General features: G+C 72.3%; 54 protein-coding genes, 1 tRNA gene and 1 pseudogene (2 of these 56 only partly in view). 26 read left to right on the plus strand and 30 right to left on the minus strand.

What is annotated here, in order from left to right:
* From ACFYYB_RS32155 to ACFYYB_RS32190, 8 genes and pseudogenes are all read right to left on the minus strand, one after another.
* On the minus strand, nt 1-389 hold the 5' portion of the coding sequence (locus ACFYYB_RS32155; protein WP_389439787.1) for a lipopolysaccharide biosynthesis protein. 325 nt of this gene lie to the left of the window's left edge; the window shows 389 of its 714 coding nt (coding positions 1-389); its start codon is at nt 387-389; its stop codon lies off the left edge, out of view.
* 299 nt (nt 390-688) lie between these two features.
* A pseudogene (locus tag ACFYYB_RS32160) lies at nt 689-1,834 on the minus strand (glycosyltransferase); the annotation flags it as partial.
* Entirely contained in the window at nt 1,831-2,607 is a 777-nt protein-coding gene (locus tag ACFYYB_RS32165; RefSeq protein ID WP_389439789.1) for a polysaccharide deacetylase family protein, read from the minus strand. The pseudogene ACFYYB_RS32160 and the gene ACFYYB_RS32165, both read right to left, overlap by 4 nt.
* Nucleotides 2,597-4,276 (minus strand): murein biosynthesis integral membrane protein MurJ, encoded by a 1,680-nt coding sequence (murJ, locus tag ACFYYB_RS32170; RefSeq protein ID WP_389439971.1) that lies wholly within the window; start codon nt 4,274-4,276, stop codon nt 2,597-2,599. The genes ACFYYB_RS32165 and murJ overlap by 11 nt, the downstream gene beginning before the upstream one ends.
* A gap of 428 nt (nt 4,277-4,704) precedes the next feature.
* The gene (locus tag ACFYYB_RS32175) at nt 4,705-6,132 is read right to left on the minus strand and encodes an O-antigen ligase family protein (RefSeq protein ID WP_389439791.1); all 1,428 of its coding nucleotides are present in this window, start codon (nt 6,130-6,132) and stop codon (nt 4,705-4,707) included.
* Nucleotides 6,133-6,135: 3 nt separating this feature from the next.
* Nucleotides 6,136-7,734: an exopolysaccharide biosynthesis polyprenyl glycosylphosphotransferase gene (locus ACFYYB_RS32180; protein WP_389439793.1), complete on the minus strand. Its 1,599-nt coding sequence runs from the start codon at nt 7,732-7,734 to the stop codon at nt 6,136-6,138.
* Complete coding sequence (locus tag ACFYYB_RS32185; protein WP_389439795.1) at nt 7,731-8,981, minus strand: glycosyltransferase; 1,251 nt, start codon at nt 8,979-8,981, stop codon at nt 7,731-7,733. Before ACFYYB_RS32185 ends, ACFYYB_RS32180 begins: the two co-directional genes overlap by 4 nt.
* A gap of 19 nt (nt 8,982-9,000) precedes the next feature.
* A complete protein-coding gene (locus ACFYYB_RS32190; protein WP_389439797.1) occupies nt 9,001-10,122 on the minus strand; it encodes a DUF3344 domain-containing protein in 1,122 nt (373 codons plus the stop codon).
* A 174-nt stretch (nt 10,123-10,296) separates the two neighbouring features.
* Here ACFYYB_RS32190 and ACFYYB_RS32195 point away from each other — a divergent pair, with 174 nt between their 5' ends.
* From ACFYYB_RS32195 to ACFYYB_RS32215, 5 genes are all read left to right on the plus strand, one after another.
* Nucleotides 10,297-10,551 (plus strand): chaplin, encoded by a 255-nt coding sequence (locus ACFYYB_RS32195; protein WP_389439799.1) that lies wholly within the window; start codon nt 10,297-10,299, stop codon nt 10,549-10,551.
* Between the two features lie 117 nt (nt 10,552-10,668).
* Nucleotides 10,669-11,079, plus strand: coding sequence for a rodlin (locus ACFYYB_RS32200; protein ID WP_112451357.1), 411 nt, complete (start codon nt 10,669-10,671; stop codon nt 11,077-11,079).
* Between the two features lie 241 nt (nt 11,080-11,320).
* Nucleotides 11,321-11,554 carry a chaplin gene (locus ACFYYB_RS32205; RefSeq protein ID WP_388498117.1) on the plus strand — a complete coding sequence of 78 codons (234 nt, stop codon included), beginning with the start codon at nt 11,321-11,323 and terminating at the stop codon, nt 11,552-11,554.
* A gap of 121 nt (nt 11,555-11,675) precedes the next feature.
* Nucleotides 11,676-12,842, plus strand: a complete 1,167-nt coding sequence (locus tag ACFYYB_RS32210) for a chaplin (protein ID WP_389439802.1) — start codon at nt 11,676-11,678, stop codon at nt 12,840-12,842.
* 175 nt (nt 12,843-13,017) lie between these two features.
* Nucleotides 13,018-13,365: a hypothetical protein gene (locus tag ACFYYB_RS32215; RefSeq protein WP_389439804.1), complete on the plus strand. Its 348-nt coding sequence runs from the start codon at nt 13,018-13,020 to the stop codon at nt 13,363-13,365.
* 86 nt (nt 13,366-13,451) lie between these two features.
* Here the strand turns inward: ACFYYB_RS32215 and ACFYYB_RS32220 are convergent, their stop codons facing one another.
* Nucleotides 13,452-13,691, minus strand: a complete 240-nt coding sequence (locus ACFYYB_RS32220) for a chaplin (RefSeq protein WP_327306287.1) — start codon at nt 13,689-13,691, stop codon at nt 13,452-13,454.
* Nucleotides 13,692-13,847: 156 nt separating this feature from the next.
* Nucleotides 13,848-14,402 carry a hypothetical protein gene (locus ACFYYB_RS32225; RefSeq protein WP_389439806.1) on the minus strand — a complete coding sequence of 185 codons (555 nt, stop codon included), beginning with the start codon at nt 14,400-14,402 and terminating at the stop codon, nt 13,848-13,850.
* A 278-nt stretch (nt 14,403-14,680) separates the two neighbouring features.
* Here ACFYYB_RS32225 and ACFYYB_RS32230 point away from each other — a divergent pair, with 278 nt between their 5' ends.
* Nucleotides 14,681-15,091, plus strand: a complete 411-nt coding sequence (locus tag ACFYYB_RS32230; RefSeq protein ID WP_327306285.1) for a rodlin — start codon at nt 14,681-14,683, stop codon at nt 15,089-15,091.
* Between the two features lie 151 nt (nt 15,092-15,242).
* Here the strand turns inward: ACFYYB_RS32230 and ACFYYB_RS32235 are convergent, their stop codons facing one another.
* Nucleotides 15,243-15,884 carry a vitamin K epoxide reductase family protein gene (locus tag ACFYYB_RS32235; protein WP_389439809.1) on the minus strand — a complete coding sequence of 214 codons (642 nt, stop codon included), beginning with the start codon at nt 15,882-15,884 and terminating at the stop codon, nt 15,243-15,245.
* A 192-nt stretch (nt 15,885-16,076) separates the two neighbouring features.
* On the opposite strand from ACFYYB_RS32235, the gene ACFYYB_RS32240 reads away from it, so the two are divergent.
* Nucleotides 16,077-16,847 (plus strand): DUF6227 family protein, encoded by a 771-nt coding sequence (locus ACFYYB_RS32240; RefSeq protein ID WP_389439811.1) that lies wholly within the window; start codon nt 16,077-16,079, stop codon nt 16,845-16,847.
* A 30-nt stretch (nt 16,848-16,877) separates the two neighbouring features.
* On the opposite strand, the gene ACFYYB_RS32245 is transcribed toward ACFYYB_RS32240, so the two are convergent.
* The 4 genes from ACFYYB_RS32245 to ACFYYB_RS32260 form a co-directional block, all read right to left on the minus strand.
* Nucleotides 16,878-18,917, minus strand: a complete 2,040-nt coding sequence (locus ACFYYB_RS32245) for a fructose-specific PTS transporter subunit EIIC (RefSeq protein ID WP_389439813.1) — start codon at nt 18,915-18,917, stop codon at nt 16,878-16,880.
* On the minus strand, nt 18,914-19,867 hold the full coding sequence (gene pfkB, locus ACFYYB_RS32250; RefSeq protein WP_389439814.1) for a 1-phosphofructokinase: 954 nt from the start codon (nt 19,865-19,867) through the stop codon (nt 18,914-18,916). The genes ACFYYB_RS32245 and pfkB overlap by 4 nt, the downstream gene beginning before the upstream one ends.
* A complete protein-coding gene (locus ACFYYB_RS32255; RefSeq protein WP_389439815.1) occupies nt 19,864-20,625 on the minus strand; it encodes a DeoR/GlpR family DNA-binding transcription regulator in 762 nt (253 codons plus the stop codon). The genes pfkB and ACFYYB_RS32255 overlap by 4 nt, the downstream gene beginning before the upstream one ends.
* Nucleotides 20,626-20,782: 157 nt before the next feature.
* Nucleotides 20,783-22,186, minus strand: a complete 1,404-nt coding sequence (locus ACFYYB_RS32260; protein ID WP_389439973.1) for an MFS transporter — start codon at nt 22,184-22,186, stop codon at nt 20,783-20,785.
* Nucleotides 22,187-22,452: 266 nt separating this feature from the next.
* On the opposite strand from ACFYYB_RS32260, the gene ACFYYB_RS32265 reads away from it, so the two are divergent.
* Nucleotides 22,453-23,418 carry a helix-turn-helix transcriptional regulator gene (locus ACFYYB_RS32265; RefSeq protein WP_389439817.1) on the plus strand — a complete coding sequence of 322 codons (966 nt, stop codon included), beginning with the start codon at nt 22,453-22,455 and terminating at the stop codon, nt 23,416-23,418.
* A 75-nt stretch (nt 23,419-23,493) separates the two neighbouring features.
* On the opposite strand, the gene ACFYYB_RS32270 is transcribed toward ACFYYB_RS32265, so the two are convergent.
* Nucleotides 23,494-24,471 (minus strand): RNA polymerase sigma factor RpoD/SigA, encoded by a 978-nt coding sequence (locus ACFYYB_RS32270; RefSeq protein WP_389439819.1) that lies wholly within the window; start codon nt 24,469-24,471, stop codon nt 23,494-23,496.
* A 497-nt stretch (nt 24,472-24,968) separates the two neighbouring features.
* On the opposite strand from ACFYYB_RS32270, the gene ACFYYB_RS32275 reads away from it, so the two are divergent.
* A complete protein-coding gene (locus ACFYYB_RS32275; protein WP_389439821.1) occupies nt 24,969-25,613 on the plus strand; it encodes a Uma2 family endonuclease in 645 nt (214 codons plus the stop codon).
* Here the strand turns inward: ACFYYB_RS32275 and ACFYYB_RS32280 are convergent.
* The 4 genes from ACFYYB_RS32280 to ACFYYB_RS32295 form a co-directional block, all read right to left on the minus strand.
* Nucleotides 25,610-25,987 (minus strand): hypothetical protein, encoded by a 378-nt coding sequence (locus ACFYYB_RS32280; RefSeq protein WP_389439823.1) that lies wholly within the window; start codon nt 25,985-25,987, stop codon nt 25,610-25,612. The two genes, ACFYYB_RS32275 and ACFYYB_RS32280, sit on opposite strands and share 4 nt — an antisense overlap.
* Nucleotides 25,980-26,774 (minus strand): dioxygenase, encoded by a 795-nt coding sequence (locus ACFYYB_RS32285; protein WP_389439975.1) that lies wholly within the window; start codon nt 26,772-26,774, stop codon nt 25,980-25,982. Before ACFYYB_RS32285 ends, ACFYYB_RS32280 begins: the two co-directional genes overlap by 8 nt.
* 129 nt (nt 26,775-26,903) lie before the next feature.
* Entirely contained in the window at nt 26,904-28,433 is a 1,530-nt protein-coding gene (locus ACFYYB_RS32290) for an MFS transporter (RefSeq protein ID WP_389439825.1), read from the minus strand.
* 84 nt (nt 28,434-28,517) lie between these two features.
* Nucleotides 28,518-29,249 carry a TetR/AcrR family transcriptional regulator gene (locus ACFYYB_RS32295; RefSeq protein ID WP_389439977.1) on the minus strand — a complete coding sequence of 244 codons (732 nt, stop codon included), beginning with the start codon at nt 29,247-29,249 and terminating at the stop codon, nt 28,518-28,520.
* A 391-nt stretch (nt 29,250-29,640) separates the two neighbouring features.
* Between ACFYYB_RS32295 and ACFYYB_RS32300 the strand changes: the two genes are divergently transcribed.
* The 3 genes from ACFYYB_RS32300 to ACFYYB_RS32310 all read left to right on the plus strand — a co-directional run bounded on the left by ACFYYB_RS32300 (nt 29,641) and on the right by ACFYYB_RS32310 (nt 32,491).
* On the plus strand, nt 29,641-30,921 hold the full coding sequence (locus ACFYYB_RS32300) for a M6 family metalloprotease domain-containing protein (protein WP_389439827.1): 1,281 nt from the start codon (nt 29,641-29,643) through the stop codon (nt 30,919-30,921).
* Nucleotides 30,922-31,094: 173 nt separating this feature from the next.
* The gene (locus tag ACFYYB_RS32305) at nt 31,095-32,015 is read left to right on the plus strand and encodes a zinc-binding dehydrogenase (protein WP_389439829.1); all 921 of its coding nucleotides are present in this window, start codon (nt 31,095-31,097) and stop codon (nt 32,013-32,015) included.
* Nucleotides 32,012-32,491, plus strand: a complete 480-nt coding sequence (locus ACFYYB_RS32310; RefSeq protein ID WP_389439831.1) for a RidA family protein — start codon at nt 32,012-32,014, stop codon at nt 32,489-32,491. The genes ACFYYB_RS32305 and ACFYYB_RS32310 overlap by 4 nt, the downstream gene beginning before the upstream one ends.
* A 22-nt stretch (nt 32,492-32,513) precedes the next feature.
* Here ACFYYB_RS32310 and ACFYYB_RS32315 read toward each other — a convergent pair whose 3' ends face one another.
* Nucleotides 32,514-32,780 carry a WhiB family transcriptional regulator gene (locus ACFYYB_RS32315; RefSeq protein ID WP_389439833.1) on the minus strand — a complete coding sequence of 89 codons (267 nt, stop codon included), beginning with the start codon at nt 32,778-32,780 and terminating at the stop codon, nt 32,514-32,516.
* A gap of 285 nt (nt 32,781-33,065) precedes the next feature.
* On the opposite strand from ACFYYB_RS32315, the gene ACFYYB_RS32320 reads away from it, so the two are divergent.
* From ACFYYB_RS32320 to ACFYYB_RS32330, 3 genes are all read left to right on the plus strand, one after another.
* The gene (locus ACFYYB_RS32320; RefSeq protein ID WP_389439835.1) at nt 33,066-34,880 is read left to right on the plus strand and encodes a PucR family transcriptional regulator; all 1,815 of its coding nucleotides are present in this window, start codon (nt 33,066-33,068) and stop codon (nt 34,878-34,880) included.
* Between the two features lie 66 nt (nt 34,881-34,946).
* Complete coding sequence (locus ACFYYB_RS32325; RefSeq protein ID WP_389439837.1) at nt 34,947-35,675, plus strand: tyrosine-protein phosphatase; 729 nt, start codon at nt 34,947-34,949, stop codon at nt 35,673-35,675.
* 448 nt (nt 35,676-36,123) lie between these two features.
* Nucleotides 36,124-37,029 carry a helix-turn-helix domain-containing protein gene (locus ACFYYB_RS32330; protein ID WP_389439839.1) on the plus strand — a complete coding sequence of 302 codons (906 nt, stop codon included), beginning with the start codon at nt 36,124-36,126 and terminating at the stop codon, nt 37,027-37,029.
* 176 nt (nt 37,030-37,205) lie between these two features.
* Here ACFYYB_RS32330 and ACFYYB_RS32335 read toward each other — a convergent pair whose 3' ends face one another.
* The 3 genes from ACFYYB_RS32335 to ACFYYB_RS32345 all read right to left on the minus strand — a co-directional run bounded on the left by ACFYYB_RS32335 (nt 37,206) and on the right by ACFYYB_RS32345 (nt 38,478).
* Complete coding sequence (locus ACFYYB_RS32335; RefSeq protein WP_389439841.1) at nt 37,206-37,679, minus strand: GNAT family N-acetyltransferase; 474 nt, start codon at nt 37,677-37,679, stop codon at nt 37,206-37,208.
* 11 nt (nt 37,680-37,690) lie between these two features.
* A complete protein-coding gene (locus tag ACFYYB_RS32340; protein WP_389439843.1) occupies nt 37,691-38,014 on the minus strand; it encodes an ArsR/SmtB family transcription factor in 324 nt (107 codons plus the stop codon).
* A gap of 104 nt (nt 38,015-38,118) precedes the next feature.
* On the minus strand, nt 38,119-38,478 hold the full coding sequence (locus tag ACFYYB_RS32345; protein ID WP_389439845.1) for an ArsR/SmtB family transcription factor: 360 nt from the start codon (nt 38,476-38,478) through the stop codon (nt 38,119-38,121).
* 119 nt (nt 38,479-38,597) lie between these two features.
* Between ACFYYB_RS32345 and ACFYYB_RS32350 the strand changes: the two genes are divergently transcribed.
* The 3 genes from ACFYYB_RS32350 to ACFYYB_RS32360 all read left to right on the plus strand — a co-directional run bounded on the left by ACFYYB_RS32350 (nt 38,598) and on the right by ACFYYB_RS32360 (nt 41,410).
* Nucleotides 38,598-39,953, plus strand: coding sequence for an NAD(P)-binding domain-containing protein (locus tag ACFYYB_RS32350; protein ID WP_389439847.1), 1,356 nt, complete (start codon nt 38,598-38,600; stop codon nt 39,951-39,953).
* Nucleotides 39,950-41,215 carry an MFS transporter gene (locus ACFYYB_RS32355; RefSeq protein WP_389439979.1) on the plus strand — a complete coding sequence of 422 codons (1,266 nt, stop codon included), beginning with the start codon at nt 39,950-39,952 and terminating at the stop codon, nt 41,213-41,215. The genes ACFYYB_RS32350 and ACFYYB_RS32355 overlap by 4 nt, the downstream gene beginning before the upstream one ends.
* Nucleotides 41,216-41,337: 122 nt before the next feature.
* Nucleotides 41,338-41,410 (plus strand) — tRNA-Arg (locus tag ACFYYB_RS32360).
* A 205-nt stretch (nt 41,411-41,615) separates the two neighbouring features.
* On the opposite strand, the gene ACFYYB_RS32365 is transcribed toward ACFYYB_RS32360, so the two are convergent.
* The gene (locus ACFYYB_RS32365) at nt 41,616-41,975 is read right to left on the minus strand and encodes a hypothetical protein (RefSeq protein WP_389439849.1); all 360 of its coding nucleotides are present in this window, start codon (nt 41,973-41,975) and stop codon (nt 41,616-41,618) included.
* Nucleotides 41,976-42,437: 462 nt separating this feature from the next.
* Here ACFYYB_RS32365 and ACFYYB_RS32370 point away from each other — a divergent pair, with 462 nt between their 5' ends.
* The 4 genes from ACFYYB_RS32370 to ACFYYB_RS32385 all read left to right on the plus strand — a co-directional run bounded on the left by ACFYYB_RS32370 (nt 42,438) and on the right by ACFYYB_RS32385 (nt 45,345).
* The gene (locus tag ACFYYB_RS32370) at nt 42,438-42,641 is read left to right on the plus strand and encodes a cold-shock protein (protein WP_267751671.1); all 204 of its coding nucleotides are present in this window, start codon (nt 42,438-42,440) and stop codon (nt 42,639-42,641) included.
* 320 nt (nt 42,642-42,961) lie between these two features.
* Nucleotides 42,962-44,530 (plus strand): DEAD/DEAH box helicase, encoded by a 1,569-nt coding sequence (locus ACFYYB_RS32375; protein ID WP_389439852.1) that lies wholly within the window; start codon nt 42,962-42,964, stop codon nt 44,528-44,530.
* Between the two features lie 46 nt (nt 44,531-44,576).
* Nucleotides 44,577-44,981: a CBS domain-containing protein gene (locus ACFYYB_RS32380; RefSeq protein WP_389439854.1), complete on the plus strand. Its 405-nt coding sequence runs from the start codon at nt 44,577-44,579 to the stop codon at nt 44,979-44,981.
* 49 nt (nt 44,982-45,030) lie between these two features.
* A complete protein-coding gene (locus ACFYYB_RS32385; protein WP_389439856.1) occupies nt 45,031-45,345 on the plus strand; it encodes an SCO5918 family protein in 315 nt (104 codons plus the stop codon).
* A gap of 128 nt (nt 45,346-45,473) precedes the next feature.
* Here ACFYYB_RS32385 and ACFYYB_RS32390 read toward each other — a convergent pair whose 3' ends face one another.
* The 4 genes from ACFYYB_RS32390 to ACFYYB_RS32405 form a co-directional block, all read right to left on the minus strand.
* Nucleotides 45,474-46,091: a sortase domain-bontaining protein gene (locus ACFYYB_RS32390; RefSeq protein WP_389439858.1), complete on the minus strand. Its 618-nt coding sequence runs from the start codon at nt 46,089-46,091 to the stop codon at nt 45,474-45,476.
* A gap of 262 nt (nt 46,092-46,353) precedes the next feature.
* Entirely contained in the window at nt 46,354-46,563 is a 210-nt protein-coding gene (locus tag ACFYYB_RS32395; protein WP_389439860.1) for a hypothetical protein, read from the minus strand.
* Between the two features lie 115 nt (nt 46,564-46,678).
* The gene (locus ACFYYB_RS32400) at nt 46,679-48,652 is read right to left on the minus strand and encodes an MFS transporter (protein ID WP_389439863.1); all 1,974 of its coding nucleotides are present in this window, start codon (nt 48,650-48,652) and stop codon (nt 46,679-46,681) included.
* A 157-nt stretch (nt 48,653-48,809) separates the two neighbouring features.
* The gene (locus ACFYYB_RS32405; protein ID WP_389439865.1) at nt 48,810-50,534 is read right to left on the minus strand and encodes a D-alanyl-D-alanine carboxypeptidase family protein; all 1,725 of its coding nucleotides are present in this window, start codon (nt 50,532-50,534) and stop codon (nt 48,810-48,812) included.
* Nucleotides 50,535-51,150: 616 nt separating this feature from the next.
* On the opposite strand from ACFYYB_RS32405, the gene ACFYYB_RS32410 reads away from it, so the two are divergent.
* From ACFYYB_RS32410 to ACFYYB_RS32425, 4 genes are all read left to right on the plus strand, one after another.
* On the plus strand, nt 51,151-52,521 hold the full coding sequence (locus tag ACFYYB_RS32410) for a hypothetical protein (RefSeq protein ID WP_389439867.1): 1,371 nt from the start codon (nt 51,151-51,153) through the stop codon (nt 52,519-52,521).
* 141 nt (nt 52,522-52,662) lie between these two features.
* Nucleotides 52,663-53,397 carry a GPP34 family phosphoprotein gene (locus tag ACFYYB_RS32415; RefSeq protein ID WP_327306242.1) on the plus strand — a complete coding sequence of 245 codons (735 nt, stop codon included), beginning with the start codon at nt 52,663-52,665 and terminating at the stop codon, nt 53,395-53,397.
* 236 nt (nt 53,398-53,633) lie between these two features.
* The gene (locus ACFYYB_RS32420) at nt 53,634-54,515 is read left to right on the plus strand and encodes a helix-turn-helix domain-containing protein (RefSeq protein WP_389439870.1); all 882 of its coding nucleotides are present in this window, start codon (nt 53,634-53,636) and stop codon (nt 54,513-54,515) included.
* A 187-nt stretch (nt 54,516-54,702) separates the two neighbouring features.
* Nucleotides 54,703-54,912, plus strand: a complete 210-nt coding sequence (locus ACFYYB_RS32425) for a DUF397 domain-containing protein (protein ID WP_328299311.1) — start codon at nt 54,703-54,705, stop codon at nt 54,910-54,912.
* A gap of 190 nt (nt 54,913-55,102) precedes the next feature.
* On the opposite strand, the gene ACFYYB_RS32430 is transcribed toward ACFYYB_RS32425, so the two are convergent.
* On the minus strand, nt 55,103-55,148 hold the 3' end of the coding sequence (locus ACFYYB_RS32430) for a hypothetical protein (protein ID WP_389439872.1). The gene runs 800 nt beyond the window's last position; only the last 46 of its 846 coding nucleotides appear in the window; its start codon lies beyond the right edge, outside the window; its stop codon occupies nt 55,103-55,105.

Below are 55,148 nucleotides of genomic sequence, written 5' to 3' on the forward strand. Positions count from 1 at the left end.
GCGATGTCGGCGGCCTCGCCGGCGCTCTTCGCCGTCCCGGTGATGGCGATCATCGGGGACTCGGGGGAGGTCTCGGCGCGGACCTGGGTCCGCAGCTTCTGCACGCTGATGCCCGCGCGGGGCTGGGCGTACGCGAGGGTCGAACTGCTCGTGGCGATGCGGGCGTAGGCCTGGGCGAAGCCGAGGGCGGTGGCCGGCTCGGTGGTGTCGTCGGGAACCGCGACGACGTAGCTGGTGGCGGCGTACTCGGGCGCCTTGAGCACCCCGTACGCCCCGCCCCCGGCGAGCCCCAGCACCGCGGCGGCGGGCAGCGGCCACCACACGGGCGGCGACAGCAGCCGTACCCGGCGCCGGTGGGTGGACTTCTTCTGGTCGGCGGTGTCCGCCATGTGCGTACCTCTTTCCTGGTGACGGGTGGTGTGGTTCGGGTCCTTCTCCGCGGACCCCTGCGGGGGCCGGCTCAGCCGGCCTCTCCGCCCAGGGGCGTCGCACGGTCCGAACCGGCCGGGGCCGGATCCAGACCGGCCGAGCCGAGATCCAGCCCCTCCCGGGGGCCCCTCCCAGCGGTGGCCGGGGGAGTGTGAGGAGCAGGGGTCCGGGGGCTGGTCCCCGGCAACGGCGCCGCGCCCTGCGGCCCCGCCGGGGCGGCGCCCCGGGGTCCGCTGCCGGGAGCGGGCAGCGCCCCCTCTGCCCGGGACCCGGCCGGCGAGCCGGCCATCGCGAGGTCGTACACGCGGAGCAACTGCTCCGCGCTCCGCCCGATGTCGTAGCGCCGCACCACCCCGGGCGGCGGCAGCCGCCGGACGCCGGCCTCCATGTGCCCCCGCAGCGCCGCGACGAGTTCCTCCGTGCCGGTGCCGATCCGCCGCGCCCCCGGCGCCTGCGCCGCGGGCAGGTCGTCGATCGCCGGGCAGGTGACGTGCAGCACCGGCAGCCCCGCCGCCAGCGCCTCGATCACCGCCAGCCCGAAGGCCTCCTCCCGCGAGGGGGACACGAACACGTCCATCGCCGCGAGCAGCGCGGGAATCCCCGGGGTCCGCCCGTCGGTGCTGTCGCCCAGTGGATCCCGCTCCCCCAGCAGATGGATCCGGCTCTGCGCCCCCAGCTCGGCGGCGAGCCGGCGCAGCGCGGCCCGCTCGGGCCCGTCCCCGGCCAGCAGCAGGTGCGCGCCGGGCAGCGCCGCCACCGCCCGGACCAGGACGTCGAAGCGTTTCCCCGGCACCAGCCGGCCGACGCCGCCGACCACGAAGGCCCGTTCGGGCAGTCCGGTCCGGGTCCGGGTGGCCCGCCGTACGCCCTCGTCGAAGCGGAACCGCACGGCTTCGATCCCGTTCGGGACCACGTGCACCCGCCCGGCCGGCACTCCCCAGGCCTCCAGGCGGGCCGCCACCGTGTCCGACACGGCCACGGTGGCGGCTCCCAGCCGCTCGCTCGCCAGGTACAGGGCCCGTACGCCGCCCGTGAGCGGCCGGCCCTCGATCTCGCCCGCCCCCAGGGAGTGTTCGGTCGCCACGCTGACCCGCACGCCCGCGAGCCGCGCCGCGAGCCGCCCGTACACGCAGGCCCGGTACAGGTGCGTGTGGACCATGTCGTAGCGGCCCCGGCGGATGAACTTCACCAGCTTCGGCATCGCCCCCAGGTCGCGGTTGCCGCGCATCCCGAGGTGGACGACGCGGACCCCGTCCGCGCGCAGCCCCTCCGCGACCGGCCCGGGGTTGGTCAGCGTCAGGACGTCGCAGCGCATCGGCATGTGCCGCAACAGCAGCCGCAGTTGCTGCTCGGCGCCCCCGACGCCGAGTCCCGTGATGACGTGCAGCACCTTCCCGGGGCTCACAGGTGCACCGCCCGGCGCAGCTCCCGCACCTGGTGGCGCACCTGCTTGATGCGCAGCCGCGGGCCGCCGTCGGCCTGGCTGATGTGCGTACGGGGCATCGCGTGGGGTCCGGCGAGGCGGCCCGGGTCGATGGCGCAGGCGTAGCCGTACCCGGCGGCCCGGGTCGCGGCGACGACCCGGGCGTCGAGGTGCCCGTACGGGTAGCAGAATCCGGCGGGCAGCGTCCCGGTCAGCTCCCGGATCAGCTCGCGGCTGCCGCGCAGCTCCTGCTGCAGTACGTCGTCGGGGGCCGCGGTGAGGTCCTGGTGGAGCAGCCCGTGCGAGCCGATCTCCTGCCCGGCGGCGGCGACTTCGCGGATGCCCTCGGCGGTGAGGAGGGGCTTGCGGGGGCCCAGTGGGTCCCAGACGTTGTCCACGCCGAGCCGCCCGGGCAGCACGAAGAGGGTGGCGGTGCAGTCGTAGCGGCGCAGCAGCGGCAGTGCGCGGGTCAGGAAGTCGCTGTAGCCGTCGTCGAAGGTCAGCCCGACCAGGCCGGCGTCCCGCCCGGCGGCGCGGGCCCGCAGCAGCTCGCCGACGGACACCCCGCGCAGCCCGCGGGAGCGCAGCCACAGCAGCTGTGCCTCCAGCGCGTGCGGGGTGACGGTGATGCCGTACGGGTCCTCGGCGGGATCGGTGAACTCGGCGACGGAGTGGTACATCAGGACCCACGGCGATGCGCCGCGGCGGGCGGTGACCGCCGCGGCGGGGCGCGCCGTTTCGGTGTCAGCGGACATTGCGGAACCTCTGGGTGAGCTGGGAGGTGAGGTGAGCGGTGAGCTGGGCGAGCTGGCCCGGCAGGGCGGTGACCTCCAGGGCCCGTATGGCCATGCCGGTGGCGCCGAACATGGCCGGGACCAGCAGGCAGCCGAGGGCGGCGCTGACGAGCGGGTCGGGGATCATCGGTCCGGCGATCCAGCCGGTGGCGCAGGCGGCGAGGGCCGCGACGGAGAGCCGGCCGATGCTGATGGCCACCCGGCGGACCTGGATGGCGATGATCCGCGAGCCGAGTCCGGTGAGGAGCAGTGCGGCGGTGGTGGAGATGCCGGCGGCGTTGGCGGCGGCGATCCCGTAGATGCCCCACCAGCCCACGGCGAAGGCTCCGGCGACGATGTTGACGAGGAGTCCGGAGCCCATGGCGAGGGCCGGGAACCAGGTGGGCCGGGCGGTGGAGAAGAAGGGCCGCGAGAGCGCCCCGACGAGGCAGTGGCCGAGCAGGCCGAGCCCGTAGACCCGCATGACGGAGGCGGTGGCCTCGGTGTCGGCGTGGGTGAACGCCCCGCGTTCGAAGAGCACTTGGATGATCTGTGGGGCGTACCCGATGACGAGCGCGGTGCCCATGAGGACGGCGAGCGAAGCGAGCGCGAGGTCCCGCTCGACCCGCCTGCGGGCCTTGTCCCGCTCCCCGCCGGCCATGGCCTGGGCGACGACGGGGAAGGTGACGGTGCAGATCATGAGGGAGAGCACCATCGGCATCTGCGCGACTTTTTGGGCGTAGTTGAGGTGCGAGATGGCGCCGGGCGGCAGCGAGGCGGCGAGGAACCGCTCGACGAGGACCTGGGACTGCCGGAAGACGGCGAAGAAGATGACTGGTGCGATCACCCCGAAGGCGATCAGCGTCGGCCGGTCCCGGTCCCGCTGGCAGCGCGGTGCGCCCTTGGCGCGGGGCGGTCCGAAGCCCACGTTGCGGATGAAGGCGGGCAGTTGGACCAAGGCCATCAGCACTCCGCCGACGGCGACCCCGGCGGCCGCGGCGCGCACTCCCCACAGGGCGTGCAGGGCGACCATGGTCCCGATGATGCCGACGTTGTACGACACGTAGATGGCCGCGGGCGGCACGAAGGAGCGGTGCGCCCTGAGGGCGGCGCTGAAGTAGCCGGCGATCCCGAAGGACAGCACGGTCAGGGCGGTCATCCGGGTGCATTCGACGGCGAGCCCCGGGTCGGGCAGCCCCGGCGCGAGCACGCCCACGACGAGCGGCGCGGCGACGACGAGCACGGAGGCCACGGCGGCCAGGAGCACCAGCAGCCGCGGCAGCGTGGCCCCCACGAGGAGCCGTACGGGATCCTGCGCGCGGGCCTCCTGGCGGGTGAGCCCGGCCCGGCTGGCGGCCCGGCGGGCCAGGGCGTGGCTGAAGGCGGGCACCATCAGCAGGGCCATGGCGTCCTCGATGAGCAGCGTCGAGGCCATCTCGGGGACGGTCCAGGCGATGAGGAAGGCGTCGCTGTCGTGGCCGGCTCCGAAGAGGTGCGCGATGGTCTGGTCGCGGACCAGCCCGAACACCGCCCCGGCGGCGGTCAGCCCGGCGGTCACGGCGGCCGCCTTGGCGAGCGCCCCGCCGATCCCGGACCGGGCCCCGTCGGCCGTCGCGTCGGGGTCGCCACCCCGGCGCCCACCCCCCGCCATCCGGCGCGGGCCGCCGTCCCGCGCGGCCGGGGCACCCGGATCCCGGCCGTTCCCGGCCCGTACGGACCCGGCCGCCGCGGTGCCCAGTACGGACCGGCGCACGGCCTCCGCCTCGCCCGGCGACGCGCCCGGCGCCGCGGTCCCGACGGCCCCGGCCCCGGACCCGGCAGGCCCGTCGAGTCCCGGGACCGGGCGGCCGGTGGCCACCACACGGCCCGCTCCGGCGTCGCCTGCGGGGACGGGAACGCCCACGTGCGCGGCGCCGCGTCCGGCGGACAGCGGTCCGCCCGAGGCGGCCACGCGGCTCGCGCTGTCGGCTGGACCGGTGGTCTGCGCGGCCGGGGCCACCGGCGGGTGCGGCGGACGGCCCGCAGCCGCGGCGACCTCGGTCGCCGCGGCTGCGGGCCGCCGCCAGGGCGTCGTATCCGTCACCGGCCGGCCGCACCCTCAGGGACCGCGGCCCGGCCGGGCGCGCCCGGCCCACGGCCGGAGGCCGCGGCGGCCCGGCCGCCGGAGGCGAGCTCGCCCGTCCCGCCCCCGGAGGGAAGCGCCCACCAGGCCGCCAGCCCGATGATCACTCCGGTCAGCACGGTCGACGGGCCCCCGATGTCCGCGTAGAGGAAGTCGGTGAGCTGCCACACGAGCAGGCCGATCGCGACCAGTCCGCAGTCCCGCACCGCGCCGGAGCCCGACAGGCACCGCCGCAGGCCCGCCACCAGGACGGCCAGCCAGCCGCCCGCCAGGGCGATCAGCCCGATCAGCCCCTGCTCGCTCAGCACCAGCAGGTACATGTTGTGCGGGGAGAGCAGCGGCTGGCGGACGTACCCCTGGCCCGCGCCCGCGGTGTCGCTGCCGGAGGACAGCGCCAGCCCGGAGTGCGAGTCCCGGTTGGCCGGGAAGCCCTTCAGCCCGACCCCCACCGCGGGCCGCTCGCGCCACATCGACCCGGCCGCGTCCCACATCGTGTAGCGGTCGGTCACCGACTGGTCGGGGGCGTCGGAGACCTGCGTGATCGAGGTCAGCCGCTCCGCGACCATCGCGGAGCCGACGCCGAACCCGCCCACGAGGACCACCCCGACGGCGGCCAGCGCGAGCAGCACCTTCAGGGCCCGCCGGATCCCGGCCAGGGCCATCACCAGCCCGGCCGCGGCGAAGGTCGCGATCCACGCGCCCCGGCTGAAGGACAGCACCAGCGGGAGCACCAGGACCAGCGCGGCCGTGCCCGAGGCCCGCCGGACCCGCGCCGGCAGCCCCGGAGCCAGCGCTCCGGCCGTCGCGACGATCAGGCCGTAGGCCACGACCGTGGCCATGCCCATGACGTCCCCGGGTCCGAAGGTGCCCACGGCGCGGATGTCCTCGCCCTGGTAGGAGGCCCCGGTGTGGGTGGCGAACTGCACCACGCCCACCGCTCCCTGGACCAGTGCCAGCACCACGAAGCACCCGGCGGCCAGCCGGAACTCGAAGGCGTCCCGCACCAGCAGCACGATCGCCGCCGGGACCAGCACGAACACCTGGAGGTAGCGCACGAACCCGGGCAGGGCCGCGTACGGGTCCCCCGCGGTCACCGTCGAGACGGCGAGCCCGACGGCCGGGAGGCCGAGGACGAGCACCCCCAGCGGGCTCAGCGGCCGGACCCGGCCCCGCAGGGCCTGGACCCCGCAGACGAACACGAGCAGCAGTGAGGCGGCGTCGGCCGGACCGACCTTCCCCGAGGCGCTCGCGTCACCCGCCGGGACGGGGATCAGGAGGGCCAGTACGGTCGCGGCGAGCGGCAGCAGCGGCCAGTGCCGGCGCAGCAGATCGGCGGTGTCCGGGCGTGACCATGAGGTCGGTGACGTCGGTGCGGCAAGGCTCATGCTCTAGCTGCCCCCCAGCCGGAAGCGGAAGAAGGAGGCCGCGGTGCGGGCCAGGATCCACAGGTCCTGCCACAGCGACCAGGTGTCGATGTAGTGGTTGTCGAAGCGGGCCCGGTCCTCGATGGAGGTGTCCCCGCGCAGCCCGTTGATCTGGGCGAGCCCGGTGATGCCGACCGGCATCCGGTGGCGGGCTTCGTACCCCGGGTGCACGCTGCTGAACTTGGCTACGAAGAAAGGCCGTTCGGGACGCGGACCGACCAGGCTCATGTCGCCCCGGACCACGTTCCACAGCTGCGGCAGCTCGTCCAGCGAGGACTTGCGCAGGAAGGAGCCGATCGGGCTCATCCGGCAGTCGCCGGCCACCGTCCAGCGGGTCGCGGACTCGTGCGCGTCGGCGCGCAGGGTGCGGAACTTCAGCAGGGTGAAGGGGCGTCCGTACAGGCCGACCCGCTCCTGCCGGAAGATCACCCCGGGCCCGTCGGCGACCCGTACGGCCAGCGCGCAGGCCCCCATCACGGGGGCGGCGGCGAGCAGCGCGATCGCGGCGAGCGAGGAGTCGATGACCCGCTTCGCGTACCGCTCGACCGGCCGGCCCGGACGCGGCAGCAGCGGCTGGACGGCGTACCCCCACAGCTGGTCGGCGGGCTGCGCGACGCGCATCCCGGTGACCTTGGCGGTGCCCGCCGGGTCGGCGAGCCAGAGCCGGCACCCGTGGTCGTGGAAGAGCCGCACCAGGGAGGCGGTGCGTTCGTCGGCCTCGGGCGGGCGGGTGAAGACGGCGTGCCGGACGGAGTTCTGGATGACGGCCCGCCGGATGTCCTCATGGGTGGCGAGTACGGGAACTCCCGCGTCCCCCTCCCCGTCGGTCCCGGTGTCCGCGAGCCCGACGGGGCGCAGTCCGTACTCGGGGCGCCCGTGCAGGGCGGCGGCGACCGCGCTCGCCCCGGCGCCGGGTCCGACGACCAGGGCGGAGGCGGGGCGGCGGGCGCGGGTGCGGCGACGGAGCTGGTTGACGAGGCCGCGTCCCGCGCAGGCCAGGACGACCTGGACGCAGACGGCGCCGAGCAGCGCGCTCCAGCCCAGGGCCTCGCCCGGGGCGGTGGCGGCCAGCACGGCGGCGGCCCCGCACCACAGGGCGGCGGACCGCCCGGCGAGCGCGGGCAGTTCGAGGAGCGCGGAGGGGGCGAGCCGCGGCCGGTACAGCCCGGCCTGCGCGTGCAGCGCGACCAGGGCCAGTGCGAGGGGAGCGGCGGCCCCGAGGGGCAGCTCCGTCCCCGGCAGGGCCGCCACCGTCGCGGTGGCGGCGAGCGCGTCGGCGGCCAGCAGCGGGGCGATCCCGTCCCGGCGGCGCACCCGGCTCGGCCGTACGGTGGCCCGGGCGCGGTCGGCCTTGGGTCCGCGCGGGGGGTGGATCGCGGTCACGGAACGGCGCACGGCGCCGGTGCCGGTCCCGGAGACCGTGCCGGTGGCCGTACTGGTGGCCGTACTGGTCGCCCCGGCGCCGCTGGTGGTACCAGAGATGCCGGTGATGCCGGTGATGCCGCCGGCGGGCCCCGTACCGCCCTGCCCGGTGTGCCGGGCGGGTGCGCTGTCCATCGTCATCGGCTGATGCGCTCCTGGTTCAAGGGCCGGGGCCTGCCCAGCAGTTCGTGATACAGACCGGTGACCGCGTCCGTGGTGCGCCGCACGTCGAATTCCATCCGCGCGTGCCGCTCCGCCTGCTCCCCGAGTGCGGCAAGCAGCCGCGGCTCGGCGAGCAGCCCGCCCAGGGCCTTGGCCAGCGCCGTCGGGTCCTCCGGTTCCACCAGGCACAGCCGCCCCTGGCCGGGCGGAAGGCTCTCGCGGGCACCGCTGACGTCGGAGACCAGGACCGGTCGGCCACAGGCCATGGCTTCGAGCGGGGCGAGCGCCATGCCTTCCCACCGCGACGGAAGTACAACGAGATCGGCGGCCCGAAGCCACGGCCGGATGTCGAAGGCGGCCCCCGCGAAGTGGACCGAGGGCGGGGCGCCACGCCGCAGCCGTTCCATGTCGGGGCCGTCCCCGACGAGCACGAGACGGGCCCCCGGAACGGCTCCGAGCAGCTCAGGCCAGGCCCGCAGCAGGACGTCCTGCCCCTTCTGCTGGCAGAGCCGGCCGACGCAGACGGCGAGCGGTCCGTCCCCCAGGAAGGCCGCGGGCAGCGGCAGTTCGGCGCGCGCCCGGGCCTTGTCCTGGACGGGGTCCGGGCCGCCGGGGCGGAAGTGGCCGAGGTCGACGCCGTTGCGGATCACCGACCAGCGGGCGGCGATCCCCTCGGACTCGCCGGTGCGGCGTTCGGCCTCGCTGACGCAGAGCACCCGGTCGGCCCAACGGGCCCCGAAGCGCTCCCAGCGCAGCGCGAGCGCGGCGGTGGCCCCGCCCACGGCGTCGAAGGACCAGGCGTGCGGCTGGAAGACGGTCGGGACGGCCCCGCGCACGGCGAGCCGCCCGGCGAGTCCGGCCTTGGCGCTGTGGGCGTGCAGGATGTCGGGCCGGACCCGCCCGATCAGGCGGCGCGCGCCGAGCACTTCGGCGGCCAGGCCCGGCCCGGGAGCCCGCCCGGCGCGCCAGGTGAGCACCTCGGCCCCGGCCTCGCGGGCGGCGTCGGCGAGCTGTCCGCCGCGCGGGCAGCCGACGAAGGTCCGCAGGCCGGCCGCGGACTGGGCGCGTACGAGGTCCACGACGACGCGGGCGACCCCGCCCTCGACCGGCTGGACGAGGTGGAGGACGACCGGAGGCCGGGACGGCGAGGGAGAGGGAGAGGGATCGGGAGAATCGTGAGAATCGGGAGAAGGGGATGCGGAAGGAGAGGAAGGCTGCGTGGGCACGTGGAGTGGTCTCCTGCGTTCAGCGGCGCGCGTCTGTCTGAACGAAGAGCACACCGAGGAAATGACCCTGGTTTTCGCCCGTGAACCCGAAGGTCAGGCTGCGGGCACCACCGGACAGGGCGGGGCTCAAATCGAACACGTCCGCGTCATATCCGAGGTTATTCATATGTTCGGGCTGTCGCACGAACGAGTGATCGCCGAATTCCGTGATCGTGGAATTCATAACATCATTAAAAGGATTTTCTCCGTCACTGAGGCTGATCCGGCGACCGCTGTCGGCGGTCACCGTGAGTGAGTCCCCGAGCGTTCCGCGGTCCCCGTCGTACGCGACCACCCCGGCCCGCCCCCGCGCTCCGGGCGCCGCGTCCAGGCCGGTGAGCTCCACCGTCTCGCCCGCCGCCTCGCCGGCCCCCGCGGCCAGCCCTTCGAAGCCGTCCCAGATCGAGACCCTGCGCACCGGCTCCTGCGGGTGCTCGTAGGCCACCACCAGCGTCCAACCACCCCAGGCACCCGCGTCCGAGTGCCCCATGGCGATGTTCAGCTGGGCCACCGTCCACATCCCGGCGCCGCCCTTGCGGACCAGCGGGGTCACGTCGGCGGAGGCCTGGTAGGCATCACCGGCCGCATCGCTGCGGTGCCCGATGGCCGTGTCGGCCAGCACTTCCTTGTACGCGCCGCCCGGCTCGGCGACGAGCACCCGGCCGTTGTCCTCCGGCGGCTTCTGTTCGCCGACCCGCAGGTTCCCGCCCCAGTACAGCCGGGCGTACGAGACCTTCGCGCCCGCCGGGACCTTGAGCTCGGCCCGGGTGGAGTTGTAGGTGTCCGGGTCCTTGTCGACCTCGTCGTAGAACATCTCGTAGTCGCCGTTGGTCCCCGCCGCCCCCTTGTTGACCGCGGCACACGGCTCGGCCTGCGCGGACTCCTCCTTGCGGCAGCCGATGGAGGAGTTCGAGGCCCGGACGAGGCCCCCGTGCTGCACGGCCTGGTAACGCTGGGTGAACGGCACCCGGGGCGCCTCCTTGACCAGCGGCCCCCGTCCGCCCGGCGGGGCGGCGGCGGCCCCGGCTGCGGGGACGTTCACCGAAAGTGCGAGGCAGGACAGCAGACCGAGCGTGCCGAGGATTCTGCGGGAGGAACCCATGACCCTGTCTCCATTTTCGATCAAGGGGACAAAACAGGAGTGAACTTTGTCAGAAGTCGGGAGGGAAATCACGCCGGACTCGCCCGTACGGCCTTTTGGGCGATAACACGCACCCTGGAGACGGGCGGGTCGTTATGGCTTGCACCATTGTTCGAACAGAAAGGAAAAAGCGAGATGAAGAAGAGGCTGGTGCGCGGCACCACCCTGGCGGTCGCGAGCACCGCGCTGCTGATGGGCGGCGCGGGCCTCGCCTCCGCGCACGGCGACGGCGGCGCGACGGCGAACGGCTTCACCGGTGAGTCCCCCGGCGTCCTGAGCGGCAACCTGCTCCAGGTCCCGGTCCACGTCCCGGTGAACGTCTGCGGCAACACCGTGAACGTGATCGCCCTGCTGAACCCCTCGTTCGGCAACACCTGCGTCAACGCCTGACGTCAACCGTGCCGCCCGAAACTTCGGCATCCGAGTGAATACACGCAACCCGAACCGCGGTTGCGCCGTTGATCCCGGTGCTTGAGTAACGGGCAATCCTGCAAAAAAGGGACCATCATGATCAAGAAGTTTGCGGCCGGCGCAGCGGTTGCCGCCTCGTTCGTCGGTCTGGGTGCCGCCATGGCCCCGCAGGCCATGGCCATCGGCAACGACCACGGCATCAACACCGTGAACGGCAACGGGGCCTCGCAGATCTACGGCAACCAGGCCACCTACGGCAACATGAGCCCGCAGATGGCGCTCATCCAGGGCTCGTTCAACAAGCCCTGCATCGCCCTGCCGGCCAAGGCCAACGTCCAGTCCGTCCTGGCTCTGGTCAACGTCGGCGTCCAGGACATCCCGGTCCTGTCCAGCCCGCAGAACCAGCAGTGCACCGAGAACTCCACCCAGGCCAAGGGCGACGAGGCTCTCTCGCACATCCTCAGCAACATCCCGGTCCTGTCCGGCAACGCCTCCGCCGGCAGCTGACAGCGCCGCGCCGGTTGACACAGCACCGCGCCAGTGGGGCCGTCGCACCTTCGGGTCGCGGCGGCCCCGCCGCATGTCGGGACTCGAATAAGGGCGCGGAAAAATCCGGCCACAATTCAGGACGCACAGGCATCTGAGTGAATTGTCCGGAGGCGCGAAAAAATCCGCGGTTTCTTTTCCCGGACCCACTCGTTGTTATTTCTGCAGCGGATAGACCTCTGCGGGAAGGAAACGAAAACAAATGACGTACAAGAAGGCAGTGGTGCTGGCCGCCGGCATTCTGATGGCCGCCGGTGCCGCCTCCCCCGCCATGGCCGACTCGGCGGCCGACGGCAAGGCCGTCGGTTCCCCGGGCGTCCTGTCCGGCAACGTGCTCCAGGTCCCGGTCCACGTCCCGGTCAACGTCTGCGGCAACACCGTCAACGTGATCGCCCTGCTGAACCCCTCGTTCGGCAACACCTGCGTCAACGCCTGACGAAGCGCCTGTGCCCGCAAGGGCAGACCTCCTCGGGGTGGCCTCGGAGTGCACGGCGGTGCACTCCGAGGCCACCTTCGATTCAGCACCGGCCGCAGGGCCGGTAGACAGGGAAGGACCCATGCGACAGGTACTGAGCCGACAGGTACTGGGCAAGGGGGTGCTCACCGCGGCCGCCGCGTCCAGTCTGCTGTCGATCGCGACCGGCGCGGCCTACGCACAACCCGGGGCGATGGCCGAGGCCTCCCATTCACCGGGCGTGCTGGCCGGCAACAGCGTCTCGGTACCGATCACCTTCACGCCGAACGTGTGCGGCAACACCGTGGACGCCGGAGCGGGCCTCAACCCCGCCATGGGCAACAACTGCGCCACCACGACCGGATCCGACGCCGGCCACGACTACGAGCGCTACCTCAGCCCGCAGCAGGCGGAGCAGGTCCGCCGCTACGTCGATCGGCAGGATCGGCACGAGCAGCAGGAGCAGGGCGGCTACGGGGACCGCGGACCCGAGCAGCACGGCGGCTACGGCGAGGACGGACCCGGGCCGCAGCGCGGCCACGAGGACCACGGACCCGGACCGCAGGGCGGCTACGGAGACTCCGGCGACTCCGGCGAGGAGGAGTGCGACGACCACCCCGCCCCGGAGCGGCCCGAGCCCCGGCCCCAGCACGAGTCGCAGCACGAGCAGCCGCCACACGCCGAGCACCCCCCGGCGCCGGCCCCGCAGCACGCGCCCCCCGCGCCGCAGCCGCTGCCCGCGCCCGAGGCGGAGCACCCGGCTCCGGCTCCCGCGCCCGCGCCCGCTCCCGTAGAGCAGGCACCCGCGCCACAGCCCGAGCCCGTACCGGCGCCCGCACCGGTCGAGGAGGCCCCGCAGCCGCTTCCGGCGCCGGCCCCCGCCCCCGCGCCCGTAGTGGAGGAGGCTCCGCACACGCTCCCCGCTCCGGCACCCGTGGAGGAGGCTCCCGCGCCGATGCCCCCGCACGGCAGCCAGGTCGTGGAGCACCCGGCCCCGGTAGTGCCCGCGGTCGACCAGCCTCCGGCGGCCCCCGCCGGTGACCTGCCGGTCACCCTGCCCCCGGCACCGCTGCCCGCCCCGGCTCCCGCACCGGTTCCCGCGCCGGCACCCGCCCCCGAGGCCGTCCCCGTCGCGGCGGTCCCCGCGGCCCCCGCGCGGCAGGAGCTGGCCGCGACCGGTGCCGGACAGCCCGGCGCCGCGGCGGCCCTGGCCTCGGCCCTGATCCTGGGCGGCGCCATTCTGTACCGCAGGTCACGGAACGCCGCCTGACGGCAATACCGGTAATCAGAAAAAATATCGGCCGGAGAGTCCCTTGTCGGATTCTCCGGCCGTTGCCGTGTTCGGTTCCGCGTTTCCGTGGCGCCGGGTAATCGTTAACCAGGTCGAAAGTGGCGCGACGGTCGCCACTGGCCGCCATTGGACACCCCTGGAAGAGGATTTTGAAATGAAGCTCTCGAAGGTCGCCGCAGTCGTCGTCGGCTCCGTCGCCGCCCTCGGCGCCACCTCCCCCGCCTTCGCCGCCACCGAGGCGCCGGCCGTCCCCATGAGCCTGACCAGCGGGCTGACGGCGGTGACCGACTCGGTGAACCCGGTGTCCGCGGCGCTGCCCCAGACCGTGGGCAACGGGCTGGCCGAGCAGGGCGAGAGCGTCGAGAAGGTCGTCACCACCGTCCAGAAGGTCAACGAGGTCCGCAACGACGCTCCGGCCGAGGTGATGCACCTCGCCAACGGGGCCACCCAGGCCTCCCCGCTGCTCGGCGGGGTGAAGCTCAACGGCGGCAGCAAGCACTGACGGGTCCGTCCCGTTCTCCCGCCGACATGACTGTGGGCGCCACCGGCGAGGCCGGGGGCGCCCACAGTCACGTGGTGTGCCGAACGTCAGTCGTTGACGCAGACGTTGCCGAACGCCGGGTTCAGCGCACCGATCACGTTCACGGAGTTGCCGCAGACGTTGACCGGGACGTGGACCGGGACCTGACCCAGGTTGCCCGAGAGGACACCGGGGGAACCCACGGCCGCGCCCTCGGCCGACGAGTCGGCCATAGCGGAGCCGGCGGCACCGGCCGCAGCGAGACCAGCGGTGGCCAGGACCAGGGCGGCCTTCTTGGCAGTGTTCATGGGAAGTGCACCTTCTCTTCGATGTTCTGCCCCGATTCCGGGGCTCACATCGAGCGAAACGGTCCACCATCCCAGACGACACGGTTCCGCACGCGATCAGACCTGTTCAGCCCAATAGTCGTAACCGCGTGCGGGTCCGTGTACGGATCCCGGTGCCTACGGAAGGAACTCCGCGAACGAGGGGATCTTCGGGACGAGGCCCGCCGGTGTCCCGGGCACCGCCGGCACGGCGGGCGCCGCGGCCGCGGGCGGGGCCGCGGGATCGGAGACCGGGAGCGCCGGTACGCCGGGGATCTCGGGGATCGGGACATCGGGGATCGGGATGTCGGGGATCTCCGGCACCGCGGGAACCGCCGGTACCGCGGGTACCGCCGGAATCGCCGGGAGCTGCAGGTCCGGGAGGCCGGGGATCGCCGGGATCGCCGGCAGGGCCGGGAGCGTGGGCAGTTTGATCTCGGGGATCTTGATCCCCAGGTCGCCCAGGCTCTTGGTCAGACCCTCCAGGATCTTGGAGACGGCGGCGAGGGCGTCCTCGACGGGACCCGCCTTCGCCACCCTCTCGCTGATCTCCTGCTGGGCGGCCGCCACCCGGTTCGCGGCGGCACCGGCACCGTCTGCGGCGCTCGCGGGAGCCGCCGCGCCGGAGAGTATGGCGACCGCCAGGGCCGACGGGACGAGGACGCGGATGCGGGAGGCCTTGGTGCGGTGCATGGGTGTTCCTTCTCGTGGTCGCTCAGAAGCGGACCCGAGCGATCCGCTTCCTTACCCACCGTGCGAACGGGTTCTACGGAGCGCAACACGAACACGGGCCCCCCGCGCCGCTCCGGGGTGCGTACGGGCTTCGCGCACGCGTCCGGGGGCGGCTCACCCCACTCGGGGAAAACCTGACCGTGGACAGGCCGTTTGAGTGAAGCAGCGGAACCAACCACCAAAAGAACAGTTGATCAGGGCGCTCCACTAGCGGGCACTCGTGCGACAAAAGGATCAAGATGCTCAAGAAGATCATGACTGCTGCCGCGGTCACCGCCGCCGCCGTCGGCGCGGGCGCTGCTGCTGCCGCCCCCGCCATGGCGATCGGCAACGACAACGGGATCAACACCGTCAACGGGAACGGTGCCGTGCAGGCCTACGGCAACCAGAAGACCCACGGTGACATGAGCCCGCAGCTCGGAGTCGTCCAGGGCACCCTGAACAAGCCCTGCATCGGCCTGCCGGCCAAGGTCAACGCCCAGTCGCTGGTGGCGCTGCTCAACATCGGTGTCCAGGACATCAACGTCCTGTCCAACCCGCAGAACCAGCAGTGCACCGAGAACTCCACCCAGGCCAAGGGCGACGAGCCGCTCTCGCACATCCTGGACAACATCCCGGTCCTCTCGGGCAACGTCTCCCAGGGCAGCTGATCTCCGCTCCCGATCTACGCTCCGGGACCCCGTGGTCCACACGCCCGGCGCCCGTGGAGCGACGCGTTCGAAGAAGCGGTGTGAAGTCGTGAAGTGACGAGGGCCCCGGCAGCGTCCAGCTGCCGGGGCCCTCGTGCGTCGTCCGGCCGCCTCAGCCGGTCCAGAAGTCCCACCACCGGGTCAGGATGAGCATCCCGATCACGCCGGTGTGCAGGACGGGCGGGGCCCAGCCGAAGTCGGCGAAGAAGTTCCGTACCGGCGCGGGCGCGGGCAGGATCCCCGTGCGCACGGTGTGCGCCGTGACCGCCCAGAACATCACCAGGGTGGCCGCCCAGGTCAGGCAGCACCACAGGCAGAGCGCGTTGATCTCGTAGAGCGACTGGACCATGAGCCAGGAGCAGAATCCGACGCCGAAGAGCATTCCGGCGTTCAGGCCGAGCCAGAACCAGCCGCGGTGGCGGGCCCCGGCCAGCAGGCCGGCGCCGACGCACACGACCGCCCCGTAGGCGACCAGGCCCAGCATCGGGTTCGGGAAGCCGAAGGCCGCCGCCTGCTCGCTCTTCATCACGCTGCCGCAGGAGACCACCGGGTTGAGGCTGCACGCGGGCTTGAAGTCCGGGTTCTCCAGCAGCAGGAACTTGTCCAGGGTGATGACCCAGGCGGCCAGCACCCCGGCGGCCCCGGTGATCAGCAGCAGCCAGGCCAGCGCACGGGGGGCCGCGATCGGTTCAGCGTCCTTGCGGTTGTGGGGCCGGGCCTGCTGGCGGGGGACTCCCACGGTATTTGTTGCCATACGGTCATGCTCCCGCCCTTGTGCCCGCTATCAGGCCCAACCATGCTCATCGACATGGAGGTTGACCTGAAGGGGTGGCTGGAACCCCCGGCGCTTCCCGGACGTTTTACCGAACCCCGGACGTGATGTCAGACCCAGGGGCTACGTTGAGCTTCCGCGAAGTGACAAGCTGCGACGGCCTGGAGACCCACCTTGAGCGATCCGCACGAGACCACCGAGGCGCACCTCGGCCGACTCCTGGGCCGCGCCCTCAACTCCTTCGACCTGCCGGACGAACTGGTCGAGCGGCTGGGCACCGCGCTCGCCCACAGGTCCTCGCTCCACACCACCCGCCGCGGTCCCGCGGCCGGACCGTGGCGGGAGATACACCGGCACGCCTACCTGCTGTCCGACGGCGACTCCGTGGTCCTGTGGGAGCTGGCCCACCGTCAGGACGACGGCCTGTCCATACGGTACGAGGTCTTCGCCGGCAAGGCGGAGACCTGCCTCGCGGCGGCCCGGCTCTTCGGCGAGGTCCCCTCGCAGGTGGCGCGGGACCTCGTGGAGGTGACGGTCGAGGAGGACCCGGAGAGCGACATCGCCGTGCTGAGCGCGCTGTTCACCAACCCGACCCCCGCCCAGCGGCACCGTGAGTACGCGGTGGAGGAGTCCGCGGACCACGCCCGCCGGGTGCTGCGCCGCGCGGAGAACCCGGACCGGCCGGGCGAGCAGGTGGCCCTGCTGCTGCGGTCGGCCTACGCGCACCAGATCACGCAGGTGTTCGGCACCCGGCAGTGCCTCGCGGACGGGCGGGACGCCGGCTTCAGCCTGTACGAGCACTCCTTCGTCCTGCTGGACGGGAGCGAGTTCAGCCTGTGGGAGGTCGAGCACACGGTGACGCCGGACGGGCGGCACATGTGCGAGGTCTACGAGACCGAAACGGCCGCGCGCGGAGCCATGGAGCTCCGCGCGCGGGTGAGGTGACGGGGACCGGGACCGGGACCGGGAAGTCGGTCAGGCGGCGACGGTGACCTTCGCCGGGTCCGGCAGGGGCGCCGCTTCGGCGGGCGTGTCCTGCTTGCGCATCCCCTTGAGGAGGATGACGAGGCCGGCGCTGGTGGCCGTACCGGCGGCGATGGCGATCAGGTAGAGCAGCGGGTTGCCGATCAGCGGGATCACGAAGATGCCGCCGTGCGGGGCCCGCAGGGTGCACTCGAAGGCCATCGAGAGCGCTCCGGTGACCGCGCCGCCCACCATGGAGGCCGGGATCACGCGCAGCGGGTCGGCCGCCGCGAACGGGATGGCGCCCTCGCTGATGAAGGAGGCGCCCAAGAACCAGGCGGCCTTGCCGTTCTCGCGCTCCGTCTTGGAGAAGAGCCGGCCGCGGACCGTGGTGGCCAGTGCCATCGCCAGCGGCGGCACCATGCCGGCGGCCATCACGGCGGCCATGACCTTGAGGCTGCCCTCGTTGGGAGTGGCGAGGCCGCCGATGGCGAAGGCGTAGGCCACCTTGTTGAGCGGGCCGCCGAGGTCGAAGCACATCATCAGGCCGAGGATGACGCCGAGGATGATCGCGTTGGCGCCGGAGAGGCCCGACAGCCAGTCGGTGAGGGCCTGCTGGAGCGAGGCCACGGGCTTGCCGACGACCAGGAACATCAGGAACGCGGTGACGGCCGAGCCGATGAGCGGCAGGACGACCACGGGCATGATCCCGCGCAGGGCCGTGGGGATCTTCACCTTCTGGACCGCGAGGACCGTACCGCCCGCGATCAGACCGGCGATCAGACCGCCGAGGAAACCGGCGTTGATGGTGAGGGCCACGGCACCGCCGACGAAGCCGGGGACGAGGCCGGGGCGGTCGGCCATGCCGTAGGCGATGTAGCCGGCCAGTACGGGGACCAGGAAGCCGAAGGCGAGGCCGCCGGTCTGGAAGAGCAGCGCGGCCCAGCTGGCGGCCTCGGTCCAGACGAAGTGCTCGGCGACCGAGGGGGCGTTGTTGATCTCGTAGCCGCCGATGGCGAAGGCCAGGGCGATGAGGAGGCCGCCGGCGGCGACGAAGGGGACCATGTAGCTGACGCCGGACATCAGCCAGGTACGGAGCTTCGGGCCGTAGCCGTCCTGGTCCTCCCCGGCCTCTTCCACCGGGGTGGGCGAGGCGGTGGACACCTCGCCCCGGGCGGCCTTGTCTCGGGCCTCCTGGAGGAGTTCCGCCGGGCGGTTGATGCCGGCCTTGACGCCTACGTCGACGATGGGCTTGCCGGCGAAGCGGGCCCTTTCCCTGACCGGGACGTCGTGGGCGAAGACGGCCGCGTCGGCGGCGGCGATGGTCTCCGGGGTGAGCTTGGTGAAGCCGGCCGAGCCCTGGGTTTCGACGGTGATCTCGATTCCCGCCTCGGCCGCGGCCTGCTGGAGGGACTCCGCCGCCATGTAGGTGTGGGCGATGCCCGTGGGGCAGGAGGTGACCGCCACGATGCGGAACGGCTGCCCTGCGGGGCCTTCCCCCACCCCGCCCCTTCCCGGCTGTGCCGCATGGTGCGGCTCCGCCGCGCGCGGGGCTCCGCTCCCGGACCCCTGCTCCTCAAACGCCGGAGGGGCTGGATTGGGCGGAGCCGGCTCTTCGCCGGCCACCAGTGCCGCCGCTTCCGCCGGAGTCGTGGCCGCGCGGAGGGCTGCCACGAAGTCAGGGCGCATCAGGCGGCGGGCCAGGGTGGAGAGGATCGAGAGGTGGGCGTCGTCCGCGCCCGCCGGGGCGGCTATCAGGAAGATCAGGTCCGCCGGGCCGTCCGGGGCGCCGAAGTCGATGCCCGACGGGGAGCGGCCGAAGGCCAGGGTGGGGGCCGTCACGTGGGTGGAGCGGCAGTGGGGGATGCCTATGCCGCCCTCCAGCCCGGTCGGCATCTGGGCCTCGCGCGCGGCCACGTCGGCCAGGAAGCCGTCCAGGTCGGTGACCCGGCCCAGCGTCACCATCCGTTCGGCGAGGGCACGTGCCGCCCCCTCCTTGGACTCCGCGGACAGGTCGAGGTCGACCAGGTCACGGGTGATCATCTCGCTCATCGCTCGTCACTCATTTCGGACAGAGGGAGGTCCAGGGGCAGGTCCTGGGTGACATGGACCGCGTCGGGCCGCAGGTCCGAGGGGGCCGGCATGAGGCTGCCGGGAAGCTGGACCGCGGCAGCGCCGTGGGCCAGGGCGGAGGCCAGGGCCGCAGGCCCCGTACCCCCGGCGATCAGGAAGCCGGCGAGGGAGGCGTCGCCCGCGCCGACGTTGCTGCGGACCGAGGAGACGGCCGCCGTGCCGTAGTAGGTGCCCTCCTCGGAGACCAGGAGCTGGCCGTCCGCGCCGAGGGAGGCCAGGACCGCGCCCGCGCCCAGCGAGCGCAGTTCCTCCGCGGCCTTGAGCACGTCGCCGAGGGTGGCCAGGGGCCGCCCGACCGCCGCCGCGAGTTCCGAGGCGTTCGGCTTGATCACGTCCGGGCGGGCCGCCAGCGCCGAGAGCAGCGCCGGGCCGGAGGTGTCCAGGGCGATGCGGGCGCCCGCGGCGTGGGCCCGGGTCACGATGTCGGCGTACCACTCGGGACCGAGGCCCCGCGGGAGGCTGCCGCAGCAGGCGATCCAGGCGGCGCCGCCCGAGCAGGTGCGGACCGTTTCCAGGAGCAGCGCCGACTCCTCGGGGGTCAGCTCCGGCCCGGTGGCGTTGATCTTGGTGAGGGTGCCGTCCGGTTCGGCCAGGGAGATGTTGGAGCGGGTCTGGCCGGCGATGGAGACCGCCGTGACGTCCACGCCCTGGGCGCCGAGGAGTTCGGCGATCATCGTGCCCGGCGTGCCGCCGAGCGGGAGGACCGCCGTCGTACGGACGCCCGCGGCGGCCACCGCGCGGGAGACGTTGACTCCCTTGCCCCCGGGGTCGACCCGGTCGGCGGTGGCGCGCAGCACCTCACCGCGGTCCAGCGAGGGGACTTCGTAGGTCCGGTCGAGGGAGGGGTTCGGGGTGACGGTGAGGATCATACGAGCACAACTTCCGTACCGGCGGCCTCGATCGCCGCCTTCTGAGCGGGGTCGAGCCCCGGGTCCGTGATGAGGAGGTCGACCTCCGCGAAGGAGCCGAAGCGCGCGAAGTGCTCCTGGCCCGCCTTCGCGGAGTCGGCGAGGAGGACGACGCGGCGGGCCGCCGCCATCGCGGCCCGCTTGACGGCGGCCTCGGCGAGATCGGGAGTGGTCAGGCCACCCTCGGCCGTGAAGCCGTTCGTCGCGAGGAAGAGGACGTCCGCGCGGATCTCGGCGTAGGCGCGCAGGGCCCAGGCGTCGACGGCGGCGCGGGTGCGGTGGCGGACGCGCCCTCCGACGAGGTGGAGGTCGATGCCCGTGTGGTCGGCGAGCCGGGCGGCGACGGGCAGCGCGTGGGTGACCACGGTGAGCGCGGAGTCGACCGGGATCGCGGCCGCGAGGCGGGCCACCGTACTGCCCGCGTCGAGGACGATGCTGCCGCCCGCGGGGAGTTCGGCGAGCGCCGCGGCGGCGATGCGGTCCTTCTCGTCGGCCGCGGTGGACTCGCGCTCGGTGAGGTCCGGCTCGAAGTCGAGGCGGCCGGCCGGTATGGCACCGCCGTGCACCCGCCGCACGAGCCCGGACCGGTCCAGGGCCTTGAGGTCGCGGCGCACGGTCTCGGCCGTGACCTGGAACTGGTCGGCCAGGGACAGGACGTCGACCCGGCCCGCCTCGCGGGCGAGGCGGAGGATCTCCTGCTGGCGCTCCTGTGCGTACATGTGGTTTCAGATCCGTTCGATGCCCGACTCTGTGGGTTCTTTAGGATCGTACGCCCGTTTGCGCCTGAAAACAAAAGAAACGGGCATGCCCGCCAACAGAAGCGGACATGCCCGGCCCCCTCGGTCTCAAAGAGTGAGGGACTCGGAGACGCGCGGACTAGCCCGCGTACTCCGTGCCGCCTTCGCGCTCGGCGATGGGGACGGCCTTGCGCGGCAGCATGAACATCACCGAGAAGATCACGACCAGGACGGCCGCGACCCACCACATGGCGTGGTGGAACGCGTCGACGTAGGGCGGCCCGAAGACCCCGTCGTCCTCGATGAACCCGAAGTAGACGACGGAGGTGAGGCCGAGGCCCAGCGCGTTGCCCATCTGGCCGGTGGTGTTGATCAGCCCGGACGCCGAGCCGGCGTGCTCGCGCGGCACCTCGGAGAGCACGGTGTCGGTCAGCGGGGCGATGATCAAGCCCATGCCGATGCCCATGACGATCAGCGGAGCGGCCATCTGCAAGGAGGTGATGGCCATGCCGTAGCGGTCCGACTCCCAGATGTAGAGGAGGACGCCCGCGGCCATGACCAGCGCGCCGGCCTGGAGCACCTTGCGGCCGAAGCGCGGTACGAGCTTCTGTACGGATACGCCCGCGGCGGCCGAGACGGCGATCGAGAACGGGATGCCGGTGGAGCCCGCCTTCAGGGCGCTCCAGCCGAGGCCCATCTGCATGTAGAGCGTCCAGATCAGGAAGAAGATGCCGGTCGCGATGCCGAAGGTCAGCTGGACGGCGATGCCGCCGGCGAAGCTCTTGACCTTGAAGAGGGAGAGCTCGACGAGCGGGGAGCCGTCCTTCTGGATCTTGTACTTCTCGTAGGCGATGAAGGCGCCGAAGACCATCGGCGAGGCGATCATGCAGACGAAGCCCCACACGGGCCAGTCGTTCTCGCGGCCGTGGGTGAGCGGGAAGATCAGCATGACCAGGGCCAGGGTGGCGAGCACGACGCCCACCAGGTCCAGGCGCAGCGCCTTGGGGGCCTTGGACTCGGAGATGAACCTGCGGCCCAGGATCACGCCGGCGATTCCGACGGGCAGGTTGATCAGGAAGATCGGGCGCCATTCGAGACCGGCGATGTTCCACTCGGTGAGCAGGGCCCCGAGCATCGGGCCCGAGACGGCGCCGAGGCCGATGATCGCGCCGAACAGGCCGAAGACCTTGCCGCGCTCGTGCGGCGGGAAGGTGACGTGGATGATCGCGAGCACCTGCGGGACCATCATGGCCGCCATGCCGCCCTGGAGGATGCGGGAGGCGACGAGCACGTCGGGGCTGGGCGAGAGGCCGCAGAGCAGCGAAGCCGCGGTGAAGCCGGATATGCCGATGAGGAAGAGGCGCTTGCGGCCGTAGATGTCACCGAGACGGCCGCCCGTGATCAGGCCGGCGGCGAAGGCGAGCGCGTAGCCCGCGGTGATCCACTGGATGGCGCTGGTGGAGGCGCCGAGGTCCTCGCGCATCCGGGGTATCGCGATGTTGACGATCGTGACGTCGACCAGGTCCATGAAGGCCGCGGTCATCACGATGGCGAGCGCGATCCAGCGGCGGCGGTCGGCGGGGGCCGCGGGCTCGTCGCCGGCCGTGCTCGGGTCTCCGGCGTGGCCGGAGTCGCCGGCGTCGCCGGACTTGCTGATCGAGATGGTCTCTACGGGAGGGTCGGTCCGCTCTTCTTGTACGGGCCCGTTCTTTCCTTCGGGCGATGACTGGGTCGTCTCGGTGCTCATGAGGAGAAACCTAGACGGCATCTAGGTCAGTTGGTGTCCTATTTGGCTGGCATCTTTGCACCATGACCGACACCCCGGCCCGCCTGCTCTCCCTGCTCTCCCTGCTCCAGACCCCGCGCGAGTGGCCCGGGAGCGAGCTGGCCGAGCGGCTGAGGGTGAGCCCCCGTACGATCCGGCGCGATATCGACCGGTTGCGGGAGCTCGGATACCCCGTGGAGGCCACGCTCGGCGCGGAGGGCGGGTACCGGCTGGTGGCGGGCGCCGCGATGCCGCCGCTCGTCCTGGACGACGAGGAGGCCGTCGCCATCGCGGTGGGGCTGCGGGCGGGGGCCGGGCATGCGATCGAGGGCGTGGAGGAGGCCTCCGTACGGGCCCTCGCGAAGCTGGAGCAGGTCCTGCCGGGGCGGCTCCGGCGGCGGGTGGGCGCGCTGCAGTCGGCGACGGTCGCGGTGACCCGGGGCGACGGGGCGAGCGTGGATCCGCGCACGCTGACGGCGATCGCCTCGGCGGTGGCGGGGCCGGAGCGGCTGCGGTTCGCCTACCGGGCCCGGGACGGGGTGGCCTCGCGGCGGCTGGTGGAGCCGTACCGGCTGGTCAGCACCGGGAGCCGGTGGTACCTCGTGGCCTACGACATGGAGCGCGGGGACTGGCGGACGTTCCGCGTGGACCGGTTGAGCGAGCCCGGCGCGACGGGGGTGCGGTTCGCTCCGCGGGAGCCGCCGATGGACGCGGTGGACTTCGTGCGGCGGGGCTTGCGGGGCAGGGAGCCGACCTACCTGGTCGATGTCACCTTCGCGGAGGCGGCGGAGCTGCCGGAGTGGGCACGGCAGTACGTGGTCCCGCCGGCGGGGGGTGGCGCCGGGGAGGGGGCCGGGGTGCGGGTGCGGTTCGAGTCGTCGGATTCGCCGGAGTGGCTGGTGGCGCGGCTGGCCTTGGCCGGGGTGCCGTTCGTCCTGCACGGGCCCGAGTTCCTGGTGGAGGCGGCTCGGGCGCTGGGTGCGCGGCTGGCGGAGGCGGCGGGGCCGTAGGGGCAAAGGGGAGCCCCCGGCGCCTGGGGGGGATAGGCGCCGGGGGCTCGTATGGGGGGCTTCGTTCGGGGCCGGTCAGGCCACCGCGTCGAAGCCGGTGTCGCGGGCCATCTTCTTCAGTTCGAGCAGCGCGTGCTTCTCGATCTGACGGATCCGCTCGCGGGTCAGGCCGTGCTGCTTGCCCACTTCTGTCAGCGTACGCTCTCGACCGTCGTCAATGCCGTAACGCATCTTGATGATCGACGCGGTTCGCTGGTCCAGCTTGCCCAGCAGGTCCTCCAGCTCCTCGCTGCGCAGCAGGGAGAGGACGGACTGCTCGGGGGAGATCGCCGAAGTGTCTTCGAGCAGGTCGCCGAACTGCGTGTCGCCGTCCTCGTCCACGCCCATGTTCAGGCTGACCGGGTCGCGCGCCCAGTCCAGGACGTCGCCGACGCGCTTCTCCGTGGTGTCCAGCTCGGCGGCGATCTCCGCGTGCTCCGGGTCACGGCCGTTCTCGCGGTTGAACTCGCGCTGCACCCGGCGGATCCGGCCGAGCTCCTCCACCAGGTGGACGGGGAGCCGGATGGTGCGGGACTGGTCGGCGATGGAGCGGGTGATCGCCTGGCGGATCCACCACGTGGCGTACGTGGAGAACTTGAAGCCCTTGGCGTAGTCGAACTTCTCCACGGCGCGGACCAGGCCGGCGTTGCCCTCCTGGATGAGGTCGAGGAGGGGAAGTCCGCTGCGCGGGTAGCGGCGGGCCACGGCGACGACCAGGCGGAGGTTCGAGCGGATGAAGACTTCCTTGGCACGCTCGCCCTCGGCGGCCAGGGCTTCGAGCTCCTCCTGGGAGGGCCGCTTGCCCTTGCGCTCTATCGCGCCGTCGAGGATCTGCTGGGCGTACACGCCCGCCTCGATGATCTGCGAGAGCTCCACTTCCTTGGCCGCGTCGAGCAGCGGGGTGCGCGCGATCTCGTCCAGGTACATGCCGACCAGGTCGCGGTCTGCGATCTCCCCGCCCACAGCGCGAGCGCTGCTCGTGGACTGACGACGGGCGACGGCGCGGGTTGCCATGCGTGCTCCCTTGCGATGAGTTCGGTCGCGGTGGTGCGGTGACACTCTCCCGAGTGCCCGCTTCCGAAGGAAACAACGACTGGAATCGGGACAGAATTCCCACGTCGCTCCCTGTTTTTCGAGATCTTGCAGTATCCTGCCCCGCCGCCCCCCGGTTCGAGAGGATGGGTGATACCGCCGGACTCGAAGATCCGCAGGTCAGGGCCGGAATTACGGCCGACCCCAGGGGCCGGCGAGCCCGTCCGTGCGGGGCGACGGTGAGACCACCGTCACACTTGACACGGGCGCTTTCGCCCCTGCGGCAGCGCCGCTCCCGGCTGTGCTTCTACCCCAGGAGACGGTCTTCACCGGCTTCTGGTTGCCTCGGCCGGCCGGGTCCCGCTCGTCCGAGTGAAGGTGCGGCATATTCCTTCGGCATGACCCGCGACGCCCTGAGCATCGGAGAGTCGCTTGTGCCGTCCGGCCGGCGACGCCCACACTCAGAGGAGGTGCTGCACATGACCGCTCTCGCCCACGAGACGCTGGAGGCCGTAATGCCGAAGGTCGCGACTCCCCCGTCGGACCTTGACGACGTCCTGTGGCAGGCATGGAAAGCCATGGAACTCCCCGAGGGCTACCACGCCGAGATCGTCGAGGGGTTCATCGAGGTGTCACCCACGGGTCGCTACTCGCACGGCCGTACCGTCAATCGCTTGAGGGATCAGCTCGTCGTATTCCTGGCGGGCGGCGAGTTCGCCGCCCGCCAGGACATGAACGTCGTCCACAAACGCAAGGTGTGGATCCCCGATCTGTTCGTCGTGCTGGAGGACACCGAGGGGCACGTCACCGAGGACGGAATCGGGGTCGACGCCTCCGCCGTAGCCCTGATCGTTGAAGTCGTCTCCCCCGGAAGCGACAACATCACGCGCGACCGGACGCGCAAGCGGCGCGGATACGCCCGGGCGGCCGTTCCCGTGTACGTCCTGATCGACGACTTCGACAACGGTGGCACCGTCACCGTGCTGACCTCCCCCAACCCCGGGAAGGCCGTCTATGGGGACGAGTCCCGGACCGCATACGGGACCCCGGTCGCGATCCCGAGCGGCCCCGCCAAGGGGTTCACCATCGGCGAGGACATCACCGGGCCGCCCCGCGTCCCCTAGCCGGGGCGGGTGGCGACCTGCGGGCAGGCGCGGCAGGCGGGTGGGCCCGACTGGGTCCACCACTTGCAGGCCGGCCGGAGGTGGCAGGGCGGGAGCGGGGATCCGTCCCGGGGGCTCGCGGTCGCCGTCAGGCGGGTGGCCAGGGTGCAGGTGTCGCCCGCGCGGTTGAGGCAGTGCGGGACGCAGTGGGAGGCCAGGCGCAGCAGGCGGCGCGGTTCCACCCCGTCGGCGAGCTCGGCCAGGGCTTCGGCCGCCGGGCGGGGTGCGGGGAGGTAGTCCGGGGGGCCGTCGAGGCCTTCGCGGACCGCGAGGACCAGCGACTCCGGCGCGTACGCGGAGCCGCTGGGGCACCAGAGCCGCTCGGGGTCAGCCAAATTGCAGGGAGCGCTTCGAGAGGCCCATCCAGAAGCCCGAGACGGGGGTCGACGCCGCCGCGAGGTCGGATTCCGCGGCGCCCAGGGTGACGAACAGCGGGGCGAAGTGTTCCGTACGGGGGTGGGCCAGGCGGCCGGCCGGGGACTTGGACTCGAAGTCCAGCAGGGCGTCGATGTCGGAGGCGGCCAGGGCCTCGTGGCCCCAGGCGTCGAATTCGGCGGACCACGACGGGACGCCGGGGCCGGTGTGGCGCAGGGCGGCCAGGTTGTGGGTGAAGAAGCCGCTGCCCACGATGAGGACGCCTTCGTCGCGCAGGGGGGCCAGCTTGCGGCCGATCTCCATCAGGCGGCGCGGATCGAGGGTGGGCATCGATATCTGGAGCACCGGTATGTCGGCTCCGGGGAACATCTCCACCAGCGGGACGTACGCGCCGTGGTCCAGGCCGCGGTCGGGGATGTCCTGGACGGGCGTGCCCGGGGCCTTGAGGAGTTTGCGGACCGACGCGGCCAGCTCGGGGGCGCCCGGAGCGTCGTAGCGGACCTGGTAGTAGTGCTCGGGGAAGCCCCAGAAGTCGTAGACGAGCGGGACCTGCTCGGTGGCGCCGAGGGCGAGCGGGGCCTCTTCCCAGTGGGCGGAGACCATCAGGATCGCCCGGGGGCGGGGCAGGTCCGCCGACCAGGCGGCCAGTTCGCCGGGCCAGACCGGGTCGTCCGCGAGCGGCGGGGCTCCGTGGCTCAAGTACAGCGCCGGCATCCGGGCGGGGGTGAGGGCTTCGGGGGTCGGCATCGGCATCGGGAGCTCCAGGAATCGTCGCGGCGGGGCGCCACGAACAGACTAACCCCGCATCGTTCAAATTTGAACGATGCGGGGTCATCAGTCATTCCCTTGCGCACCCCCGAGCGGGGCCCGGGCGGGTCAGTGCGCGATCACCGGGATCTTCATGTCGGCGTCCGCGCCCTCGGCGACCGGGTCGCCCGCGCCCGGCTTGCCCGTGGTGATGAGGGTCAGGGCGATGAGCGAGCTGGCGACCAGGATGCCGACCGCCCACCAGATCGCGGAGGAGTAGCCCTCCACCATGGCCTGGGCCTGGATCAGCTGCGCCGCCGGGCCGCCCGCCGCGGCCGCGGCCGCGTGGTCGGTCAGGTACGCGGTCGTCGCGGAGGCGGCGATCGTGTTCAGCAGGGCGGTGCCGATCGCGCCGCCCACCTGCTGCGAGGTGTTGACCATCGCGGAGGCGACACCGGCGTCGGCCGGGTTCACCCCGTACGTGGCCAGGGACATGGCGGGCATGAAGGCCGTACCCATGCCGAGGCCGAGCAGCAGCTGCGCCGGCAGGATCAGCGCCGGGTAGGAGGAGCCGACCTCGAGCTGCGTCAGCAGCAGCATGCCGGCGGCGGCGACCATGAAGCCGGGGCCCATCAGCAGGCGCGGCGGGACCCGCGTCATCAGGCGGGCGCCGATCTGCGTGGAGCCGGTGATCATGCCCACGATCATCGGGAGGAAGGCGAAGCCGGTCGTGACGGGCGAGAAGCCCTTGACGACCTGCAGGTAGTAGGTGAGGAAGAGGAACAGGCCGAACATCGAGATGACGGCGAGGCCCAGCGAGAGGTAGACACCGCCGCGGTTGCGCTCCAGCAGGACGCGGAGCGGGAGCAGCGGGTTCTTCGTACGGGACTCGACGAAGACGAACGAGGCGAGCAGCACGACGGAGGCGACGAACATGCCCACGGTGAGGCCGTCCGACCAGCCGGCCGACTCGGCGCGGGTGAATCCGTAGACGAGGGCGACCAGGCCGGTCGTGGAGAGCAGGACACCGGGGATGTCGAGCGGGGCGCGGTTACGGCCGCCGGCCGGCTCGCGGATGATCATCCAGGCGCCGACGGCGGCGACGATCGCGAACGGGATGTTGACGAAGAAGGTCCAGCGCCAGTTCAGGTACTCGGTGAGGACACCGCCGAGGATCAGGCCCACGGCGCCACCGCCACCGGCGATCGCACCGTAGATGCCGAAGGCCTTGGCGCGCTCCTTGGCGTCGGTGAACATGACGGCCAGCAGCGAGAGCGCGGCGGGCGCGAGCAGTGCGCCGAAGGCGCCCTGGAGGGCGCGGGCGCCCAGCATCATGGCCTCACCCTGTGCGGCGCCGCCCAGCGCGGAGGCCAGGGCGAAGCCGGTCAGGCCGACTATGAAGGCGTTCTTGCGTCCCCACTTGTCGGCGATGCGGCCGCCGAAGAGGAGCAGTCCGCCAAAGGCCAGCGCGTACGCGGTGATGACCCACTGGCGGTTGCCGTCCGAGATGCCGAGGTCGGTCTGGGCGGACGGCAGGGCGATGTTCACGATGGTGGCGTCGAGGACGACCATCAACTGCGCCAGCGCGATGAAGACCAGGGCCTTCCAGCGACTGGGGTCTGCGCCGGTCAGCTGCGGGTTCGCGGCTGTTTTTGACATGGGGGTACCCACTTCGTGGTGCGAGATGACTGAATTGAGATGATCAGGGCGCTTTTACGACGCTAGAGGGTGCGACCCGGGGCGTCACATGGTTTTCCGCCTCAGGTCCGCCAGGGTGATCGCCGAGCCCGGCAGTTCGGAGCGGGCGGGGGCCATCAACCCGTCGAGGAACAGCTGCAGATGACGGTGGACGAAGACGTCCGCGTCGAAGCAGGCGGTGCCCGGGAGGGGGCGGCTGAGCTGCGACAGCGCGATCATCAGGTCGCCGACGCCGATGTCGGGGCGCAGCAGCCCGGAGGCGCGGCCGGCGGCCAGCAGGGCCTCGATCGACTCCTCCAAGGCCTCGCGGGAGGCCACCAGTTCGGGGTGGTCGTGGTCGAACTCACTGGAGAGCACCGGGCACAGGGCGCCGATCCGCTCGTCCGCCGCCGCGTGCGTGAACCGGCGCAGCGCGGCGAAGGCGTCCGGCTCCTGGGCGAGCGAGTCGACGGCCAGGGCGGTCACCCGGTCCAGGCCGAAGAGCACGACGTGGTGGATCAGGGCCGGGCGGTCGGGGAAGTGCCGGTAGAGCGTGGCGTTGCCCACGCCGGCCCGGCGGGCGATCTCATCGAGGGGCGCGGCGGGGCCGAACTCCACGAGCACGTCCCGGGCGGCGGTCAGGATGCGCTCGCGGTTGCGGACGGCGTCGGCGCGCGGACGCGGGACCCCGTCCGCGGAGGTGCGGGCGCGCTTGCCCGCCGCCTTGACCGCCGCCTTGACCTTGCCCGCGGCCGCGCCCACGACCGCACACGCGCCCCCGCCCACGCCCGCACCCATGCCCGTGCCCGCGGCCGGAGCCGCGAGGTCGAGGTCGGCCTCCGGGCCCGGTACGGGCAGGGCCGCCGGATCGGTGGTGGCGGGGCTCTTCATGGACGGCTCCCTGGCGGGTGACGGGCACTTCCGGTGACGGGTGCTTACGGGTGATGGCGAGTGGGGCGCCCGCCCCTCGAAACGGGGAGCGGATCCCCGGTTCATGGGGACTCTGGTTCAAACGGGGAGAGGGTCCCCGCTTATTTCACTCTCCCGTGTGACCTGGGTCACACCGTTCCAGGGCCTCTGTTCCCGTTTGGCCTCCTCCGGCGCGCGAGCCCGCTCCAGCCGTCGGAGGGTGAGCCCACAGAGCGCAGTCCGGACCCGGCCGGCTGCCGCGGACCCGAAGGCCGATCTCATGTCGCAGACGCGCCACCGGATACGCAAGCCAAGCCGCACCAGCGTCTACATCGGCATCACCGCGCTGGCCCTCGGCATCACGGCTACGGCGAGCGCGGGCATATCCAGCCGCAGCCATTCGGCGGCCGGGCCGGTGGGCGCGACCAGCGCCGAATCGATGCTCGCGCCCTGCCGGATCGCCGGCGCGATGGGCGTGCAGATGTCCGAGGGGCTGCCGACGGCTCCGGGGTACTCGCGCTCGACCGGCGAGGTCCGGGCACTGAACCTGATGATCGACTTCCCCGACGCCAAGGGCGAGGGCACGGCGGCCGACCGGATGGCGGAGTTCTTCCCGCAGACGTCCGACTGGTTTCGCATCAGCTCCTACGGGCGGCTGACCTACCGGGCCGAGGCGCCGATAAAGAACTGGCTGCGGATGCCGATGCCGTTCGCGGCGTACGGGATCGAGCGGGGTTCCGCGTACGAACCCGGCTACCGCCAGCTCGTCGAGCACATCATCAAGGCCTCCGACGCCGAGGTCGATTTCTCCCGGTACGACCTGATAAACATCCTCGTCACTCCGAACGCCGGCCCCTCCGCCCTCGACACCGTCCTCTCCGTCACCTTCTCCGGCAACGGCGAGGCCCCGATGGCCGACGGCGTCCCGCTCGCCAACACGTCCTTCGTCTACAGCCGCCAGGACGACGGCTCCGGCTCCTACCGGGAGACCGGCTACCGCGTGCTCCCCCACGAGAACGGCCACGTCTTCGGCCTGCCCGACCTCTACACCGCCGACGGCGGCGGCACGGTGGGCCACTGGGACATCATGAGCGAGGACTGGGGTGCCAACAACGACCTGCTCGGCTGGCACAAGTGGAAGCTGGGCTGGCTCGACAGCAACCAGATCAGCTGCGCCGGGAAGTCCGGGGTCAGCGACCACGTGCTGAGCCCGCTGGCCGTGGAGGGCGGCACCAAACTGGCCTTCGTCCCCGTCTCCGAGAGCGCCGGGTACGCCGTGGAGGTGCGCACACGCGCGGGGAACGACGAGGCCGTCTGCAAGCCCGGCGTGCTCATCTACAAGGTGGACTCCGACGTCGACACCGGCCGCGGGCCCGTCACCGTCTCCGACAGCTCCGGCGCCAGCGGCGGCTGCACCCGGCGCTCCAACGTGCACGCGGAACTCTCGGACGCGCCGTTCCGGCCGGGCGAGACCTTCACCGACGAGAAGTCGGGCATCAGCGTCTCGGTCGTGGGCGAACTGCGCAACGGCAGCTACCAGGTCAGGGTCACCCGACCTTGACCAAGTGCTGACGGTCGGCCCGCCAGGTTCCGACCTACGGCCCCCCGCCGGACCGGATCCGTACCCGCATGGTTGGGAACTAGGCCGTCTCTTTCGGATCTTGCCTGGCCCGCGCCGCCCGGCACGATCCGAAAGAGACGGCCTAGCCGCGTAACGACGTAGTAAGGAAACCCGTGAAGGCCTTCGCGCTGCGCCGTACCGGCGAGCCGCCCTCCGTGCTGGAACGGCCCGTCCCCCACCCGCGGGCGGGCGAGGTCCTCGTACGCACCACGGCAGCGCTCATCTGCGCCTGGGACGGGCACACCGCCGCCGGTGCGCCCACCGGGCTCGGGCACGAGGCCGTCGGCGTCGTCGAGGCCGTCGGCCCCGGGGTCTGCCCGTCCTACGTCGGCCGGCGCGTCGGCGTCGAGGGCCACGGGCGGCTCGCCGAGTTCTTCCGCGCCCCCGCGGCCGGGGCCGGGCTGGTCGCGCTCCCCGACGTCATCTCCGACCACCAGGCCCTCTACGCGGCGGGCGCGCTCCCCACCGGCTTCGCCGCCGCCGAGGAGTCCGGGCCGCCCCCGGGCGGGAGCGTCGTCGTCTTCGGCCAGGGCGCGGTCGGACTCAGCGCGACCATCGCGGCCGGCCGGCTGCGCGGGGCCCGCGTCATCGCCGTGGAGCCGGAGATGAAGCGCCAGCGCCTCGCCCTGCGGTTCGGGGCCGACGTGGTGATCGACCCGGCATACGAGGACACCGGCGAGCGGATCCTGGAACTGACCGGCGGCTCCGGCGCCGACCGCGCCATCATGGCGACGGCCGCGCCCGCCGCCGCGCGGGCCGCCCGCGCGGGGCTCTCCGGGGGCGGGAAGATCACGTACGCCCGCTGCCGGCCTCCGCAGAGCAGCGGGGCGCGGCTCGCGCGGGCGCTGCACCTGATCGGGGACGGGCTGGTGGACCCGACGGTGATCACCACGCACAAGTTCCCGTTCGACCGTGTCGGGGAGGCCTTCGGGCGGCTCGCCGCCAAGGAGCCCGGCATGATCAAGCCGGTCATCCTCTTCCCCCGGCCGGGCCACCCCTCCCCCGCCGGCGACCCCAAGGAGATCCGCCCGTGACCAGCACCCCCGAAGAACGCCTCGCCGCCGCCGGTCTGAAGCTCCCGCCGACGCCCTCGCCGGTCGCCGTCTACGTCCCCGCCGTACAGAGCGGGCACTACGTGTACACCTCCGGCCAGCTCCCGATGGTCGACGGCGCCCTCCCCCTCACCGGGAAGGTCGGCGCCGAGGTCACCCCGGAGCAGGCGAAGGAACTGGCGCAGCAGTGCGCGCTGAACGCGCTGGCCGCCATCACCTCCGTCGCCGGGGACCTGTCCGCCGTCAAGCGCGTGGTCAAGGTGGTCGGCTTCGTCGCCAGCGATCCGCACTTCACGGGACAGCCCGGCGTGCTCAACGGCGCGAGCGAGCTGCTGGGCATCGCCTTCGGCGACGCGGGCATCCACGCCCGCAGCGCGGTCGGCGTGAGCGTGCTGCCGCTGGACTCCCCCGTCGAGGTGGAGATCCTCGTCGAACTGCACGCTCCGATGGGCCTCTAGGCCCGGCCGCCGCCGGCCCGCGTCAGCCGCCGCCGGACTGGCCGTACCGTCCGCGGGCGCGGCGCTCCTGTCCGGTGAGTCCGCCCCAGATGCCGAACTCCTCAACGGTCTCCCGGGCGTACGCCAGACAGGCCCCGCGGGCCGGACACGAGAAGCAGATCCTCTTGGCCCGGGCGGCGGCGCCCGAGGCCTCGGAGTAGAAGAGTTCGGCGCACTCCTCGTCGGAGGTGCACACCGCCTGCTTCCACCAGTCGTCTTCCTGGGCGGGCCGCGGACGCGTGGTCCCCATGGCCGGCACTCTCCTTCACGTCATCGTCCCTCCCAGGCTGGCACCGACGGGCGGCCGCGATGAGGGCCGATCGGCACCAGCGGGGACGCCGATCGTCCGTACCGCGCCGTGCGGGTGCCGGGGCGCTCCGCCGGACGGGGTGCCGGTCAGTCACCGATCCCACGAACCGGTGCGCTCGGACTCACCCCGATTTCCGTGGAATTACCCCAACGTAAAGGCCTGACCTGCGGTTCAGCGGGGATACGTCGTGATCGGGAACGCGGCGGCACATGGCAAAGTGGGGCCATGAGGCTGCGTGATCTGCTGTCGTCCGATGAGACCCAGGCACCTGCGGACCTGCGTCCGCTACGCCTGCTGCGCCTGCCCGGCGGCGAGCGGGACCTCGACCGGCCCGTCCTCGGAACGGTGACCATCGACCTGCCGGACCCCGGGCGGTTCGTGTCCCCCGGGGACCTGGTGCTGTCCGGACTGGCCTGGCACGGCCTGGACGTGGGAACCGAGCAGGACCCGGGAGCCGAGCAGCACCCGGATGCCGATGTCGGTGCCGATGCCGATGCCGATGCCGGACGGGATGCGGCGGCCGACCGGTCCGACGCGTTCGTCCGGGTGCTCGTGCAGGCGGGGGCCGTGGCGCTGGGCGCGGGCGAGGCGCGGCTCGGGCACGTTCCGGACGATCTGGTGGAGGCCTGCGCCCGGCACGGGCTGCCGCTGCTCGCGGTGGGCGTGGAGGTGCCGTTCACCTCGGTCACCGAGTACGTGGCGCGCGGCCGGACCGAGGAGCGGATCGGCGGGCTCGCCGCGCTCGTGGACCGGCACCGGCGCTTCAGCACCCAGCGACGGGCCGGGGCCGGGTCCGGGTCCGAAGCCGTCCTCGAACTGCTGCTGGCCGAGCTGGACCTGCGCGCGCACATCCTCTCCCCGACCGGGCGGCAGATCGCGGGCGCGCATCCCTCACTGCCGGAGAAGACCGCCTCGGCGCTGGCCGGGCGGTTCCTGGCCGCCGAACGGGCGGGCGAGCGGGCCCCGCACCGTACGGTCGCGCGCGGGACGGCCTTCTCCCTGTTCCCGGTCCGCTCCGGGGCCGGCGAAGGGGACTCCGCGCCCCGTGCGGCGCTGACCGACTGGCTGATCGCCGTCGAGGCCGACAGCGCCGACTGGAACGACGAACGCGTCGACCTGCTGGACCAGCTCGCGCGGCTGGTCGCGGTGGAGCGCGGCGGCCGCGACACCGACCGCACGATGCGGCGCCGCGCCGCCGAACGGCTGCTGGCGCTGGTCGGCTCCGCCGCCGCCCGGGAGGGCGGGCCGTCGCTCTTCGAGGAAGAGGAGGAAGCGGCCCGGCTCACGGCGGGGGCCGCCGGGGCCGCGGAGGCCGCCGGTCCCGAGGGCCGGCTGTGCTGGCAGGCCGTATCGGCCCGGCTGGAGACGAAGGGCGCGCACGGGTTGCCCGGAGCGGCGTCCGTGCGCGGCCTGCTGGAGGAGGTCCTGCTGCATCCGCGCTGCCTGGGCCCGGAAGCCGGACCGCGGATGGCGGTCACGGCGGCCGGGGACGGGGACGGGGCCGGAGCCGAGGCCGTGGCCTTCGTCCTCGTCGGGGAGGACGCGCGCCTGACACCCGACGCGGTCGAGCGGGTCGCCGGCGGGTCCCTGCCGCGCGGGCTGCGGGCCGGGGAGCGGCTGGCCTTCGGCGTCAGCGACCCGGTGGGCGGGGCCGCGGAACTGCGGCACGCGCTCGCGCAGGCCCGTAACGCCCGTCAGGTCGCGGCCCCTTCACAGCCGGTCGCCGCCTCCGGGCCGGACGCTCTCGCCGCGCACGTCATGGCGCTGCTGCCACTGATCCCGGCCGAGGTCCGGCGGGAGTTCAGCCGCCGGCTGCTGGCACCGCTGACCGACTACGACCGGCGCTACGGCTCCGACCTGGTACCCACCCTGCGGTCCTTCCTGGAACACGACGGTTCCTGGGCTCGCTGCGGAGAGGCACTGCACCTGCACGTGAACTCGCTGCGCTACCGGATCAGCCGCATCGAGGCGCTGACCGGACGCAACCTGAGCCGGCTGGAGGACAAGATGGACTTCGCCGCGGCCCTGCAGATGGGCTGAACCCCGCCCGCAGTAGCCTCTCGATCACAAGAAGATCATCGGTGCGCCATCGAGGGGGATCCGCGCATGACCCGTCACATCGAGTTCGAGCGACTGCACAACTTCCGTGATCTGGGGGGCTATCGGACGCAGGACGGCTCCACCGTCGCCTGGGGAGCCCTCTACCGGGCGGACTCGCTCGGGAAGCTCGCGGGCGCCGACTGGGACCGGTTCCTGGGCCTCGGCGTGCGGACGGTCATCGACCTGCGCTACCCCTGGGAGATCGAGGCGAAGGGGCGGATACCGGAGCCGGAGCGGTTCACGTACGCCAACCTCAGCATCGAGCACCGGCCGTACGACCAGGCCGAGATCGACCGGGACACCGACCCGTGGCGGTTCCTCGCGGACCGGTTCGCCGAGGTCGCCGAGGACGGGGTGGCGGAGATCCGCGCCGCGATCGAGCTGCTCGCCGAGGGCCCGGGCCCGGCGGTCTTCCACTGCACCTCCGGCAAGGACCGCACCGGCCTGATCGCCGCGCTCGTCCTGACCCTCCTCGGCGTGGACGACGAGCAGATCCTCGCGGACTTCGCCCTGACCGAGCTGGCCACCGCCCGGCTGACGGCCGACTGGCACACCGCCAACCCGGGCCGCACGATGCGCTGGCCCTCGTACGGCCGTGCGCCCGCCGAGATCCTGCGCCTGACCCTGGCCGGTCTCGCCACCCGTTACGGCTCGGTCGACTCCTACCTCGCGGACGAGGTCGGCATCACGCCGGCCACGACGGCAGCGCTGCGGGACCGCTTCCTGACGCGGTGACGCCCCTCGAAATGACAGAGCGGCCCTCTGTTCAGGGCCAGTTGTGGAGATTCATGAGCGCCTGATCGAGGAGACAGGTCCCTTCCGAGACTCGCCGCGAGCTCGGCATTCGACGGGCCGTGCGCCATCGCGTGGAACGTCTGGTGTTCCCGGTCCCCTCCACGATCTCCCACGCCGTGGTGCCCCAACTCCCCCTGGAATTGGCGTTCGAGCCGCCGTGGGCGGCCCGGCTGCCGCGAGCCCCTCCCAGGATGGGATTCATAACGTCCCTTCGGACGATTGACGGACTGATCCGACAGGCGTGCTTGGTAGCGTTGAGGGCACCCGAGGTGGGCTGAACCCACCTCGGATGTACCCCCCTCGGGTTGCCGAATGCAAGTTATATGCATCTGGCGATACGATCAAGCAGTTAAAACCAGCCATCGCCTGCCCGCACCGTGGAGTCCCGATGCCCGAACGCCGCTTTGACGCCTCCGGGTTGCGCTGCGCGCGCGTCGCGAAGGGCATGACCCAGGCACAGGTGGCCGCTGCGCTCGGGGTCAAGGACCCGTCCGTGGTGTCGCGTTACGAGAGCGGCGACGCGACTCCGCCGCCGGAAAAGCTGCCCCGACTCGCGGCGCTGATGGGCGAGCGCGTCGACGACCTGTTCCCGCGGCCGGGTCTCCCGACCCTCGCGGACCTGCGATGCGACGCGGGCATGACGCAGAAGGACACCGCGGCCGTCACTCGGACCGGCTCGGCGTCCCCGGTACGCGCGGCAGAAGGCGGACGGCGCAAACTGGCCCCCCACTACCTCGCTCCGCTCGCCGAGGCCTACGGCGTCAGCGTCGAAGAGCTCCTCGCGGCGGAGAAGCGTTCCTTCGGCGAGGACGCCGCGGCGGCGCCAGGACGGGCCCACGGCCCGCAGCCCCGCGACCCGCAGACCCGCGACCCGCAGACCGAGCTCCGCCAGCCCGTGGGGCCGTACGGCATAGCCAAGAAGATCGCCGCCCTCCTCGAAGGCGCCACCGCGCAGCACCGCCCCACCGATTCCGAGATCGCCGAACTCGGCAACGCCCGGACGGGCCGGACGGTCCTGAACGGCCCCCTCGTGACGAGCCTGCGCCTCGGCCGGTCGACGCACGCCGGCCCCGAGGTCCTGGAGGCCCTGGCGGCCGCACTCGACGTACCGGCCATGTTCTTCGAAACCGGCGACGCGGAAGTGGCGGCCGTCGTGACGGGTCTGCGTACGGCGCGCATCGGCCTGACCGCCATGGCGGCGCGCGGAGCGGAGGGCGACTCGCAGAACGCCGAACTCATGCGCTGGGTGGCCGACATGTTCGGCGCGGAGCCCCAGCCGGGCGACAACACCTAGGCGGTCTCTTTCGGATCTTGTCGGCCGAGTCCGCGGTGTCTGGTGCCGTGCATGGGCGCGCTGCCGGGGCGTGCGTGTACTTGGACGTACTCGGTCGCCCCGGCAGTGCGGCCAGGTGCGGTGCCAGGCACCGCGGGCCCGGCAAGATCCGAAAGAGACGGCCTAGGCGTCCACAGTCAGTCGATCACCGGGCTGCGGCGTTCCAGCAGGACGACGTCGCGCCACACGCCGTGGTGGCGGCCGATGCGGGTGCGGGTGCCGATGACGCGGAAACCGGCGCGCTGGTGCAGGGCCAGGCTCGCGGTGTTCTCGGGGAAGATCCCGGACTGGATCGTCCAGATGCCCGCCGCCTCCGTTGAGGCGATCAGGGCGTCGAGCAGGGCGCGCCCGACGCCGCGGCCCCGGGCGGCGGGACGGACGTAGACGGAGTGTTCGACGACCCCCGCGTACGCGCAGCGGTCGGACACCTTGGAGGCGGCTACCCAGCCGAGCAGCTTCCCGTCCTGGCCGAGCGCGACGAAACGGTGCTCGGGCAGCTTTGCCGCGTCGAACTCGGCCCAGGTGGGGGCCTCGGTCTCGAAGGTGGCGTTGCCCTCGTCGATGCCGGCCCGGTAGATCTCCAGGACCTCTTCGGCGTGATCCCGCGCCATGGGAGAGATGTTCACGGCCGCCGCCCGAGGATCGCCGACACGGCCGCCGGGAAGCACTCCAGGCAGGCGTCGTTGACCTCGTAGCTGACGGAGTTGCCCCGCCGCTCGGGCAGCACGAAGCGCACCTCGGCCAGCAGCTTGAGGTGGTGGGACACGGTCGACTGGCCGATGGGCAGTCGACCGGTGATCTCCCCGACCGTCAGGGGGCGCCGCTCCTCCGCCAGCAGGTTCAGCAGTCGTACGCGCATGGGGTCCGCCAGTGCCCTGAACCACCCGGAGTACGTCTGCGCGTCCTCGGGGCTCAGCCCCTGGCCGGTTTTCGTCGTCTCACTCATCGATCATCGACGATAGTCGATGAATGCGACGCCCGGAAGGCCCGCCCGCAGGCGCAGGCACCCCGGTTAGGCGCAGGCACTCCGGTCAGGCGCAGGCACTCCGGTCAGGCGGAGCGGCCCAGCATTTGGCTCATCGCAGCGATGACGGAAGGCTCCACCCGGTAGTAGACCCAGGTGCCACGGCGCTCCGAGGACAACAGGCCCGCCTCCCTGAGCTTCTTCAGGTGGTGGGACACCGTCGGCTGGGAGACCCCCACGTCGGAGATGTCGCAGACGCACGCCTCTCCGCCCTCGTGCGAGGCGATCGCGGAGAAGAGCCGCAGGCGCACCGGGTCGCCGAGGGCCTTGAACATCAATGCGGTCCGCTCGGCCTCTTCGGCCGTCAGCGGGCGCTCGGTGAGCGGCGGACAGCAGGGCGCCGCGGCTTCGTCTTCGAGCATCGGCAGCAGCTTCGTGGAGGACATGAAAGCGATTCTCCCTCCAAATTCGACAGATGTCTATGTTGACGTACGTCGATACACGGGGAATGCTGAGCCCAGAAGGACATCGACGTTCGTCGAAACAATCACACCGGGAGCCTGCCGTGAGCGCATCCACAGACACCCTGCCCGTCATCGTGATCGGTGCCGGCCCCTCCGGCCTCGCCGCGGCTTCCCGCCTGGTCGAGCGAGACATCGAGCCCCTGGTGCTGGAAGCCGGACCCGCGGCCGGCGCCGCGGTCCGCGAGTGGGGCCACGTACGGCTCTTCTCCACCTGGTCCGAGCTCGTCGACCCGGCCGCCGAGAAGCTCCTCGCGCCCACCGGCTGGACCGCTCCCGACCGTGCGACCTACCCCTCCGGCGCGGACTGGGCCGAGCGGTACCTCCAGCCCCTCGCCGACGTCCTCGGCGCCAAGGTCCGCTACGGCGCCCGAGTCACCGGCGTCTCCCGCCTCGGCCGCGACCGCATCGTCGACGCCGACCGCCAGGCCCAGCCCTTCACCGTCAGCGTCCTGAACGCCGACGGCACCGAGGAACGCCTCACCGCCCGCGCCGTCATCGACGCTTCCGGCACCTGGTCCACCCCGAGCCCCATCGGCGGCGACGGTCTGCCCGCCCTCGGCGAGAAGGCCGCCGCCGACCGGATCTCGTACCGGATCCCCGACCTCAAGGACCCGGCCGTCCGCGCCCGCTACGCCGGCAAGCGCACCGCCGTGATCGGCTCCGGAGCCTCCGCCTTCACCGCCCTCGCCTACCTGGCCGGCCTCTCCGAGGAGGACTCCGGCACCCACTCCGTCTGGATCCTCCGCCGCGGCATCAGCGGCTCCACCTTCGGCGGCGGCAGCGCCGACCAGCTCCCCGCGCGCGGCGCCCTCGGCCTCGCCGCCAAGGCCGCCGTCGACAACGGCCACGCCGACGCGGTCACCGGCTTCCGCACCTCCGCCGTCGAGAAGACCGGCGGCCGGCTGGTCCTGGTCGGCGAGGACGGCCGTCGCCTGGACCCCGTGGACGAGGTCATCGTCCTCACCGGCCTGCGCCCCGACCTCACCTTCCTCGACGAGCTGCGCCTCGGCCTAGACGAGCGCCTCCAGGCCCCCGTCGACCTGGCCCCGCTCATCGACCCGAACCAGCACTCCTGCGGCACGGTCTACCCCCACGGCGTGAAGGAGCTCTCCCACCCGGAGAAGGACGTCTACCTCGTCGGCATGAAGTCCTACGGTCGCGCCCCGACCTTCCTGGCCATGACCGGCTACGAGCAGGTCCGCTCCATCGCCGCCCACCTCGCCGGGGACCACGAGGCCGCCGAACGCGTCGAACTCACCCTCCCCGAAACCGGAGTCTGCGGCGGCGCCGGCCTCTTCGACCAGCCCGCCGCAGCCGAAGAGACCAGCGGCGGGGGCTGCTGCGCGGCCCCGGCCACCCTCACGATCGGCGCCCCGGCCTCCTCGGGCGGCTGCTGACCTCCGTGCCACGCACCCGGGCCGACGCGGCCCCGACCGGGACGGGGGTCCGGTCGCGGCCGCGCGCCGCCCTGCCCGCCCTGTGCGCCACACAGATCACCAGTTGGGGCAGCGTCTACTACGCCTTCCCCGTGCTGCTCCCGCGCCTGACGGCCGACACCGGCTGGTCCGCCAACGCCGCGACGGCAGCGTTCTCCCTCGCCCTCCTGGTCTCGGCGCTGGCCGGAATCCCCATCGGCCGCGTCCTCGATCGCCGAGGGCCGCGGGTGGTGATGACGGCGGGCTCCATCCTCGGCACCCTCGCCCTCCTCGTGATCGCGACCGCCCCCAACCTGGCCGTTTTCACCTTGGGTTGGGTCCTGGCCGGCCTGACCATGGCCGCCACCTTCTACCCGCCCGCCTTCGCCGCCCTCACCCGCTGGTGGGGCCCGGACCGCATCCGCGCCCTGACCATCGTCACCCTCGCCGGCGGGCTCGCCTCCACCGTCTTCGCGCCGCTGACCGCGACCCTGGCCGAACACCTCGGCTGGCGGGCCACCTACGTGACCCTTGCCGTCATCCTCGCCGCCGTCACCATCCCCGCCCACGCCCTCGCCCTGCGCGCCCCCTGGCCCCCGGCACCGCCCACCCCGGCGTCGACCGACCGCACCCCCGTCGCCCGCAGTCGGCCCTTCCTCCTCCTGGCCGTCGCCTTCACCCTCTCCGGCTTCGCCATGTACGCCGTCGTCATGGGCATCATCCCGCTCCTCACCGAGCGCGGCGCCGACACCACAACCGCCGCCTGGGCACTGGGACTCGGGGGCGCCGGGCAGACCCTCGGCCGCACCTTGTACACCGGTTTGTCCGCCCGCACCTCGGTCACCACCCGCACCGTCGTCCTGATCGGCCTGGGCGGCGCGACGACCGCGGCCTTCGCCCTCGTGCCCGGCCCGATGCCCCTGCTGATCGCCCTCGCGGTCCTGGCGGGCGTCGTACGCGGCAACCTGACCCTGCTCCAGGCCACCGCGGTCACCGACCGCTGGGGCACCACCCACTACGGCCGCCTCTCCGGACTCCTCGGCGCCCCGGCCCACATCGCGGGAGCCCTGGCCCCCTGGGCCGGAGCCGCCCTCGCGGGCCCGCTCGGCGGCTACCCCCACCTCTTCGCGGCCCTGGCCTCACTCTCGATGGCGGCCGCCTGCCTCGCCCTCGGCACCTCCAGGACGAGCGGCACCCCGCCACAGATCCAGCACCAAGGCCTCACCCGATCCCCCAAGAACTGAGCCGCGGAGCCCCGCCCCGATCCGCTACCCTGTCCCTGGGCTGCCCTTGTGGCAGCCCAGGACCTTGCCGAGGCGAGCCGGACTCCCCCGCGGAGCACCCAGCCACGCTTCACGCAAGGCCCGCCTTCGTAGCTCAGGGGATAGAGCACCGCTCTCCTAAAGCGGGTGTCGCAGGTTCGAATCCTGCCGAGGGCACAGCATGAAGCCGCCTCCCCGGGATTTCTTCCTGGGGAGGCGGCTTCGTTCGGCCTCCGACCCCGCGTTCGGGGCCGGTTGCGTGAGCTGGTTCGGCGGAGTCTGCGTGGGCTACGGCCACCACCTCGGCGACCCGCGCGCCGACAGCGAACAGCTCACCGGTTGGGGACTCCGTCCTGCGGCGGGTCCTCGCCGTAGTCGCGGGTCAGTTGTCGGAGTAGCTGAAGTCGCCCACGGTCCAGGCGCTGACGTCCTTGATCGAGATGCGGTACATCCCGCCCGTCTCCGGGATGCCCACGGTCCCCTGCAGGATCCGCGCCACATGGAAGTGCAGATGTGTGGGCGGACCCTCCGTGGATGGCGTGGCGGTGAAGATGGCGGAGAACTCGCCCAGGCGGGCGGAGTCCGTCAGCACCTCCGACACCCGTTCTCGCCACACGGCTTCGGGGGCGAGCCGACCGGTAATGACAGCACCGCCGGTGACCACGGTCAGGGACATCTGGTTGCTCTGCCCGGACTCCACCAGGGCGGCGACGTTCACGAGCAGCTCGTCAGGCTTCGACATGGAAGTCAATTCTATTCGCCACCGCGCCCCGGCCGACAGACCTGCGGTCACCTCGAGGACCGCTCCAACGGTCCGCCACGTCCGAACCCGTCCCCCACACGCCTCCGACCAGCCGACTTCGCCGCCACCTCCTGCAGCCGGAGACGAACAACCAAAAAACGCTGCAGTCGGGGTGAGTCAATATCTGTCACCGCGAACCGAGGATTTAATGGATCCAGCGGGGAGAGTTTCTACCGCAACACGGCGGCCGGAATTATTCCACGCACGCAGCAGGCCGCAGCGTGCTACTGTCGATCTCGGTTGCAGTTTTGGTACCCAAGAACTTCAAGCGCCTCCAGACCGGAATTAATTCCACTGGAAGCGTTTTGTATTTCCCGGTCTTTTACCGGGCGGGGCATCATCGCGGCGACACGGCGTCCGCACAGTGCTGTCGCCGGTGTATTGCCCCAAAGGAGATATGACATGGCTGCTGGTACCGTGAAGTGGTTCAACGCGGAAAAGGGCTTCGGCTTCATCGAGCAGGAGGGTGGCGGTCCTGACGTGTTCGCCCACTACTCGAACATCGCCGCCCAGGGCTTCCGCGAGCTGAACGAGGGCCAGAAGGTCACCTTCGACATCGCGCAGGGCCAGAAGGGCCCGACGGCCGAGAACATCGTTCCCGCCTAAGCGCTGACACGCGTTCTGCAGCTGGGGCCCGCATCCCTCGGGGTGCGGGCCCCAGCTGCACGCATTTCCCGCGGTGAGTCCGCCCGCGGTATCGATCATGGAGACACTCGGCCGACCGGCCCTTTCCGGGCCGAACCCGAGTGGATTGTTTTTGGTTGCCGCGCCCGTATGGCGCCACCTTTTTTCAGCGGCTGAGCCCGTACAGATTTCCTGTCCGCCAGATCCGCTTCCGCATTCCATCGGTCCGTTCTCGCAATTCCCTGCGCCGCTCTTACGCTGCGGGAATTCCTTGATACGTGCCGCATCAAGGAAGGTTCCGCATGAACCCCACCCGTACGAACGAGCGCTCCTCACGCGGCCGCACCGGCGGCCCCGCTTTCGGCACCGGCTCCGGCTCCGGCTCGAGCCGGGGCAGCCGCTTCGGCTCTTCGGCCCCGAGCCGCTCCGGAGCTCCCAGCCGCTCCGGAGCTCCCAGCCGCTCCGGAGCTCCCAGCCGCTCCGGTGGTCCGAGCCGCTCCGGTGGCTACGGTCGCCGGCCCGCTGCGATCCAGGGCGAGTTCGCGCCGCCGAAGACGATCACCCCCGCGCTGCCCGCCGTCGAGGCCTTCGCCGATCTCGCCATGCCGGCCCCGCTGCTCGCCACGCTCACCCGTGAGGGCATGGCCACGCCGTTCCCGATCCAGGCGGCCACGCTGCCCAACACCCTCGCGGGCCGTGACGTCCTGGGCCGCGGCCGCACCGGCTCGGGCAAGACCCTGGCCTTCGGCCTCGCGCTGCTGGCCCGTACGGCCGGCCAGAGCGCCGAGTCGGGTCAGCCGCTCGCACTGGTCCTCGTACCGACGCGTGAACTCGCCCAGCAGGTCACCGCCGCGCTCACCCCCTACGCCCGGGCGGTCAAGCTGCGCATGGCCACCGTCGTCGGCGGCATGCCCATCTACAGGCAGGCACAGGCGCTGCGCGGCGGGGCCGAAGTGGTCGTCGCCACCCCGGGCCGCCTGAAGGACCTCATCGACCGGGGTGACTGCCGGCTGAACCAGGTCGGGATCACCGTCCTGGACGAGGCCGACCAGATGGCCGACATGGGCTTCATGCCCCAGGTCACCGCGCTCCTCGACCAGGTGCGCCCCGAGGGCCAGCGGATGCTGTTCTCCGCCACCCTCGACCGCAACGTCGACCTGCTGGTCCGCCGCTACCTGACCGACCCCGTCGTCCACTCCGTCGACCCCTCGCAGGGCGCGGTGACGACCATGGAGCACCACGTCCTGCACGTGCAGAACTTCGACAAGCAGGCCGCCACGACCGAGATCGCCGCCCGCGAGGGCCGCGTGATCATGTTCCTGGACACCAAGCACGCCGTGGACAGGCTGACCGAGCACCTGCTGAGCAGCGGCGTGCGCGCCGCGGCCCTGCACGGCGGGAAGTCGCAGCCCCAGCGGACCCGGACCCTCACGCAGTTCAAGAGCGGGCACGTGAGCGTCCTGGTGGCCACGAACGTCGCGGCCCGCGGCATCCACGTGGACAACCTCGACCTCGTCGTCAACGTGGACCCGCCGACCGACCCCAAGGACTACCTGCACCGCGGCGGCCGCACCGCCCGCGCCGGTGAGTCCGGCAGCGTCGTCACCCTGGTTCTCCCCAACCAGCGCCGCGACATGGTCCGTCTCATGCAGGCCGCCGGAATCAGTCCGCAGACCACCCAGGTCCGCTCCGGCGACGAAGCCCTGACCCGGATCACCGGCGCGCAGGCACCCTCCGGCATCCCGGTCACCATCACCGCACCGGTGTCCGAGCGACCCAAGCGCAGCACGGCCTCCCGCGGCCGGCGCGGGCCCGCCTCGGCCGCCCGGCGCGCGAGCGCGCGGCAGTCGGCCTTTGATTCGGCGGCCTGAGAACGACGTGATCAGGAAACTGACCCATCTCTGCAGGAGGCAGATTTTGACGCTGGTCCAGATGCAGCCCCGCTCCGCGCACGCCGACCTCGTCCGCAGGACGGTGGACGACGCCATGGAGGCGGCCGGTCCTCAGGTCTGTGACGACATGACCGTCGAGGTGGCCCTGGCCGTCACGACCAGTTCCCGCGCGGATCATCTGCTCGTCTGCGACGCGGACGGCCTCTGCACCGGGCTGATCACGCGGGAGCGGCTCGGCGCCATCCGCGACAGCGCCGCGTACACCGACCGGCTCCGGCTGCGCGATGTCCTCGGCGACCGCGGGCCGTTCACCTCACCCCTGACCGCGATGGCCGAGGCCGAGCACGCGATGCGCTATCGCAAGCTCACCGCCCTGCCCGTCGTCGATGAACAAGGCAGCGCCCTGGGCGTCCTCGCCCTCGCCCGCTGAACCACCTCACCGTGTTCTGACCCTTCCCCTCTTCGCCCTGTGAGGCACCATGCGCTGTGTCATCGCCCGCTTCCCGTTCGACCTGACCAAGACGGGCGTCCTGGAGTCCATGAAGGGCATCAAGCCCGAGCAGGTGCTCGGCGAGTCCGTGATCATCGGCCGCCGCACCTACCCCGTCAAGCAGGTCGGCCAGGTCCTCACCCGCCAGGACCGCCGCGACTTCAGTGCGGGCGAAGTCCTCCGCGCCATGACCCGGCTCGGCTTCACCTGCCGCGGAAGCCTCCCCCGGACCGCCGTGACCACACGCGCACTCAGCCCTCTCCGGCGGGCCTCCGCGATGCTCGGCACCCCCGTCACCGCCTGACCGGTGGGCCGGGCGCGCGCCCACCACAGCGAGGAGTGCCCGAGCGGCACGCGCCGCTCGGGCCCTTCCGCGTACCCACAGGCACACACTGCTGGGGCGGGGACGGGGACGGGGTCGGCTGATCGGGATCAGGCCACGAGGTCGGCGTAGAGGATCACGTTGTTGGTGCGGTGGCCGTTTTTGATCTCGCCGCCGCAGGTCAGCAGGCGCAGCTCGGGGCGGTTGGTTTCCCCGTAGACCTTGTCGGTCGGGAAGTCCTTCTTGGCTACGTCCTCGATCTCGCGGATCTTGAACCTGGCCGTCCTCCCGTCCTCGCGCGGCACCTCGATCAGGTCGCCGAGCTTGATCTTCTTGACGTTCTTCATCACCGCGGGCCCGTATTTCGTGTCGAAGTGCGCGACGAGCACGGACACCCCCTTCTCGCCCGGAGTCACGCCCTGGGTCCACCAGCCCGGGTTGTCCGCGTCGGTGTCCGCGTCCGGCACGCCGAGCTCTCCCGTCGCCGGGTCCACCGCGAGGTCGACCATCTTCTTCGCGTCCACGCCGGCCGCCTCGATCTTCATGCCGGTCGGCTTCGAGCCCGGGAGGGCGGCGGCGGCCGTGTGCCCGTCCTGGGGGGCGGGAGCCGCCGTGCTGCCCACCTTGGGGTCCGCCGGCAGCCCGGTGCCGCCCCCGGTTCCGCACGCGGTGAGGGCCCCGCACACGGTGAGCGTGGCGACGGCGGCGGTGCGGAAGGTGGCGCGCATGAACGATTCCCTCGGGTCGGCGTCACCTGCGGTGGCGACGACCACGACGTTACGAGAGGCATGTCCGGATCGTCCGTCGGGAACGTAACAGCCGACCGGACGTCGCCCCGCGAACCCGTTAAGGGGGAGTGGGGAGGGAGGGATGTGGGAGGGCGGGAGAGGGCAGACGAAAGCCCTTCCGGCCTGCGCCGCCGGAAGGGCCACATCATCACGTCATCGCATCATCACGGAAGGGAGGCGGGCTCGGCCCTCGGCCCCGTCCTCAGCTCAGGCCCCTGCTGCGCTCGCCGATGCGGTCGCCCTGCGGGGTCCCGGCCCGCTTGAGTTCCGCCTTCGTGTGCGCTCCGCCCTTGACCTTGCTCCGGACCGGACCGGAGAAGCCGTGCGCGTGCTGCACGGCGCCGGGCAGGTGGGTCGCTTCATCGGCCTTCGCGACAGCCGCCTGGAAGTCGTGCTTCTGCTCTTTGCTCATCCCGTCGTCACTCCCTAAAAAGACTCGGGGCACCCAATCGGACTACTGGGATCGTATGCATATATAGGGCCCAACGCACCCGGACCAGACGTAAAGAATGGTCGATCAAGGACGGTCAAGGACGCGGCGGAGTCGGGCGCTCCGGCGGCCCCAGCACCTCGTAGAGCAGTTCCTCCGGGCACGGCGTGCCCCGCGGGAGCTGGTACTTCGCCGCGATCCGGTACTCCCCCGGCGCCGGGGCCAGCAGTTCCGTCCACTCGTCCCCGATACCGTCCGAGGGCGCCTTGAACAGGCATCCCGCGGTGTTCGCGTAGACCTTGGGCTCGGCGACCGTGCCCTTCGGCGTCGCCTTCCCGGCGGCCTTGGAGGCCTCCGTCTCCTGCGGCGGTTCCACCGGCTTGCCCGCGCCGTCGACCAGACCCAGCCACGGGGAGTGCGGGATGCGCACGAGCACCCGGCCGGCCTGCTTCACGTCGATGACCAGCTGGTCCGCGCTGGCCCGCACCACCGTCGCCTGGCCGGCGACCAGGTTCGTCGGGTCGGTGACCTTGAAGAGCTGCCAGTTCGCGTCGCCCCAGATCTGCTGGAGGTACGGGAGCCCCTCGCGCACCAGCTTCGCCTCGTCCCGCCCGCCCTCATCGGGTTTGTCGGCGGGCAGCACCACGTAGTGCACGGCCCAGCGGTCCAGCCACTCGCGGTAGCTGTATGCCGTCAGGGTGTCGTCGTAGAAGACCGCGTTGCGTTCCAGATCGGCCTGCCGGTTCCAGCCGCGCGCGAGGTTCACGTACGCGGGGAAGGCGGAGGACTCGCGGTGGCTGCTGGCCGGGACCACCTCGACGCGGCCGCGGTCGGCGCCCGCCTTCTGGAGCTGGTCCACCAGCGGGGCCAGCTCGCGGCTCCAGGAGGCCAGCGGGGTGGTGCGGACGATGTCGGTGACGCTGTTGACGGTGATCCAGGCGGTCACCCCGGTCAGGGCGAGGAGCAGCCCGTACCAGCGGCGCGTGCGCGGGGCCTCGTACGGGAGGGCCGCGAGCAGCACCACCCCGCCGAACAGCATGGCCAGCCGGGTCACGTTCGAACCGACCTGGGAGTCGATCGCCCAGGTCAGCGCCACCCCGAGGGCGTAGATCGCGGAGGCGGTCCGGACCGTCTTCCAGCCCTTCGGTACGAGGAACAGCGCGGCCAGCGCGCACCCGAAGGGCAGCGCCGCCGAGAGCAGCTTCATCGGCTGCGTCCCCGAGAAGGGGAACAGCCAGGAGGACAGCCCGACCACCGCCGCCGGGGCCAGGCCCAGGGCGTACGCGCCCGGGCGCCGGCCGTTCAGGAACAGCGCGGCCGCGATCACCCCGAGGAACAGTCCGGCGACCGGGCTGGAGGCGGTGGCGATCGCCGCGAGCGGCGCGGCCACGGCGGCCTTCGCCCAGCGCCGCTCGGCCCATTTGCGGGGCCAGCAGAAGACGGCGGCGACGGCCCCGAGGGCGAACATCACGCCGAGCCCGAAGGTGACGCGGCCCGACAGGGCATTGCACAGCAGCCCGTACACCCCGGCCAGGGCGGGCCACAGCGGCTCGCGGACGGCGCCGCGACAGCGGGTCAGGATCATCGCGAGCAGCCCGGCCGAGACCGTACCGGCGATCATCATCGTGGTGCGGACGCCGAGCACGTGCATCACGTACGGCGAGACCACGCTGTACGAGACCGGGTGCATGCCGCCGTACCAGGCGAGGTTGTACGCCGAGTCGGGATGGCGGCCCACGAACTCCGCCCAGGCGTCCTGCGCGGCGAGGTCGCCGCCGCTGTTGGCGACGGCGAAGAACCAGATCAGGTGCAGCAGCCCGGCCAGCGCGGTGGCCACGGCCACGGGGTGCCGGCGGGCCCAGCCGAGGGCGCGGAGGAGCGGCCCGGGGCCGGCTTGCGGGCCGGGGGCCCCCGCGGCCCCCGGGGCTTCGGTGGCCTCGGCGGGGCGCGCCGGAACTCCGCCCCGGCCGTGGGCGCCGTTGCCCTGGCCGTGCCCCTGCTCCTGGCTCCGACCCCGGCCGCGCCCTTGCTCCTGGCTCTGGCCCTGGTCCTGCCGCTCAGCGGTGGTCACGCCGACGTACTCCCCACTCCGGTCCCTCGGGTGCGTCCCTCGGTTCGTAGACGCGATCCGCCGCCCCGGGGTTGCCCCGGGGCGGTCGCCGGACCCGTTCCGCGCACGAGCGCGGCGTCGACCGGCTGCCTGCGGGCCGCGGCATGCGGCCCGCGGGTCAGCCGACGCGCGTCAGCTTCTTGCCGAGGCCGGGTGCGGTGAGGTCGCCCTGCAACGCCACCGGCACCTTCACCTGGCTGGCGCCCTCGCCGACCGTCAGCATGCCGATCTCCGAGCCCGCCTTGGCGGTCTGCGGGAGCTGGGTCGCCCCGTCAGCCAGCTTGATGGCGATCGTGAGGGTCGGCCAGCCGACCGCCTGCACGTCGGCGGTGGCCACGACCGGAACCTGGGTGCCGAGTCCGTCGTCCACGTAGCCGACGACATCGCCCTTCTTGATGACGGGCTCGGCCTTCAGCATCTTCTGCGTGGCGAGCATGATGTCCTTGCTCGCCGCGATCGCGGTGCCGAGGATCGGGACGCCGTGCTGGCCGAGCACCGCTCCGACGATCAGCTGGTTGGTCTTGCCGACCTTCTTCTCGGCGGCGAAGAGCAGGTTGCCGCCGGCCTTGGTGGTGGAGCCGGTCTTGATGCCGAGCGAGCCGTTGAAGGGCACCAGGTCGTTGTAGTTCCGCCACTTCTTGCCCGCGGGGTCGGTCCAGGACGGCTTGTTGGTGATGTCGATCAGCTCGGGCATCTCGACGATCTTGAGGCCGAGCTTGACCTGGTCCTCGGCGGTGCTGACCGTGGTCGCGTCCAGACCCGACGGGTCCGTGTACGTGGTGTTGGTCATGCCGAGTTCCTTGGCGGTGTCGTTCATCTTCTTGACGAACGCCTCCTGCCCGCCGTCCCAGCGCGCGAGCAGTCGCGCGACGTTGTTGGCGGACGGGATCATGATCGCGGAGAGGGCGTCGTGCTGCGAGATCGTGTCGCCCTCCTTCAAGTTGTTGACCGTGGACTCGCCCTCGGTCTCCTTCTTGCCGTCGTCGACCGCCGTCTTGTCGACGGGGATCATCTGGCCCTTCTCCCCCTTCTTCATGGGGAAGTCCTTGAGGATGACGTAGGCGGTCATGGCCTTGGCCACGCTGCCGATCGCCACGGGCTTCTGCTCGCCGAAGGTCCCGACGGTGCCGAGGCCGGCCGCGGCCATGTAGGCCTGGCCCTCCTTCGGCCACGGCATGGACGCCTCGGCGCCCTTGAAGGTGTACGAGGCGTTCGTGGTCATCTTCAGCGTCGGAGCCGGCAGCGGGCGCACGAGCTGGACGACGGCGAGGACCACCGCGAGGAGCACCAGGATCGGCGCGTAGATCTTGAACCGGCGTACGGCCGTACGGGCCGCGCTCGGCGGCGGGGGCGGGTTGTTGGTGAGGTCCGCCAGCATGTCGAGCGGCGGCTTGGGCGGCAACGGCTGCTGCGTGGTCCGCTCGGGGGACTCCCGCGTCACGGGGGTCCGCACGCCGGCGGGGACCGGAGTCCGCCCCGGGGCCGGAGCGCTGGGCGCACTGGGCGCGCCGGGCGCGCCGGGCGCGCCCGCGGTGGGCCGCGCGGGCCCGTCGTCGCTCCGCAGCGGTACGAAGGTGCTCGCCCGCTCCGCACCACCGGCACGCGCGGACCCCGCCGGAGCCGACCCCTGCCCGACGCTCCCGCGCCCGGCGGAGTTGGGCCCCTGGCCGGGGGTGGCGGGGTTGGCGGTGTCGGGCTTGATGGCCCGGAACACAGCCGTCCGCTCGCTGTCGACCGGCTCGTCGTCGGCCGGACCGGCCGGAGTCGGGGGCTTGACCGCGCGGAACACCGCAGTCCGCTCGCTGTCCTCCGCCGAACCACCCGGGGCCGACCCGGGCTTCACCGCCCGGAACACGGCCGTCCGCTCGCTGTCGCCCGACTCACCGGAGTCACGACCGGCGGGAGCACCGGGAGCGGTCCGACCGCCCGGGGCCGCCGGAGCACCCGGGGCACCAGAACCGGTCCGGCCGCCCGAGGCCGCCGGAGCGCCGGAGGAGGCCGGGGCACCCGGAGCGACCTGGTTGCCCGGGGCTGCCTGGTTGCCCGGCGCAGCCGGAGCACCCGACGGCGCCGATGAGCCCGGCGCGCCTGAGGGAGCCTTGGTACCGGAAGAACCCGGGGCACCCGCGCCCACCCGATTCCCCGGCGCGGCCGAACTGCCCGGCGCGCCCGAAGGAGCCCGGTTGCCGGAAGAAGCCGGGGCACCCGGTGCAGCCGGAGCGCTCGAAGGCGCCTGGGCGCCGGAGGAAGCCCCCGCACCCGCGGCGGCGTCCTTGCCCGGAGCCGCCGAAGCGCCCGAGGCGCCTCGGTTACCGGAAGGAGCCGGAGCACCCGGGCCCGCCTGGTTGCCGGGGGCAGAGGGCGAGCCCGCGGCGTCCGAAGGGGGCCGGACGCCCTGAGAAGCCGGGTTGCCGGCAGCCGCCTGGCGGCCCGGCGCAGCCGGGGAACCCGAGGCGTCAGTGCCAGCCTGGCGGGCCGAAGGAGTCGAAGGATCCGCCGCCGAGGAGGCCGGGGCATCCGACGGGGCACGGGTGCCGGGCGAGCCCGGGGTACCCGACGGCGCCTGGGAACCGGGGCCCGCCTCGTCGCGGGACGCCGCCGAGGAAGCCGGGGCATCCGACGGGGTCCGAGTTCCGGGCGAGGCCGGGGTGCCCGACGGAGCCTGGGTACCCGGGCCCGCCTCGTTGCGGGACGCCGCCGAAGCCGGGGCATCCGACGGGGCACGGGTGCCGGGCGAGGCCGGGATGCCCGACGCAGCCTGGGTACCGGGGCGGGACTCCGCCGAGGGGGCCGGGGTGGTCGGCATGCGGAAGACGGCCGTGCGCTCGCTGTCGGCCGGGGCCGCGGCGGAGTCGGCGGGGCGACCGGTGCGGGCCGGCGGCGTGACCGTACGGAACACCGCCGTGCGCTCGCTCTCGACCGACCCGGCGGCAGCCTCGGACCCGCCCGAGGTGCCGGAAGCGGAACCCGTACCGGAGCCCGCGGGCAGACCCGTGCCGGCCGGCGGCGTGGCCGTACGGAACGACGCCGTACGGTCACCCCCGATCGACCCGGCGGCGGCCGGAGCGGCCCCCTCGGAGCGGTCGGAGCGGTCGGCGTCGGCCGGCGGCGTCACGGCACGGAAGGCGGTCGTACGGTCGCCACCGACGGGCGCGCCCGAGGACCCGGCCCCGGAAGCGGTGCCGGGCGCGGACGTCGAAGCCGCAGGTCGGCCGGCATCCGTACCGGAGCCCGCCGCGGCTGCGGGCCGGGCATCCGAGGCACCCGCACGCCCGGAAGCGGAATCCGACGCGTCAGGAGAGTCGGTGGAATCGGCGGAGGCCGCGGAGGAGCTGGAGGCCGCGGAATCCGCGGCGCGGGCAGTCGGGGGCGTCACGGTGCGGAACACCGCCGTGCGCTCGCTCTCGACCGCCGCGCCGGCGGACTCACCGCCCTCGGACCCCGAAGCGGAATCCGAATCGGAAGCAGGATCGGGGTCGGACTCAGACTCGGGGTCAGAAGCGGAGTCGGCACCCGTGCCGGCCGCGTCCGCGGGCAGGGCCCTGAAGACCTCGGTCCGCGCGCCCGGCGCGCCCGGCGTCTCGTCCTGCTCGTCCCCGGAGGGGGAGTGCTCCGCCGTGGCCACCCACGCGGCCACCGCTTCGCGCAGCGGATCGCGGTCCGCGGGACCGTCCTCCGAGTCCCTCGGGCCGAACAGCGACACCCTCGGGTCACGCCCCTCGGACGACTCCGCCGTCCCCGACGTTCCTTCATCAACCGACTTGTCGGGGGACTCGCCCGCCACCAGTTCCTCCTCGATCGCCTTCACGCCCGGCTGTCCGAATGTCTAACAGTGTCCCGTCTAGGGGGCATCGCCCCCGTGCTAGACGAGAACGACATAGCTGACGGTTCCCCCACAAAGCGGCCAGGCACTCTCGACAGATGAATGTGAGAGGCGTCACCCTGTCACTCATCCACGCGGGGAGGCATGGATGGGCAAGAGCCGCAGAACGATTCCGGAGGAGCTTTTGCTGCTCGCCTTGGACCCGGCCACGGGTACCACGGCGCAGCCGCAGTCGCTCGACCTCGGCCTGGCCGGGGCACAGCTAGTGGAGCTGGCTCTGGCAGGACGGATAGCCCCTGATGGGGATCGTATCGCCGTGGTGATGCCACGGCCGACAGGAGATCCGACTCTGGACTCCGCACTGGAACTGCTGCGCAGGCGCGGCAGCCCGGTTCGGGCGGTCCACTGGATCGGCGGACCCCGACTGGGGCTCCGTCAGATTTACCTCGCTCACCTGGAGCGTTGCGGCATGGTTCATGCCGTCGCGGGCCAGATGTGCGGGGTGCTGCCGACGACTCGCTACCAAGCGACCGACACAGCGATCAGCCGGGAGATCCGTGGCCGGCTGGACAGTGCGATCCGCACCGGCGTACCGCCGGACCCGCGGACCGCGGCGCTTGCCGCACTGGCCCACGCGGTCGGACTCGGCAAGCACCTGTACCCCGGCAACGAGGGGCGGTCGTCCAGGTCCCGACTCCGGGACCTGATCCGGCACGACCCGATGGGCGGACTGGTGGCTCACGCCGTCATGGACGTCCAGAACGGCGTGGCCGCACAGCCACGCCGCGACCGGGCACCGGCACAGCCCGCCAGGGCAACGGCGACAGCCGCCGCCCTGCAGCCGCGCAGGACCGGTGCGATGGCCCGCGTGGCCGCGCACTGATCCACCGGCAGCACACGCAGGACAAGCAGGGCAAGCAGTAATCGCAACCGCCGACGCGCGGGGCGACGGGGCCGGTACGCCGGTCCCGTCGGCCCGCGCGTTTGCTTTTCCCACCCGTTCCCACCCGTTCCCCAGCGGGGTCACGTCCTTCGGTGGCAGTCTGCTCACCAGCAGACACGCAGAGAGACAGCAAAGAGACAGAAACAGCAACAGAAGAAGGCGGAGGTGCCGTTCACGTGGCGTCCAATGTCAATCCCACCGTCCGACGCCGCCGACTGGGCATGGAGTTGCGCAAACTGCGCGAGGACAAAGGCATGACGGCCGAGCAGGTCGCGGAACGCCTGCTCGTCTCCCAGTCGAAGATCAGCCGGCTGGAGAACGGCCGCCGTTCCATCAGTCAGCGCGACGTCCGCGATCTGTGCGACGTCTACGAGGTCGAGGACCGGCGGCTCGTCGACTCCCTCATGCAGATGGCCAAGGATTCCCGCCAGCAGGGCTGGTGGCACGCCTTCGGCGACATCCCGTACAGCGTCTACATCGGCCTGGAGACGGACGCCGCCAGCCTGCGCACCTACGAACCCCTGGTGATCCCGGGGCTGCTCCAGACCCCGGAGTACGCCCAGTCGCTCGTCCGCGGCGCGTGGCCGGAGACGGCTCCCGTCGACGTGGAGAAGCGCGTCCAGGTCCGGATGCACCGCCAGAAGCGGCTTCACGAGACCGAGAACAGCAATCCCGAGATCGGGCCGCTGCGCCTGTGGGCGGTCATCGACGAGGCCGCCCTGCGGCGGCACGTGGGCGACGCCCAGCTCATGATCCGGCAGCTGGAATTCCTGATAGAGCAGTCGGAGAAGCCGCACGTCACGGTCCAGGTGATGCCCTTCTCGGTGGGCGCCCACCCGGGCGTCAACGGGCAGTACGCCATTCTGGAATTCCCGGACGCTTCGGACTCCACGGTCGTCTACATCGAAGGCGTGACGAGCGACCTGTATCTGGAGAAGGCCAACGACGTCCAGAAATACAGCGTGATGTACGAACATTTGCGCGCACAGGCCCACAACGTGGACCAGACGCGGCAGTTCATCGCGCAGATCATCGAGGACTTCGCGGGCAAGGAGTAAGGGGGTTCGGCGAAAAGGCCGGTACGGTACACCGTCACTCCCCGGCGGCAGAAGACCTGAATGGAATATGCCACTCGGTCGGGTGAACGCCCCCTTCGCACAACGGGAGCTGCGGGTAGCGTCGATCACGTCAGCCGGAGCAATGGCCGACATGACACCGGAACCACTCGCTGAACCGGAGAGAAACATGGCTATTCGTCAAGGTGCAACGGAAAACTGGACCAAGTCCTCGTACTCCGCCAACGGTGCCTGCGTCGAGGTCAAGTCCCCCGTCATGGAGGCCATCGCGGTCCGTGACTCGAAGGTGCAGGACGGTCCGTCCCTCACCTTCGCGCCCGGCTCCTGGACCTCGTTCGTCGCCGACGTGACCGAGGGCCGGCTGGGACGCCTCGCCTGAACGTCGAAGCGACCCTCCCGGACCGCCGTCACACGACCGGTGCCACCGGCTCCACCGCAAGACCGGCACCGCCAGCGCCACCCGCACCACCAGCACCACCTGCACCACTGACTGGAGCCCTCTCGACCGGCCCGCCGTCGCCTGCCGAGGGGGCTCGGCCATGTCCGGGCCCCGGCGCCTCCGTCCCGGCCTACCTCAGCTGATCCACGTACCGGTCCGTCCCCGGCACCGTCGGG

The sequence above is a fragment of the Streptomyces sp. NPDC002886 genome (genome assembly GCF_042888445.1).
Lineage (GTDB): Bacteria > Actinomycetota > Actinomycetes > Streptomycetales > Streptomycetaceae > Streptomyces.

Coding starts and splice junctions, on each gene's coding strand:
- ACFYYB_RS32165 (WP_389439789.1), bottom strand. CDS start 2,607: ATGTCCGCTGACACCGAAACGGCGCGCCCCGCCGCGGCGGTCACCGCC.
- murJ (WP_389439971.1), bottom strand. CDS start 4,276: ATGGCGGGGGGTGGGCGCCGGGGTGGCGACCCCGACGCGACGGCCGAC.
- ACFYYB_RS32175 (WP_389439791.1), bottom strand. CDS start 6,132: ATGAGCCTTGCCGCACCGACGTCACCGACCTCATGGTCACGCCCGGAC.
- ACFYYB_RS32180 (WP_389439793.1), bottom strand. CDS start 7,734: ATGACGATGGACAGCGCACCCGCCCGGCACACCGGGCAGGGCGGTACG.
- ACFYYB_RS32190 (WP_389439797.1), bottom strand. CDS start 10,122: ATGGGTTCCTCCCGCAGAATCCTCGGCACGCTCGGTCTGCTGTCCTGC.
- ACFYYB_RS32195 (WP_389439799.1), top strand. CDS start 10,297: ATGAAGAAGAGGCTGGTGCGCGGCACCACCCTGGCGGTCGCGAGCACC.
- ACFYYB_RS32200 (WP_112451357.1), top strand. CDS start 10,669: ATGATCAAGAAGTTTGCGGCCGGCGCAGCGGTTGCCGCCTCGTTCGTC.
- ACFYYB_RS32205 (WP_388498117.1), top strand. CDS start 11,321: ATGACGTACAAGAAGGCAGTGGTGCTGGCCGCCGGCATTCTGATGGCC.
- ACFYYB_RS32210 (WP_389439802.1), top strand. CDS start 11,676: ATGCGACAGGTACTGAGCCGACAGGTACTGGGCAAGGGGGTGCTCACC.
- ACFYYB_RS32215 (WP_389439804.1), top strand. CDS start 13,018: ATGAAGCTCTCGAAGGTCGCCGCAGTCGTCGTCGGCTCCGTCGCCGCC.
- ACFYYB_RS32220 (WP_327306287.1), bottom strand. CDS start 13,691: ATGAACACTGCCAAGAAGGCCGCCCTGGTCCTGGCCACCGCTGGTCTC.
- ACFYYB_RS32225 (WP_389439806.1), bottom strand. CDS start 14,402: ATGCACCGCACCAAGGCCTCCCGCATCCGCGTCCTCGTCCCGTCGGCC.
- ACFYYB_RS32230 (WP_327306285.1), top strand. CDS start 14,681: ATGCTCAAGAAGATCATGACTGCTGCCGCGGTCACCGCCGCCGCCGTC.
- ACFYYB_RS32235 (WP_389439809.1), bottom strand. CDS start 15,884: ATGGCAACAAATACCGTGGGAGTCCCCCGCCAGCAGGCCCGGCCCCAC.
- ACFYYB_RS32245 (WP_389439813.1), bottom strand. CDS start 18,917: ATGAGCGAGATGATCACCCGTGACCTGGTCGACCTCGACCTGTCCGCG.
- pfkB (WP_389439814.1), bottom strand. CDS start 19,867: ATGATCCTCACCGTCACCCCGAACCCCTCCCTCGACCGGACCTACGAA.
- ACFYYB_RS32255 (WP_389439815.1), bottom strand. CDS start 20,625: ATGTACGCACAGGAGCGCCAGCAGGAGATCCTCCGCCTCGCCCGCGAG.
- ACFYYB_RS32260 (WP_389439973.1), bottom strand. CDS start 22,186: ATGACCGCGGCCTTCATGGACCTGGTCGACGTCACGATCGTCAACATC.
- ACFYYB_RS32265 (WP_389439817.1), top strand. CDS start 22,453: ATGACCGACACCCCGGCCCGCCTGCTCTCCCTGCTCTCCCTGCTCCAG.
- ACFYYB_RS32270 (WP_389439819.1), bottom strand. CDS start 24,471: ATGGCAACCCGCGCCGTCGCCCGTCGTCAGTCCACGAGCAGCGCTCGC.
- ACFYYB_RS32275 (WP_389439821.1), top strand. CDS start 24,969: ATGACCGCTCTCGCCCACGAGACGCTGGAGGCCGTAATGCCGAAGGTC.
- ACFYYB_RS32285 (WP_389439975.1), bottom strand. CDS start 26,774: ATGCCGACCCCCGAAGCCCTCACCCCCGCCCGGATGCCGGCGCTGTAC.
- ACFYYB_RS32290 (WP_389439825.1), bottom strand. CDS start 28,433: ATGTCAAAAACAGCCGCGAACCCGCAGCTGACCGGCGCAGACCCCAGT.
- ACFYYB_RS32295 (WP_389439977.1), bottom strand. CDS start 29,249: ATGGGTGCGGGCGTGGGCGGGGGCGCGTGTGCGGTCGTGGGCGCGGCC.
- ACFYYB_RS32300 (WP_389439827.1), top strand. CDS start 29,641: ATGTCGCAGACGCGCCACCGGATACGCAAGCCAAGCCGCACCAGCGTC.
- ACFYYB_RS32315 (WP_389439833.1), bottom strand. CDS start 32,780: ATGGGGACCACGCGTCCGCGGCCCGCCCAGGAAGACGACTGGTGGAAG.
- ACFYYB_RS32320 (WP_389439835.1), top strand. CDS start 33,066: ATGAGGCTGCGTGATCTGCTGTCGTCCGATGAGACCCAGGCACCTGCG.
- ACFYYB_RS32325 (WP_389439837.1), top strand. CDS start 34,947: ATGACCCGTCACATCGAGTTCGAGCGACTGCACAACTTCCGTGATCTG.
- ACFYYB_RS32330 (WP_389439839.1), top strand. CDS start 36,124: ATGCCCGAACGCCGCTTTGACGCCTCCGGGTTGCGCTGCGCGCGCGTC.
- ACFYYB_RS32335 (WP_389439841.1), bottom strand. CDS start 37,679: ATGGCGCGGGATCACGCCGAAGAGGTCCTGGAGATCTACCGGGCCGGC.
- ACFYYB_RS32340 (WP_389439843.1), bottom strand. CDS start 38,014: ATGAGTGAGACGACGAAAACCGGCCAGGGGCTGAGCCCCGAGGACGCG.
- ACFYYB_RS32345 (WP_389439845.1), bottom strand. CDS start 38,478: ATGTCCTCCACGAAGCTGCTGCCGATGCTCGAAGACGAAGCCGCGGCG.
- ACFYYB_RS32365 (WP_389439849.1), bottom strand. CDS start 41,975: ATGTCGAAGCCTGACGAGCTGCTCGTGAACGTCGCCGCCCTGGTGGAG.
- ACFYYB_RS32370 (WP_267751671.1), top strand. CDS start 42,438: ATGGCTGCTGGTACCGTGAAGTGGTTCAACGCGGAAAAGGGCTTCGGC.
- ACFYYB_RS32375 (WP_389439852.1), top strand. CDS start 42,962: ATGAACCCCACCCGTACGAACGAGCGCTCCTCACGCGGCCGCACCGGC.
- ACFYYB_RS32385 (WP_389439856.1), top strand. CDS start 45,031: ATGCGCTGTGTCATCGCCCGCTTCCCGTTCGACCTGACCAAGACGGGC.
- ACFYYB_RS32390 (WP_389439858.1), bottom strand. CDS start 46,091: ATGCGCGCCACCTTCCGCACCGCCGCCGTCGCCACGCTCACCGTGTGC.
- ACFYYB_RS32395 (WP_389439860.1), bottom strand. CDS start 46,563: ATGAGCAAAGAGCAGAAGCACGACTTCCAGGCGGCTGTCGCGAAGGCC.
- ACFYYB_RS32415 (WP_327306242.1), top strand. CDS start 52,663: ATGGGCAAGAGCCGCAGAACGATTCCGGAGGAGCTTTTGCTGCTCGCC.
- ACFYYB_RS32425 (WP_328299311.1), top strand. CDS start 54,703: ATGGCTATTCGTCAAGGTGCAACGGAAAACTGGACCAAGTCCTCGTAC.